Annotated in this window: 53 protein-coding genes and 4 pseudogenes (1 of these 57 cut by a window edge); 10 read left to right on the top strand and 47 right to left on the bottom strand. The window is 71.0% G+C overall.

Features of this window, described 5'->3' with window-relative positions:
* The 3 genes from pyrH to rpsB form a co-directional block, all read right to left on the bottom strand.
* Positions 1-402: the 5' portion of a UMP kinase gene (gene pyrH, locus ACWDZ4_RS09660; RefSeq protein ID WP_451507847.1), read on the bottom strand. Its footprint begins 354 nt before the window's first position; 402 of the gene's 756 nt are visible here — the first part of the coding sequence; it begins with the start codon at positions 400-402; its stop codon lies beyond the left edge, outside the window.
* Positions 403-558: 156 nt separating this feature from the next.
* A complete protein-coding gene (gene tsf, locus ACWDZ4_RS09655; RefSeq protein ID WP_451507846.1) occupies positions 559-1,395 on the bottom strand; it encodes a translation elongation factor Ts in 837 nt (278 codons plus the stop codon).
* Positions 1,396-1,496: 101 nt separating this feature from the next.
* A complete protein-coding gene (gene rpsB, locus ACWDZ4_RS09650; RefSeq protein ID WP_451507845.1) occupies positions 1,497-2,435 on the bottom strand; it encodes a 30S ribosomal protein S2 in 939 nt (312 codons plus the stop codon).
* A gap of 277 nt (positions 2,436-2,712) precedes the next feature.
* Here rpsB and ACWDZ4_RS09645 point away from each other — a divergent pair.
* A pseudogene (locus ACWDZ4_RS09645) lies at positions 2,713-3,135 on the top strand (peptidoglycan DD-metalloendopeptidase family protein); the annotation flags it as partial.
* A 235-nt stretch (positions 3,136-3,370) separates the two neighbouring features.
* Here ACWDZ4_RS09645 and ACWDZ4_RS09640 read toward each other — a convergent pair.
* From ACWDZ4_RS09640 to ACWDZ4_RS09560, 17 genes and pseudogenes are all read right to left on the bottom strand, one after another.
* Positions 3,371-3,931, bottom strand: coding sequence for a TetR/AcrR family transcriptional regulator (locus ACWDZ4_RS09640; protein WP_451507867.1), 561 nt, complete (start codon positions 3,929-3,931; stop codon positions 3,371-3,373).
* Positions 3,932-4,048: 117 nt separating this feature from the next.
* Positions 4,049-4,885 carry an RNA polymerase sigma factor WhiG gene (gene whiG / locus ACWDZ4_RS09635; RefSeq protein ID WP_344499827.1) on the bottom strand — a complete coding sequence of 279 codons (837 nt, stop codon included), beginning with the start codon at positions 4,883-4,885 and terminating at the stop codon, positions 4,049-4,051.
* 241 nt (positions 4,886-5,126) lie between these two features.
* Positions 5,127-6,395 carry a DNA-processing protein DprA gene (gene dprA / locus ACWDZ4_RS09630; RefSeq protein ID WP_451507844.1) on the bottom strand — a complete coding sequence of 423 codons (1,269 nt, stop codon included), beginning with the start codon at positions 6,393-6,395 and terminating at the stop codon, positions 5,127-5,129.
* Complete coding sequence (locus ACWDZ4_RS09625) at positions 6,392-8,017, bottom strand: YifB family Mg chelatase-like AAA ATPase (RefSeq protein ID WP_451507843.1); 1,626 nt, start codon at positions 8,015-8,017, stop codon at positions 6,392-6,394. Before ACWDZ4_RS09625 ends, dprA begins: the two co-directional genes overlap by 4 nt.
* A complete protein-coding gene (locus tag ACWDZ4_RS09620; RefSeq protein WP_451507842.1) occupies positions 8,017-8,385 on the bottom strand; it encodes a YraN family protein in 369 nt (122 codons plus the stop codon). Before ACWDZ4_RS09620 ends, ACWDZ4_RS09625 begins: the two co-directional genes overlap by 1 nt.
* Before the next feature lie 83 nt (positions 8,386-8,468).
* Complete coding sequence (locus ACWDZ4_RS09615) at positions 8,469-8,777, bottom strand: DUF2469 domain-containing protein (protein ID WP_003965949.1); 309 nt, start codon at positions 8,775-8,777, stop codon at positions 8,469-8,471.
* Positions 8,778-8,833: 56 nt separating this feature from the next.
* The gene (locus ACWDZ4_RS09610) at positions 8,834-9,409 is read right to left on the bottom strand and encodes an NUDIX hydrolase (RefSeq protein WP_451507866.1); all 576 of its coding nucleotides are present in this window, start codon (positions 9,407-9,409) and stop codon (positions 8,834-8,836) included.
* 19 nt (positions 9,410-9,428) lie between these two features.
* Positions 9,429-10,160, bottom strand: a complete 732-nt coding sequence (gene lepB, locus ACWDZ4_RS09605; RefSeq protein WP_451507841.1) for a signal peptidase I — start codon at positions 10,158-10,160, stop codon at positions 9,429-9,431.
* Between the two features lie 50 nt (positions 10,161-10,210).
* On the bottom strand, positions 10,211-11,119 hold the full coding sequence (gene lepB, locus ACWDZ4_RS09600) for a signal peptidase I (protein WP_451507865.1): 909 nt from the start codon (positions 11,117-11,119) through the stop codon (positions 10,211-10,213).
* Positions 11,046-12,093, bottom strand: a pseudogene (gene lepB, locus ACWDZ4_RS09595) (signal peptidase I). Before lepB (ACWDZ4_RS09595) ends, lepB (ACWDZ4_RS09600) begins: the two are co-directional and overlap by 74 nt.
* A complete protein-coding gene (gene lepB, locus ACWDZ4_RS09590) occupies positions 12,086-12,847 on the bottom strand; it encodes a signal peptidase I (protein ID WP_451507840.1) in 762 nt (253 codons plus the stop codon). The pseudogene lepB (ACWDZ4_RS09595) and the gene lepB (ACWDZ4_RS09590) overlap by 8 nt, the downstream one beginning before the upstream one ends.
* A 45-nt stretch (positions 12,848-12,892) precedes the next feature.
* Positions 12,893-13,243: a 50S ribosomal protein L19 gene (rplS, locus tag ACWDZ4_RS09585; protein WP_344499839.1), complete on the bottom strand. Its 351-nt coding sequence runs from the start codon at positions 13,241-13,243 to the stop codon at positions 12,893-12,895.
* A gap of 131 nt (positions 13,244-13,374) precedes the next feature.
* Entirely contained in the window at positions 13,375-14,196 is an 822-nt protein-coding gene (trmD, locus tag ACWDZ4_RS09580) for a tRNA (guanosine(37)-N1)-methyltransferase TrmD (RefSeq protein WP_451507839.1), read from the bottom strand.
* The gene (gene rimM, locus ACWDZ4_RS09575; protein WP_451507838.1) at positions 14,193-14,795 is read right to left on the bottom strand and encodes a ribosome maturation factor RimM; all 603 of its coding nucleotides are present in this window, start codon (positions 14,793-14,795) and stop codon (positions 14,193-14,195) included. The genes trmD and rimM overlap by 4 nt, the downstream gene beginning before the upstream one ends.
* A 91-nt stretch (positions 14,796-14,886) precedes the next feature.
* Positions 14,887-15,126, bottom strand: a complete 240-nt coding sequence (locus ACWDZ4_RS09570) for an RNA-binding protein (protein WP_003980229.1) — start codon at positions 15,124-15,126, stop codon at positions 14,887-14,889.
* A 2-nt stretch (positions 15,127-15,128) separates the two neighbouring features.
* The gene (rpsP, locus tag ACWDZ4_RS09565) at positions 15,129-15,575 is read right to left on the bottom strand and encodes a 30S ribosomal protein S16 (RefSeq protein ID WP_093798808.1); all 447 of its coding nucleotides are present in this window, start codon (positions 15,573-15,575) and stop codon (positions 15,129-15,131) included.
* 216 nt (positions 15,576-15,791) lie between these two features.
* Positions 15,792-16,385: a hypothetical protein gene (locus ACWDZ4_RS09560; protein WP_344499847.1), complete on the bottom strand. Its 594-nt coding sequence runs from the start codon at positions 16,383-16,385 to the stop codon at positions 15,792-15,794.
* 580 nt (positions 16,386-16,965) lie between these two features.
* On the opposite strand from ACWDZ4_RS09560, the gene ACWDZ4_RS09555 reads away from it, so the two are divergent.
* Positions 16,966-17,838, top strand: coding sequence for an SAM-dependent methyltransferase (locus ACWDZ4_RS09555; RefSeq protein WP_451507837.1), 873 nt, complete (start codon positions 16,966-16,968; stop codon positions 17,836-17,838).
* 66 nt (positions 17,839-17,904) lie between these two features.
* On the opposite strand, the gene ffh is transcribed toward ACWDZ4_RS09555, so the two are convergent.
* From ffh to nsdA, 5 genes are all read right to left on the bottom strand, one after another.
* Positions 17,905-19,455, bottom strand: a complete 1,551-nt coding sequence (ffh, locus tag ACWDZ4_RS09550) for a signal recognition particle protein (RefSeq protein ID WP_451507836.1) — start codon at positions 19,453-19,455, stop codon at positions 17,905-17,907.
* 91 nt (positions 19,456-19,546) lie between these two features.
* Positions 19,547-22,030 carry a [protein-PII] uridylyltransferase gene (locus ACWDZ4_RS09545; protein ID WP_451507835.1) on the bottom strand — a complete coding sequence of 828 codons (2,484 nt, stop codon included), beginning with the start codon at positions 22,028-22,030 and terminating at the stop codon, positions 19,547-19,549.
* 43 nt (positions 22,031-22,073) lie between these two features.
* On the bottom strand, positions 22,074-22,412 hold the full coding sequence (locus ACWDZ4_RS09540; RefSeq protein WP_274562355.1) for a P-II family nitrogen regulator: 339 nt from the start codon (positions 22,410-22,412) through the stop codon (positions 22,074-22,076).
* Positions 22,409-23,773, bottom strand: a complete 1,365-nt coding sequence (locus ACWDZ4_RS09535; RefSeq protein ID WP_451507834.1) for an ammonium transporter — start codon at positions 23,771-23,773, stop codon at positions 22,409-22,411. The genes ACWDZ4_RS09540 and ACWDZ4_RS09535 overlap by 4 nt, the downstream gene beginning before the upstream one ends.
* Positions 23,774-24,133: 360 nt before the next feature.
* Positions 24,134-25,609, bottom strand: a complete 1,476-nt coding sequence (gene nsdA, locus ACWDZ4_RS09530; protein ID WP_451507833.1) for a transcriptional repressor NsdA — start codon at positions 25,607-25,609, stop codon at positions 24,134-24,136.
* 431 nt (positions 25,610-26,040) lie between these two features.
* On the opposite strand from nsdA, the gene ACWDZ4_RS09525 reads away from it, so the two are divergent.
* Positions 26,041-26,760, top strand: coding sequence for a bifunctional DNA primase/polymerase (locus ACWDZ4_RS09525; RefSeq protein WP_451507832.1), 720 nt, complete (start codon positions 26,041-26,043; stop codon positions 26,758-26,760).
* Between the two features lie 115 nt (positions 26,761-26,875).
* On the opposite strand, the gene ftsY is transcribed toward ACWDZ4_RS09525, so the two are convergent.
* On the bottom strand, positions 26,876-28,099 hold the full coding sequence (gene ftsY, locus ACWDZ4_RS09520; RefSeq protein WP_451507831.1) for a signal recognition particle-docking protein FtsY: 1,224 nt from the start codon (positions 28,097-28,099) through the stop codon (positions 26,876-26,878).
* Positions 28,100-28,252: 153 nt separating this feature from the next.
* Here ftsY and ACWDZ4_RS09515 point away from each other — a divergent pair, with 153 nt between their 5' ends.
* Entirely contained in the window at positions 28,253-29,728 is a 1,476-nt protein-coding gene (locus ACWDZ4_RS09515; protein ID WP_451507830.1) for a cytosine permease, read from the top strand.
* Between the two features lie 98 nt (positions 29,729-29,826).
* On the opposite strand, the gene ACWDZ4_RS09510 is transcribed toward ACWDZ4_RS09515, so the two are convergent.
* The 4 genes from ACWDZ4_RS09510 to ACWDZ4_RS09495 form a co-directional block, all read right to left on the bottom strand.
* The gene (locus ACWDZ4_RS09510) at positions 29,827-31,245 is read right to left on the bottom strand and encodes a sugar porter family MFS transporter (RefSeq protein ID WP_451507829.1); all 1,419 of its coding nucleotides are present in this window, start codon (positions 31,243-31,245) and stop codon (positions 29,827-29,829) included.
* 207 nt (positions 31,246-31,452) lie between these two features.
* Complete coding sequence (locus ACWDZ4_RS09505) at positions 31,453-35,220, bottom strand: AAA family ATPase (protein WP_451507828.1); 3,768 nt, start codon at positions 35,218-35,220, stop codon at positions 31,453-31,455.
* 197 nt (positions 35,221-35,417) lie between these two features.
* On the bottom strand, positions 35,418-35,633 hold the full coding sequence (locus ACWDZ4_RS09500) for a hypothetical protein (RefSeq protein WP_093798817.1): 216 nt from the start codon (positions 35,631-35,633) through the stop codon (positions 35,418-35,420).
* A gap of 370 nt (positions 35,634-36,003) precedes the next feature.
* Positions 36,004-36,285, bottom strand: a complete 282-nt coding sequence (locus ACWDZ4_RS09495; protein ID WP_451507827.1) for an acylphosphatase — start codon at positions 36,283-36,285, stop codon at positions 36,004-36,006.
* A gap of 146 nt (positions 36,286-36,431) precedes the next feature.
* Between ACWDZ4_RS09495 and ACWDZ4_RS09490 the strand changes: the two genes are divergently transcribed.
* Positions 36,432-37,397, top strand: coding sequence for a CAP domain-containing protein (locus ACWDZ4_RS09490; RefSeq protein WP_451507826.1), 966 nt, complete (start codon positions 36,432-36,434; stop codon positions 37,395-37,397).
* 63 nt (positions 37,398-37,460) lie between these two features.
* Here the strand turns inward: ACWDZ4_RS09490 and mutM are convergent, their stop codons facing one another.
* The 9 genes from mutM to ACWDZ4_RS09445 all read right to left on the bottom strand — a co-directional run bounded on the left by mutM (position 37,461) and on the right by ACWDZ4_RS09445 (position 46,460).
* Positions 37,461-38,321 carry a bifunctional DNA-formamidopyrimidine glycosylase/DNA-(apurinic or apyrimidinic site) lyase gene (gene mutM / locus ACWDZ4_RS09485; RefSeq protein ID WP_451507825.1) on the bottom strand — a complete coding sequence of 287 codons (861 nt, stop codon included), beginning with the start codon at positions 38,319-38,321 and terminating at the stop codon, positions 37,461-37,463.
* A 69-nt stretch (positions 38,322-38,390) separates the two neighbouring features.
* Complete coding sequence (rnc, locus tag ACWDZ4_RS09480; RefSeq protein ID WP_451507824.1) at positions 38,391-39,218, bottom strand: ribonuclease III; 828 nt, start codon at positions 39,216-39,218, stop codon at positions 38,391-38,393.
* A 19-nt stretch (positions 39,219-39,237) separates the two neighbouring features.
* Positions 39,238-39,411 (bottom strand): 50S ribosomal protein L32, encoded by a 174-nt coding sequence (gene rpmF, locus ACWDZ4_RS09475; RefSeq protein ID WP_003965982.1) that lies wholly within the window; start codon positions 39,409-39,411, stop codon positions 39,238-39,240.
* Between the two features lie 2 nt (positions 39,412-39,413).
* Positions 39,414-40,055, bottom strand: coding sequence for a YceD family protein (locus ACWDZ4_RS09470; protein WP_451507864.1), 642 nt, complete (start codon positions 40,053-40,055; stop codon positions 39,414-39,416).
* 154 nt (positions 40,056-40,209) lie between these two features.
* Positions 40,210-41,259, bottom strand: coding sequence for an ATP synthase F0 subunit B (locus tag ACWDZ4_RS09465; protein ID WP_451507823.1), 1,050 nt, complete (start codon positions 41,257-41,259; stop codon positions 40,210-40,212).
* Positions 41,260-41,356: 97 nt separating this feature from the next.
* Entirely contained in the window at positions 41,357-41,836 is a 480-nt protein-coding gene (gene coaD, locus ACWDZ4_RS09460) for a pantetheine-phosphate adenylyltransferase (RefSeq protein ID WP_208857930.1), read from the bottom strand.
* 26 nt (positions 41,837-41,862) lie between these two features.
* Complete coding sequence (rsmD, locus tag ACWDZ4_RS09455; RefSeq protein ID WP_451507822.1) at positions 41,863-42,447, bottom strand: 16S rRNA (guanine(966)-N(2))-methyltransferase RsmD; 585 nt, start codon at positions 42,445-42,447, stop codon at positions 41,863-41,865.
* Between the two features lie 69 nt (positions 42,448-42,516).
* The gene (recG, locus tag ACWDZ4_RS09450) at positions 42,517-44,733 is read right to left on the bottom strand and encodes an ATP-dependent DNA helicase RecG (protein ID WP_451507821.1); all 2,217 of its coding nucleotides are present in this window, start codon (positions 44,731-44,733) and stop codon (positions 42,517-42,519) included.
* 80 nt (positions 44,734-44,813) lie between these two features.
* A complete protein-coding gene (locus tag ACWDZ4_RS09445) occupies positions 44,814-46,460 on the bottom strand; it encodes a DAK2 domain-containing protein (RefSeq protein ID WP_451507820.1) in 1,647 nt (548 codons plus the stop codon).
* A 253-nt stretch (positions 46,461-46,713) separates the two neighbouring features.
* Here ACWDZ4_RS09445 and rpmB point away from each other — a divergent pair, with 253 nt between their 5' ends.
* Positions 46,714-46,899, top strand: a complete 186-nt coding sequence (gene rpmB, locus ACWDZ4_RS09440; RefSeq protein ID WP_093798831.1) for a 50S ribosomal protein L28 — start codon at positions 46,714-46,716, stop codon at positions 46,897-46,899.
* A 63-nt stretch (positions 46,900-46,962) separates the two neighbouring features.
* Here the strand turns inward: rpmB and ACWDZ4_RS09435 are convergent, their stop codons facing one another.
* The gene (locus tag ACWDZ4_RS09435; protein WP_451507819.1) at positions 46,963-47,550 is read right to left on the bottom strand and encodes a recombinase family protein; all 588 of its coding nucleotides are present in this window, start codon (positions 47,548-47,550) and stop codon (positions 46,963-46,965) included.
* Positions 47,551-47,571: 21 nt separating this feature from the next.
* Here ACWDZ4_RS09435 and ACWDZ4_RS09430 point away from each other — a divergent pair.
* Positions 47,572-47,757, top strand: a pseudogene (locus tag ACWDZ4_RS09430) (aldo/keto reductase); the annotation flags it as partial.
* A gap of 79 nt (positions 47,758-47,836) precedes the next feature.
* Here ACWDZ4_RS09430 and ACWDZ4_RS09425 read toward each other — a convergent pair.
* The 4 genes from ACWDZ4_RS09425 to ACWDZ4_RS09410 form a co-directional block, all read right to left on the bottom strand.
* A complete protein-coding gene (locus ACWDZ4_RS09425; RefSeq protein WP_451507818.1) occupies positions 47,837-48,364 on the bottom strand; it encodes a Tn3 family transposase in 528 nt (175 codons plus the stop codon).
* Positions 48,365-48,435: 71 nt separating this feature from the next.
* On the bottom strand, positions 48,436-48,810 hold the full coding sequence (locus ACWDZ4_RS09420) for a DUF4158 domain-containing protein (RefSeq protein ID WP_451507817.1): 375 nt from the start codon (positions 48,808-48,810) through the stop codon (positions 48,436-48,438).
* 134 nt (positions 48,811-48,944) lie between these two features.
* Complete coding sequence (thiD, locus tag ACWDZ4_RS09415) at positions 48,945-49,745, bottom strand: bifunctional hydroxymethylpyrimidine kinase/phosphomethylpyrimidine kinase (protein WP_451507816.1); 801 nt, start codon at positions 49,743-49,745, stop codon at positions 48,945-48,947.
* A 24-nt stretch (positions 49,746-49,769) separates the two neighbouring features.
* Positions 49,770-50,756, bottom strand: coding sequence for a thiamine-phosphate kinase (locus ACWDZ4_RS09410; protein ID WP_451507815.1), 987 nt, complete (start codon positions 50,754-50,756; stop codon positions 49,770-49,772).
* 203 nt (positions 50,757-50,959) lie between these two features.
* Between ACWDZ4_RS09410 and ACWDZ4_RS09405 the strand changes: the two genes are divergently transcribed.
* Both ACWDZ4_RS09405 and ACWDZ4_RS09400 read left to right on the top strand, forming a co-directional pair.
* Entirely contained in the window at positions 50,960-51,193 is a 234-nt protein-coding gene (locus ACWDZ4_RS09405; RefSeq protein ID WP_344499897.1) for an Lrp/AsnC family transcriptional regulator, read from the top strand.
* A 20-nt stretch (positions 51,194-51,213) separates the two neighbouring features.
* Positions 51,214-51,684 carry a DUF3515 domain-containing protein gene (locus ACWDZ4_RS09400; protein ID WP_451507814.1) on the top strand — a complete coding sequence of 157 codons (471 nt, stop codon included), beginning with the start codon at positions 51,214-51,216 and terminating at the stop codon, positions 51,682-51,684.
* Positions 51,685-51,792: 108 nt separating this feature from the next.
* Here ACWDZ4_RS09400 and ACWDZ4_RS09395 read toward each other — a convergent pair whose 3' ends face one another.
* The 3 genes from ACWDZ4_RS09395 to ACWDZ4_RS09385 form a co-directional block, all read right to left on the bottom strand.
* Positions 51,793-52,950 (bottom strand): D-alanine--D-alanine ligase family protein, encoded by a 1,158-nt coding sequence (locus tag ACWDZ4_RS09395; RefSeq protein WP_451507813.1) that lies wholly within the window; start codon positions 52,948-52,950, stop codon positions 51,793-51,795.
* A gap of 145 nt (positions 52,951-53,095) precedes the next feature.
* Complete coding sequence (locus ACWDZ4_RS09390; RefSeq protein WP_451507812.1) at positions 53,096-54,109, bottom strand: NAD(P)H-dependent glycerol-3-phosphate dehydrogenase; 1,014 nt, start codon at positions 54,107-54,109, stop codon at positions 53,096-53,098.
* Positions 54,106-54,858 carry a lysophospholipid acyltransferase family protein gene (locus ACWDZ4_RS09385; RefSeq protein WP_451507811.1) on the bottom strand — a complete coding sequence of 251 codons (753 nt, stop codon included), beginning with the start codon at positions 54,856-54,858 and terminating at the stop codon, positions 54,106-54,108. The genes ACWDZ4_RS09390 and ACWDZ4_RS09385 overlap by 4 nt, the downstream gene beginning before the upstream one ends.
* 146 nt (positions 54,859-55,004) lie before the next feature.
* On the opposite strand from ACWDZ4_RS09385, the pseudogene cofC reads away from it, so the two are divergent.
* Positions 55,005-55,676, top strand: a pseudogene (gene cofC / locus ACWDZ4_RS09380) (2-phospho-L-lactate guanylyltransferase); the annotation flags it as partial.
* Between the last annotated feature and the right edge of the window lie 488 nt (positions 55,677-56,164).

The raw sequence follows: 56,164 nt of genomic DNA, 5'->3' as shown, positions 1-56,164 counted from the left end.
GCGGCCCTTCTCCAGGTGGCGTACGGCGCGCAGCGGGATGTACGGCTCCGCGACCTGGCCCATGGTGATGGCGGTCTGGACTCGGGAGTCGATGCCCTCCTTCTCCAGGAAGTCCTGGAGGGCGAGACAGTTCATGACCGTACCGAGCATGCCCATGTAGTCGGAGCGGGCCCGGTCCATGCCGCGCTGCTGGAGCTCGGCGCCACGGAAGAAGTTGCCGCCGCCGATGACGACCGCGATCTCGGCACCGTCACGTACGACAGCGGCGATCTCCCGGGCGATGGCGTGCACCACGTCGGGGTCCACACCCAGGGCGCCGCCACCGGCGAACGCCTCGCCGGACAGCTTCAGCATGAAACGGCCGGTCACTTTGCCGTCTTCGCTCTTCTGGGTACTTGTCATGGAGATCTCCTAGTGCACATACGAAGGAGGCCATTGCCGGTGGGGTACTGAGTCCCGTGCGCGGCAATGGCCTCCTCGTCAGATCTGCGGTCGCCCGTACGTACGCGGTCGACTGGTCAAACCCTAACCGGGTCATCAGTCAGTCGTCGTACGGACTCAGATGCCGACCTTGATGCGCGAGAAGCGCTTCAGGGTGACGCCGGCCTCGTCCAGAACCTTCTGGACGGACTTCTTGTTGTCCAGCGCGTACGGCTGGCCGAGGAGGGTGGCCTCCTTGAAGAAGCCGTTCACGCGACCCTCGACGATCTTCGGGAGGGCGGCCTCGGGCTTGCCCTCGGCGCGCGTGGTCTCCTCGGCGACGCGGCGCTCGGCCTCGACGACCTCGGCCGGGACCTCGTCGCGGTCGAGGTACTTCGGCGCGAAGGCGGCGATGTGCTGGGCGATGCCGCGGGCGAGCTCGGCGTCTTCCTTGTCCAGCTCGACCAGGACACCGATCTGCGGCGGCAGGTCGGGCATGGTGCGGTGCATGTACGAGGTCACGTAGGCGCCGTTGAACTGCGCGAAGCGGTCCAGGACGATCTTCTCGCCGAGGTTGGCGTTGGCCTCGTCGACGTACGCCTGGACGGTCTTGCCGGGCTCGATCTCGGACGCGAGCAGCGCCTGGATGTCGGCCGGGGACGTCTTGGCGACGTGGGCGGCGAGCGCGTTGGCGACGGCCTGGAACTTGTCACCCTTGGCGACGAAGTCCGTCTCGCACTTCAGCTCGAGCAGGACGCCGGAGGTCTTGTCCTCGGAGATGAGGGAAACGACGGCACCGTTCTCGGCAGAACGGCCTTCGCGCTTGGCGACGCCCTTCTGGCCCTTGATACGGAGGGCCTCGACGGCCTTGTCGACGTTGCCGTCGGCCTCGTCGAGCGCCTTCTTGCAGTCCATCATGCCGGCGCCGGTGAGCTCACGGAGCTTCTTGACGTCCGCGGCGGTGTAGTTCGCCATGATTTGTGAATCTCTCTCGAAGTCGGAGCGAAGATCTACGGGTGGCGGCGGGGGCGGGCGCTCGTCGCGCCCTCCCCCGCCGTCGTCGACCGTGACGGGTGTCAGGCCTGCTCGGCCTCGGCGGCCGGAGCGGCAGCCTCGTCGGCCTGCTCGGCGTCGGCGGACTTCTCCTCGGCCTCGGCGGCAGCCGGGACCTCGGCGTCGGCGGCCGGGGCCTCGGCGTCGGCGGCCGGAGCGGCTGCGTCTTCGGCGGCGTCCTTCTTGTCGCCCTCGAGCAGGTCGCGCTCCCACTCGGCGAGCGGCTCGCCGGCGACCTTCTCGCCCGGCTTGGAGTCGCCGGTGGCGGCGCCGGAACGGGCGATGAGGCCCTCGGCGACGGCGTCGGCGATCACGCGGGTGAGCAGGGTGACGGAGCGGATCGCGTCGTCGTTGCCCGGGATCTTGTAGTCGACCTCGTCGGGGTCGCAGTTGGTGTCGAGGATCGCGACGACCGGGATGTGGAGCTTGCGCGCCTCACCGACGGCGATGTGCTCCTTCTTGGTGTCCACGATCCAGACGGCGCTGGGCACCTTGGACATCTCGCGGATACCACCGAGGGTCTTCTCCAGCTTGATCTTCTCGCGGGAGAGGACCAGGAGCTCCTTCTTGGTGAGGCCGGACGCGGCCACGTCCTCGAAGTCGATCTGCTCAAGCTCCTTCAGACGCTGAAGGCGCTTGTAGACGGTGGAGAAGTTGGTCAGCATGCCGCCGAGCCAACGCTGGTTGACGTAGGGCATGCCGACGCGCGTCGCCTGCTCGGCGATGGCCTCCTGCGCCTGCTTCTTCGTACCCACGAACATGATGGAGCCGCCGTGGGCGACGGTCTGCTTGACGAACTCGTAGGCGCGGTCGATGTACGACAGCGACTGGAGCAGGTCGATGATGTAGATGCCGTTGCGCTCCGTGAAGATGAAGCGCTTCATCTTCGGGTTCCAACGACGGGTCTGGTGACCGAAGTGGACGCCGCTTTCCAGCAGCTCCCGCATCGTGACGACGGCCATGGCCGTACTCCTTGGGTTTCTCGGTTGCCGCGACCGCAGGATTGCTGTCGCGCCTGACGCCCCGGTGCGCCGTGCCACGAGGGACCGAGCGGCGCGGCCACCGACCGCGAAGTGGGTGGTGGCGGGGCGTGCGAAGTCGACCCGGTGACCCGGATCGCCACAAGAAGTGTACGGGACCTGCACGGTGCCGGGTGACGGCGATGTCCACAACCGGCCGGCGGTCCACAGATCCGGGCCATGATCCCCACGGACGGGTCCGGTGCGTGACGGTTTCCGCATGCGACGAATGACTGTGCTGGTGCTGGTTGTGGCGCCTCTGGTGCCGATGTTCCTGGTCGCGCTCTTCGGCGGCCCCGCCCGGGCCTCGGCCGCCGGCCCCGGTGCGATCCCCGACGCGGCCTGGCCCGTGGGCGGGCGCCCGGTGGTCGTACGGGCCTGGGAGCCGCCCCCGTCGCCGTACGCGGCGGGACACCGCGGCGCGGATCTGGCCGCCGCGCCGGGTGCGCCCGTACGGGCGGCGGCCTCGGGCCGGGTCTCCTTCGCGGGCCCGGTCGCCGGGCGCGGAGTGCTGTCCATCGCCCTGGCGGGTACGGGGGAGCCGCCTCTGCGGACGACGTACGAACCGGTGCGCGCGCTGGTCGGCAAGGGCGACGAGGTGAGAGCCGGACAAGTGGTGGGCGTACTGCAGAGCGGCCCGTTCCACTGCCCGTCCGGCTGTCTGCACTGGGGCCTGCGCCGCGGCGAGACCTATCTCGACCCGCTGACGCTGCTCCCGCGCCACCTGCTCCGCCGCGGCCCGCCGCGCCTGCTGCCGGTCTTCGGTGTGCCGGCGGGCCCGCCGGTGCCCGTACCCGCCACGGCGGGTACGCCCGACGGCTTCCCTGCGGCGCCCCTGGCCGTGGCGGCGCTGTGGGCGCACCGCACCATGGGGCCGGTCAGCCGCCCCGGACGCCGTGCAGCGCCATCGCGACAGCCGCGTCCGCGATCACGTCCGGGTCCTCCGCCGCACCGAGTTCGATGCGGCGGACCGCGGCGTCGACGACGCCCTGGAGCATCATCGCCGCCAGCCGGGGCTGCTCGTGTCCCAGCTCGCCGATCGCCTCGACGATCATCGTCACCAGACCGCCGTGCGCGGCGCGGATCTTCTCGCGCGCACCGGCCTCGAGTTCGCTCGCGGAGATCGCGACGACGGCGCGGTGGCGCCGGTCGCCGATCAGGAGCAGTTGCGCGCGCACGTACGCCTCGACCTTGCCCGCCGGGGTGCCGGCCCGCTCCATGGCGTTCTCGACCTCGGCGGCCCAGACCGGGAAGTCGACGGCGCACAGCTCTTCGACGACGGAGGCGCGCGAACGGAAGTACTCGTACACGGACGACCGGGCGAGACCGGTGCGCTCAGCGAGGGCGGGGAAGGTCAGCGCTTCCGTACCGCCTTCCGACAGCAGGGAGCGGGCGGCGTCCAGCAGGGCGCCGCGCTGCATCGTCCGGTGCTCGGCCACCGAGGCCGCTCGAATCCTTGGCACGGTCCCACTCTACGGATGAGCCGCCGCCATGACGACGTGACTGCGACGCGGTCACGACGCGGCTGGTGCGGCAGGCACGATTCAGCAACCGCGTCAACGCCCCGCGTCGGCCAGCTTCGCTCTCAGCTGGAGCACCGACTTGGTGTGGATCTGGCTGACCCGGCTCTCGGTGACCCCCAGTACATTGCCGATCTCGGCGAGGGTGAGGCCTTCGTAGTAGTACAGCGTGACCACGGTCTTCTCACGGTCGGGCAGCGTGTTGATGGCGCGGGCCAGCAGCCGGCGCAGCTCCCGGTCCTCGGCGACCTCGACCGGGTTGTCGGCGTGGGTGTCCTCCAGCGTGTCCATGAGGCTCAGCCGGTCGCCGCCCTCGCCCCCCGCGTGCAGCAGCTCTTCCAGGGCGACGACATTCGCCAACGACAACTGACTGAAGACAGCGTGGAGTTCTTCCAGGACGATGCCCATCTCCGAGGCGACTTCGCTCTCGGAGGGGGTGCGGCGCAGCTGCGCCTCCAGCGTCGTGTACGCGCGTTCGACCGCCTTGGCCTTCTGTCGCACCGAACGCGGGATCCAGTCCAGGGCCCGCAGCTCGTCGATCATGGCGCCGCGGATCCGCGTGATCGCGTACGTCTCGAACTTGATGGACCGCTCGATGTCGAACTTCTCAATGGCGTCGATGAGCCCGAAGACTCCGGAGGAGACGAAGTCGGCCTGCTCGACATTGGGGGGCAGCCCGACACTCACCCGCCCCGCGACGTACTTCACCAGCGGCGAGTAGTGCAGGATCAGCTGCTCCCGCAGCCGCTCGTCGCCCGTGGTCTTGTACGACCGCCACAACTCGTCGAGCGACGAGGGTGCGGCGGGCCGCACGCTGCCACGCGCCGCGGGTGGCACTGCCGCGCGGTCAGACCCGGAGGTGTGCTGGGGCATGCGTTGCCTTGAGCCGTTCTGCTGTGACGTCTGGGGGATCGTGCGTCTGGGTGGGGGCCCTCGTGAGCGTAGCGTGACTGAGGTGTCGCAGTCCGCGCAGGATATGGGATGCCGCCCTTCCAGATGAACGCCCCGGGACACGTCCCGCCCCGGGGCCGTCACCGCGTACGACGGCCCCGGAGGGGTTGCCGGGAGGGCTGAGAGGGTCATCGCCCTCACCCTTTCACCCGAATGCCGCTGGTCAAGCACCGCCTCGCCGCACATTCGCACGGTGCGGGGAGCCAGGCGCCAACTGCCAGCCGTCACCGTGACGTTCGACGAACCCCAAGGAGTGCAGTTCGTACAGCTTGCCGAGTGCGTCGTCCGGGGTGGTGCCCGCGCCCCGGGCGACGCGGTGTGCGTCGAGGGAGCCACGGGCCGGCAACGACTCCAGCACCAGTGCCGCGACGGGGTCCAGCAGGTCCCTGGGAAGTACGGGTCCTCGGCGCGCCGGAGCGAGATCGCCGATGTCCCCGATCAGTTCCACCACTTCCGCGGCGTCGGTGACCAGCACGCCCTCGCCCCTGAGAAGTTCGTGCACGCCCGCCGAGAGGCCGCTGGTGGCGGGGCCCGGCACGCCCATCGTGAAACGTCCGAGCCGCTGCGCGCCGCGCGCCGTGACCAGCGAGCCACTGCGGTACTCCGCCTCCACGACGACGGTGCCCCTGGTGAGGGCGGCGATCACCCGGTTCCTGAGGACGAACCGGCTCTGCGTGGGATGACTGCCTGGCGGCAACTCACCGATCACCAGGCCCTGTTCCGCGATGCGTCCGATCAGCTCCGCGTGTCCGCGCGGGTAGACCACATCGACCCCGCAGGCCAGCACCGCGACGGTGGCCCCGCCCGCGGCCAGCGCCCCCCGGTGGGCGGCGCCGTCGACCCCGAAGGCGGCCCCGGACACCACGACCCAGCCGCGCTCCGCGAGCCCGGTGCCGAGGGTGGCCGCCATGTGCGCCCCGTACGACGTACAGGCCCGTGCTCCGACGACGGCGACGGACCGCAGCGCCCACATCCGCAGATGCGGCCGTCCCCGTACCCACAGCCCGACCGGCCTGCCGTCTCCCAGGTCGTCGAGCTGCCCGGGCCACTCCTCGTCGCCGGGGCAGACGAACCGCCCCCCGACCGCGGCCACCGCCGCCAGGTCCCGCGCGGGGTCGGCCGCCGCCGCCCGCATCCGGTAGCCGCCGAGCCGCTTGCCCGTCACGCCGGTCAGCGCCTCGGCCGCTTCACCGAATCCGAGCGAGGTGAGCCTGCGCATCAGCTCCACCGCCCCGCACTCCCGCAGCCAGCGCCCGCCGGTCTCGTCCCCGGGCTCGATGACCCGGGTCAGTGCCGCCCTGGCCAGCCGCTCCCTCTCGCGCTCTTCCTCCCGCAGACCCTCGCCCGATCCGTCGAACGCGCCGCCGGCCGCGCCCTCGACCTTCCCTTCGACCATGCCGCCGCCCGCTCCCCCGCTCACCGTCCCGCTCATCCCGCGCCTCCGATCAGCGCGGGAGTGCCCCGCGCGATGCCGGTCCGCAATTCCAGCGCCAGGCCGACATGGCGGTCGTCGGGCCGGTCGCAGCCGGCCAGGTCGGCGACGGTCCAGGCGACGCGCAGCACCCGGTCGAGGCCACGGGCCGTCAGCAGCCCGCGTTCCATGTCCCGTTCGGCCGCGCCGAGGGCTCCGGGCGCGGGCTGCCAGCGCGTACGCAGTTCATGCCCCGGCACCTCGCTGTTGGTGTTCCACGGGGTGCCTTCCAGCCGCGCCGCCGCCCGCGCCCTCGCCTCCCGTACGCGCTCCGCGACCACCGCCGTCGGCTCACCGCGCCTGCCCTGCCCGAGCAGATCGGCCCGCTGCACCGGCTCCACGCCGACCCGCAGGTCGACCCGGTCGAGCAGCGGCCCCGACAGCCGCGCCTGGTACTTGCGGATCGCCGACGGCGGGCACTCGCACCCCGAGCCGTGCAGGGTGTGCCGTCCGCACGGGCACGGATTGGCCGCCAGAACCATGAGGAAGCGGGCGGGCAGCCGCACCACGCCCGCGCTGCGCGCCACCACCACATGCCCCGACTCCAGCGGCTGACGCAACGAGTCCAGGGCCCGCCCGCTGAACTCGGGCGCCTCGTCCAGAAAGAGGATGCCGCGATGCGCGAGCGACACGGCCCCCGGCCTCGGCAGCCCGTTGCCCCCGCCGACGAGCGACTGCATCGTCGCGGAGTGGTGCGGGGCGCAGTACGGCGCCGTCCTGACCAGCGGCTCGCCCGGCGGCAGGATGCCCGCCACCGAGTGCACCGCGGTCACCTCCAGCGACTCCTGCCTGGTCAGCGGCGGCAGAACGGCCGGCATCCGCTCCGCCAGCATCGTCTTGCCGGCGCCCGGCGGCCCGTGGAGCAGGAGGTGGTGGCCTCCGGCGGCAGCGACCTCCAGGGCCGTGCGCGCGGCGTACTGCCCCGCGACGTCCGCGAGGTCGGCGCCGTCACCCCCGCCCGCACGGTCACCGACGGCCAGCCCGGTGCCCACCCCCGCACCCGGCACCATCAGCCCGGCGAGCATGGCGTCGGGCCGCCCTTCCTCGGCCCGCTCCTCCTCGGGCACCTCGGCCCCGGTCAGCACGGCGATGAGCTGGCGCAGGCTCCGTACGCCCAGGACCGAGACCCCCGGCACCAACGCGGCCTCCGCCGCCGTCCGCTCCGGCACGACGACCTGGCTGTATCCGGCTTCGGCCGCGGCGAGGACGGCCGGCAGGATGCCGCGCACCGGCCGGACCCTGCCGTCCAGTCCCAGCTCCCCGATCACCACCAGGTCGGCGATCTCCCTGGGGTCGACACGCTCCGCCGCCCCGAGCACGGCGACCGCGACGGCCAGGTCGAACCCTGAGCCGCTCTTCGGCACGGAGGCCGGGCTGAGCCCCACCGTGAGCTTCTTCTGCGGCCACTCGGCGCCGGAATTGACCAGCGCCGCCCGCACCCGGTCCCGGCTCTCGACCAGGCTCTTGTCCGGCAGCCCCACCAGCGTGAAGGCCGCCACCCCCGGCTCCAGGTCGGCCTGGACCTCCACCACCACGCCCTCGACTCCGACCAGGGCCACCGAGCACGTACGCGCGAACCCCATCACGCCACCCCCCGCGCATGCTCGACGACGGGCGCTCCTCGCCGGGGCAGCACCACCCCGACGAGGTCGATGCGCACTCCGCCCGGCGGCGGCCCTCCGTGCTCGTGCGTCCAGCGCTCGGCGAGGTGGCGCAGCCGCTCCGCCTTCGCGGTCCTGACGGCCTGCATCGGGTGCTCGAACGGTCCGGCTCTGCGGGTCTTGACCTCGCAGACGACCAGTGCGTCGCCGTCCCGGGCGACGATGTCGATCTCTCCCGCCCGGCAGCGCCAGTTGCGTTCCAGGACGGTCATACCGCCTTCGACCAGCTTGCGCACGGCGAGATCCTCGCCGTACCGGCCGAGAGCTCCTGTGGCATTCTTCGCGTTCATCCGGTCCCACCTCCGGAACCGAATGTGCCGTGATCACCGCCAGCTAGTGGATCTTGGTGGACAACCCGCCGGTTGTGGAAAACTCAGCCACCCGGAAGCTCGAGATCGCTCTTGTTGAGCTCCTCGATGTTCACGTCCTTGAACGTGAGTACCCGTACCTGCTTGACGAACCTCGCCGGCCTGTACATGTCCCAGACCCAGGCGTCCGCCATGGAGACTTCGAAGAAGACCTCACCCTGGACCGAGTGCACCTGCATCTCGTAGTCGTTGGTGAGGTAGAAACGCCGCTCGGTCTCGATCACGTATTTGAACAGACCGACGACGTCGCGGTACTCCCGGTAGAGCTTCAGCTCCATCTCGGTCTCGTACTTCTCGAGGTCCTCGGCGCTCATGGCATGTTCCCCTTCAGCCTTGCGTCCCCACTATTGTGCGCCAGCCCCGTGCGCCCCTATGCGACTTCCGGGGCCAAGACCATCGGCGTACCAGGGGGACCCTCGTCGAGCAGCGTACGCAGCAGCCCGGCGAGCTTGATGGGGTACACCGTCTCACGCGTCGCGGACAGTTCGGCGGAGGTCCACCACCTCAGGCCCGCGACGCTCCGCCGCTCCAGTACGGTCAGCCCGTCCAGGGCCGTCTCGGTCTGCGCCGTACGGGCGAGGTAGAACCATTCGTCCTGGTCCCAGCGTCGCCCGTCGAACCGGAACGAGCAGTGACGCTGCCAGATCACCGGGCCGAGCTCGACCTCTGTGATCCCCGTCTCCTCCGCGAGCTCGCGCAGCGCGGCCTCGGCCCGCGTCTCGTCGCCCTCGAGCCCGCCGCCCGGGGTGAACCACCAGGTGTTCGCCGGGTCCTGCGGCTCGTACCCGTGCATCAGCAGGACGCGGTCGTCCGGGTCGAGCAGGATCACCCGCGCGACCTTCCGGAGCGGTGCCTCCGCCTGCGGCCCGGCCTGCACCTGAGGCTCCGCCTGCGGCCCGGCCTCCGCAAGAGGCTCCGGCTCCGCCTGCGCTCCCGCCGCCGCCATTTCCGCTTCCACCGTCACCTCACCGTCCACCGGTACCCACCTTGCCCCGCCCGATCCGCTGCGCGACAGGCCCGTACGCCGCCCCACCGAAGATCAGCACCACGCCCGCCACCACGGCGGCCAGCACCGGGGCGACCGGCCCCGGCGCCGAAACCCCGCCGGGCAGTGCCGCGAAGGCCGCCGGCCGGTCGATCATCCCGCCCAGCGGCCAGGCCACCGCGTCCACACGCGCGTCCACACGGCTCACCTCGACCGTGCCCCTCGCGGCGTCCTGGATGTGCCCCCGCGAGTCCACCGACGTACGCCGCTCGTCACCCAGCAGGAAGAGGTGCCCCTCGGGCACCTCGGCGGTGAAGGGGGAGATCGACGCCGGCTCCCCGTCCCGCAGGTACGGCTCGTCCAGGGGCTTGCCGTTCAGGGTGAGCCGGCCGTCCTCGCCGCAGCAGGCGATCTTGTCACCGCCGACCCCGACCACGCGCTTGACCATCGGCAGATCGCCCCACACCGGGTCCGTGAAGACCACCACGTCTCCGCGCCGCACCGCGCCGCCGTCGATGCGCTGGGCGAGCACCCGGTCCCCCGCCTTGATCGAGGGGGCCATCGAATCGGTCGGGACCGTGTACGGCTTGTACTGCACCGCTCCCCAGGCGAAGCCGCCGAGGAAGAGCACACAGCCGACGGCCACGGCCAGCCCGGACAATGCGTTGCCGAGCCGGCCGCGGCCGCCTTCTGTACGTCCTGTTCCGCTCATCGCAGCGCTCCCCGCCTCGGAGATCGAAAATCGCTGATCCGAGCGGCACCCTACCCGGCGGTACGCCCGCCGGTCAGCCTCCGCCTGCGCCAGAGCACCAGCGGCACCGCTCCCGCGAGCCCCAGCGCGCCGGGCGCCGCGGACATCGCGGCCGCGCTCAGCCCCGGCTGGTCGAAGGTGTCGGGGACCGACAGCACGGACCAGCGGTCGACCGGCCACGCCACCACGACGGCGCGTCCGACGACCTCGTCGTTCGAGACCGTGCCGTGGCCCGGCAGCTCCTGGTGGTAACGCGAGTCCAGCGAGTTCTGCCGGTGGTCGCCCATCACCCAGATCCGGCCGTCCTCCACCTTGAGCGGCCCGAACGGCTCGTCGTTGCACGGGGTGTCGCCGGAGAAGACGAACGACTTCTCGTCCAGCGCCTTCCCGTTGACCTTGACCGGCCCGTTCTTCTTGCACTCGACCGTGTCGCCGCCGACCGCGATGACCCGCTTGATCAGGTCCTTCTCCTCCGCGGACGGCATCAGGCCGATGAAGCTGAGGAACTTCTGTGCGATGTTCGGCTCCGGCGACGCGGTGTTCTCCAGCCAGCCGCCCGGGTCATGGAACACCACGACCTCGCCGCGCTGCGGCTCCGAGCCGAACCACGGCGTCAGCTTGTCGACCAGGACCCGGTCGCCCCGCTGCAAGGTGTTCTGCATCGAGTCCGAAGGGATGGAGAACGCCTGCACCAGGAAGGTCTTGATCAGCAGGGCGAGCAGGAGCGCGATACCGATCAGCAGCGGCAGCTCCTTCCAGAACGAACGCGGCTTCTTCGGCCCCGCGCTGCCACTGCCGTCACTGCTGGTACCTGCGCTGTTGCTGGTCGTGTCTTCGCCTCGTGCGTCATCGGTCACGGCTGCGGGTGACTCCGGTCGTTCCTCGGGCCCGTCGCGTTCGGATCGTGCGCCGACCGCCAAATCCCCCACATCCACTCCTCACTCCGTTCCACCGCCCACGCCATGTCAGACGCAGGCCCACCACTCCCATAACGAGCGGGAGTTCCGCAGGGGTCGGGAGCAGGATCACCGCGTTCGGGTCCTGGGACGACACCCTATTCGACGGTCCGGCCGCCGAGGCCGCCCCGCCGCGCGTCAGGGACCGTCGCGTACGTCCCGGGCTCCTCCAGCTTCCGCCAGTGACCGAAGGGCCACGCGATGACGACGGCCCGCCCGACGACCTCCTCCTCCCCGACCGTGCCCTGGAACTCCTCGTCCAGGTGGAAGCGGGAATCGGCGGAGTTCGACCGGTGGTCCCCCATCACGAAGATCCGCCCGGCGGGCACCACCACATCGAACTCCAGCTCGGAGGGACGGTCGCCGGGGTTCAGGTACGGCTCCGCGAGCGGTACGCCGTTGACCGTGACCCGCCCGTCCTTGTCGCAGCACTTGACGGTGTCCCCGCCGACCGCGACCACCCGCTTGATCAGGTCCTGCTCGTCCTCGGACGGCAGCAGCCCGATGAACGTCAGGGCTTCCTTGATCTGCTTGACGACCACCGGATCGTCCTTGATGCCGGTCTTCTCCTCCTGCAGCCAGCCGCCGGGGTCCTTGAAGACCACCACATCACCGCGCTGCGGCTTCGACCCGAACCACGGTGTCAGCTTGTCGACCAGCACCCGGTCGCCGATCCGGATCGTCTGCTCCATCGAGCCGGACGGGATCACGAAGGCCTGTACCAGGAAGGTCTTGAGTACGAGCGCGATCAGCAGCGCCACCGTGATGAGGATCGGTATCTCCTTCACGGCCGACCGCCGCCGCCGCCGCTTCACCCGCCGCGCCAGCTTGCGCCGGTCCGCCCGGCCCGGCAGCGCGGGCCCGTCCGTCGGCCGCGTACCCGTCGGCAGCCGGGTGTCCGCACGGTGGTTCGCCCGTGCCCGCCCGCGGTTACCCATGGGACCCGGCCGGCCCGGGCGCGGTGACGCGCGTAAAGGCACTGGACCGCTCCAGCGAGGTCCAGCGGCCCACCGGCCAGCCGATCCAGTCCGCCCGCCCGACAAGCTTCTCGACGGGGACCATGCCGCCGCCCGGCTCGCCCAGGTGGTCGCGGGAGTCGCGGGAGTGCGACCTGTGGTCGCCCATGACCCACAGCGTGCCCTGCGGTACGACGATGTCGAACGGAACCTGCGACGGGGCGTCGCCCGGGTACAGGTACTCCTCGTCCACCGGCCGGCCGTTCACCTCGACCCTCCCCCGCTTGTCGCAGCACACGACCCGGTCGCCGCCCACACCCACCACGCGCTTGATGTAGTCGGTCTCGGCGGGCTCGGCCAGACCCACGGCCGCGGCCGCCCACCGCGCCAGCCCTGCGACCGGGTTCCCGGCGGGCTCCTCGCGCACGAAGGACCCGGTGCCGTCGAACACGACCACGTCACCACGGAGCGGTACGGAACCGAAACGGTACGCCAACTTGTTGACGAGCACCCGGTCGCCCACGGCGAGGGTGGGCTGCATCGAGCCGCTGGGAATCAGGAAGGGCTGCATCACGAAGGTGCTGAACAGCAGCAGGAAAGCCGTGCACGCGAGGCCCAGCAGGGCCGGCCTGCGCCACGGGGCGTCGAGAAAACGCACGGAGCGCGACCCCTCTCCCTCCCTTGTTCCGGGGGCGGGAGAGCGGTCGCGCTCCGTGTCGTGTGGTTCGGTGTCCATCGGGACGTGAGCCTATCCGGCCGGTCCCAGGAGCCGAGTCCGCGATCAGCGGTCGCGCTTCTCCTTGATCTTCGCGGCCTTGCCGCGCAGCTCACGGAGGAAGTACAGCTTCGCGCGACGGACGTCACCGCGGGAGACGAGCTCGATCTTCTCGAAGATCGGGCTGTGCACCGGGAAGGTGCGCTCGACGCCGACGGAGAAGGAGACCTTGCGGACCGTGAAGGTCTCGCGGACGCCCGAACCCTGGCGGCGGATGACTACACCCTTGAACTGCTGCACACGCGAGCGGTTGCCCTCGATGACGCGAACGTGGACGTTCACGGTGTCACCGGGGCGGAACGCGGGAAGGTCGGTGCGCAGCGATGCGGAGTCGACGGAGTCGAGAAGGCTGGACATGTGGGTCTGCTTCCTCGCCGATGCCACAGGTCATCGACGGAATTCGATAAGAGAGTTTCGGGGTGCTGTCCGCGTCGGGCGGGCGTCGTTCCCCCTGTGGCAGGGGCGCACGCCGGACGTACAGCAGCGGCTCATTCTTCCACGGCCTCGGGGTTACGCCCAAATCGGCCGTCGGGGCCGGGCCGCCAGCCGAGGATGCTCAGCATCTCGCGGTCCTTCTTGTCGAAGGCCGCGGGATCGCAGCGCTCGACGAGGTCCGGCCTGTTGGCGGTCGTACGGCGCAGCGCCTCGTCCCGCCGCCACCGGGCGATCTTCCCGTGGTGCCCGCTGAGCAGGACGTCCGGGATCCCGTGGCCGCGCCACTCGGGCGGCTTGGTGTAGACGGGACCCTCGAGGAGGTCGGCCATCGCGCCGGGCGCGAAGGAGTCGTCGCGGTGCGACTCGGCGTTACCGAGGACACCGGGCAGCAGCCGGGCCACGGCCTCGGTGATCACCAGTACGGCAGCCTCGCCGCCGGCCAGGACGTAGTCCCCGATGGAGACCTCGTACACCGGCATCCGGGTGGCGTACTCGTCGATGACGCGGCGGTCGATGCCCTCGTAGCGCGCGGGCGTGAAGACCAGCCACGGCCGCTCGGAGAGCTCCACGGCGAGCTCCTGGGTGAAGGGGCGGCCGCTGGGTGTGGGCACGACCAGCACCGGGCCGTGCGCCCCGCTCTCGTAGCCGTCGGCCAGGGCGTCGTCGAGGGCGGCCCCCCAGGGGCCGGTCTTCATGACCATGCCGGGGCCGCCGCCGTAAGGGGTGTCGTCGACCGTGTTGTGGCGGTCGTACGTCCACTCCCTGAGGTCGTGCACACGGACGTCGAGCTGCCCGCGCGCGCGTGCCTTGCCGACGAGCGAGACGTTCAGCGGTTCCAGGTACTCGGGGAAGATCGTGACGACGTCGAGCCTCATGCGCCGCCGTCCCCGCTCTTGCCGCTCCCGTCGCTCCCGTCACCGGTCTCGCCATCGGCCTCGTCCCTCGACGAGGCGACCTCGGCCTGGCTGTCGTCGATCAGCCCCGGCGGCGGGGTGATGACCGCGCGCTGCTCCTCCAGGTCGATCTCGGTGACGATCTCCTCGACGAAGGGGATCATCACTTCGCTGCCGTCGGGCCGCTTCACGATGAACAGGTCCTGGGAGGGCAGGTGGGTGATCTCGGTGATCCGGCCGACCTCGGTGCCGTCGGCCAGGACGACGTCGAGGTCCATCAGCTGGTGGTCGTAGAACTCCTCGGGGTCCTCCGGGGTCTCCTGCGGGTCGATCTCGGCGATGAGGAGGATGTTGCGCAGTGCTTCGGCGGCCGTACGGTCCTTGACGCCCGCGAAGCGCAGCAGCAGCCTGCCGCTGTGCACCCGGCCGGTCTCGACCGTCAGCGGCCCGGCGGAGGCCGGGTCCGTGGCGAGTACGGCACCGGGTCCGAGCCGAAGCTCCGGCTCGTCCGTACGTACCTCGACCGTGACTTCGCCCTTGATCCCGTGGGCGCGGCCGATCCGCGCGACTACGAGCTGCACTTCTTCTCCTGTCGTACGACTACGGGCCGGGGAGGGCCCTGGAGCCCTCCCCGGCCCGAGCCGGCGTATCTAGGTAAAACGGTCAACTTTGTCAGCGGACCTGGTCCACGTCGACGAGGTCGACGCGGATGCCACGGCCGCCGATGGCGCCCACGACCGTACGCAGAGCGCGAGCGGTGCGGCCGTTGCGGCCGATCACCTTGCCGAGGTCGTCCGGGTGGACCCGGACTTCCAGCACGCGTCCGCGGCGCAGGGTGCGCGAGGCCACCTGCACATCGTCGGGGTTGTCGACAATGCCCTTCACGAGGTGCTCAAGAGCCTCCTCGAGCATGCTCAGGCCTCGGTCGACTCGGTGGACTCGGCCGCGGGAGCCTCGTCAGCCTTCTTGTCGGCCTTCTTCGCCTTCTGAGTGATCGCCTCACCCTTGGACTCGTCGCCACCCTCGAGACCCTTGGCGAACGCGTCGAACGCGGCACGCTTGTCGGCCTTCGGCTCCGGCTGGAGCAGCGGCGCCGGGGCCGGAAGACCCTTGTGCGCCTGCCAGTCGCCGGTGAGCTTCAGGATGGCCATGACCGGCTCGGTCGGCTGGGCGCCGACGGACAGCCAGTACTGGGCACGCTCGGAGTTGACCTCGATGCGCGAGGGGTTCTGCACCGGGTGGTACAGACCGATCTCCTCGATGGCCCGGCCGTCACGGCGGGTACGGGAGTCGGCGACGACGATGCGGTAGTGAGGCGAACGGATCTTGCCCAGACGCTTCAGCTTGATCTTGACTGCCACTGGAGTGGTGTCTCCTGGTCTATGACGTGGTGGGGCACAACAAGATGCCACGTGGGGTTGCGGTACTCGGGGTGCCCGATGGACGCGTCAGCCGGAGGCGAGAGGGTTCCTGTGCGGCTGTCGAGTACAGCTAGCCATTGTGCCACACACCTGCGGCACGGCATCACCCGGCCGGCACCGCTGCCCACCTGGCGGAAGCAGTGTCAAAAAGGACGGTCAGCTCGCCGCAGCCACCACTTCCGGGATGCGGAACGGCTTCCCGCAGCCGCCGCACACGATCGGGGCCTGGGCCAGGACCGACGGAACGACGCGGACGTTGCGCCCGCAGTCGCAGACGGCCTTGACCCGCACCCCGCCGCCGGACGAGCCGTGCCGGGCGGCAGGCCCGCGGAAAGTGCGCTTGGTGTCTGCCGCGGTCGCGACCGTGTGCGCCTTGAGGGCGCGCTGGAGCCGCTCGATCGTCGGCCGGTAGCGCCGCCTCGCCTCGGGGTTGAGCGAGACCAGCGAGAAGCCGCTGCTGGGGTGCGGTTCCTCGGGATGGTCGAGCCCCATCTCCTCGGCGATCGCGAGGAATCTGCGGTTGTGGTAGCGGCCAGCGCGCGAGGTGTCGCGGACACCGCGCGCGGCGGCGATGCCGTGGACTGCCTCGTGCAGCAGTCGTTCGAAGGAGAGTTCGGCTCCGCAGGCGGACGAGGACTCTCCGATCAGGGACTCGGGCGCGGCTAGATCTGGCAGCTCGGGGTGGTACCGCTGAATGTCGGCCCACGCCTGCGCCAGCTCTGCGGCGAGAACAGGTGGTGTCGTGCTCACGTCGTGACAACGAGCCGGGGTGCCCCGGTGTTCCTATTCCGGGCCATCCCAAATAATTTGCACGTACCCGTCAGTTGCCATTGATGGGTCCTGACGAGGGCGGGTGCGCTGATCTGCGGAGGAGTCGCCCAGCACCCGTCAACACGGGGCGTACCCGCGCGTACGCCCCGGCGCGTAGACAAAGACCGCACGCCGGGGCATCACTTGCTCCGGGCGGCGCGAGTGGCGTCCCGGGCGCCGGCGGGCGTTCCCGGGGGACGCGGACCACGACAGCGACAGTACCGGGGGCGTTCCCGGCCTCCTGTACCGCCCCGCTTCCCGGAACCAGACGCGGTACGGCCGCGGCGACGCACGGTCGCGTTCCCTTCCCGTGGCGCGATCGGCTCGTCGGCGGCACTCTGGAAGCTGATATCCGCTCCGGCGCGGGGGCGCACGGCAGGGGCACGCAAGCATTGCCCTTCAACCCCTGGACTTGGTGCCGGATGCGGAGTTCCCTGACATACGGGGAGTACGAGCGCACGCACACGGGGGACGTCCATCAGGACACGTCATGACCTCTCGGCGGATTGGGGCGCTTTCGATGACACCTACGCTCGTCCGGCACCACCCGAACGCGGCTTCACCGCCGGCGACGGACGCGGGTACACGCGCCCGTGACTGGGCCGAGATCCAGGAACGGATGCTGGTCCCGTTGTACGAAGCGGCGTACGAACGGCTCGAGGCGGGCCCTGCCACCCGGCTGCTCGGTCTCGGCTGCGGCTCGGGGCTCGCCCTGCTGATCGCCGCGTCGCGCGGTGCGCACGTGACAGGCGTCGAAGCCGACCCCGCCCGGGTCGCGCTGGCCCGTGAGCGCCTGTTGTCGGACGCGTCGCAGAGCGGTGGCGGCCGGGAGGGCGCGCCTCACGGGGCCACCCGATTGTTCGAAGGCGGTTCGGCGGAGGTCTGCGACGCCTCCGTCCCCGCGTACAACCTCGTCACCGCGTTCGAACCACTGGGTTGCGCGGCCGGTGATTCCGACCGGCTCGCCGCGGCGCTCGAAAGCGCGATACCGCTCGCCGAGCGGGGCAGCGAAGTGGTCCTGGCCGGCTGGGGACCGCCCGAGCGCTGTGCGACCTCCGCGGTGCTGCGGGTCGCCTCCCGGCTGACCGAGAGCCCGCGCGCCGCCGGCCGCGGCTGGCGCCCCGCGCTCAGGGACGACCTGGAGGACGTGGCCTCGCGGGCCGGACTGAAACCGGACGGCTCGGGGCGGGTCGCGTGCCCCTTCGGTTACGCCGACATGGACAGCGCCGTACGCGGGCTCCTGTCGACCGGACTGTTCGACGCGGCCGTCCGGGCCACGGACCCGGCGCAGGTGAGGAAGGAACTCACCGAGGCCCTCCACCCCCACGTGCGGCGGGACGGAACGGTCTGGATGTCCAACGTCTTCCGCTACCTGATCGCGCGTACGCAGTGAACGGCGTGGGCGTCCGCCCCGGGAAGGAGCGGGCGCCCACGGCGCTGCACGCACTACGGCCGGGCGTCAGCCCATGAACTTCTTGAACTCGTCGGGCAGTTCGAAGTCCTGGCCGCTCTGGCCGGCCGGCAGGCCCAGCGCGCCGCCCGACTGCGCGGCCTGCTCGCGGCGCTCGGCCGCGGCCTGCTCCTCCAGCTTGCGCTTCATCGGGTTGCCGCTCTTGCGCTTGCCCTTGGCCTGCTTCTGCTGCTTCTTCTGACGGCCGGGGCCGCCGCCCATGCCCGGGATGCCGGGCATCCCCGGCATCCCGCCGCCCTGGGCCATCTTCGACATCATCTTGCGCGCCTCGAAGAACCGCTCCACCAGGTTCTTCACGGCACTGACGTCGACGCCCGAGCCCTTGGCGACACGGGCCCGGCGCGAACCGTTGATGATCGTCGGGTCCTGGCGCTCGGCGGGGGTCATCGACTTGATGATCGCGGCGGTACGGTCCACGTCGCGCTCGTCGATGTTGGCGATCTGCTCCTTGATCTGCCCCATGCCGGGCATCATGCCGAGCAGCTTGGAGATGGAGCCCATCTTGCGGACCTGCTCCATCTGGGCCAGGAAGTCGTCGAGCGTGAACTCCTTGGGCCCCTTCGCCAGTTTGGCCGCCATCGCTTCGGCCTCTTGCTGGCTGAAGGTCTGCTCGGCCTTCTCGATGAGCGACAGCATGTCGCCCATGCCGAGGATGCGGGACGCCATGCGGTCCGGGTGGAACGCGTCGAAGTCGTCCAGCTTCTCGCCGTTCGAGGCGAACATGATCTGGCGGCCGGTCACCTTGGCGATCGACAGGGCGGCGCCACCGCGGGCGTCACCGTCGAGCTTGGACAGCACCACACCGTCGAAGCCGACGCCGTCGCGGAAGGCCTCGGCGGTGTTGACCGCGTCCTGACCGATCATCGCGTCGACGACGAAGAGGACCTCGTCGGGGCTGACGGCGTCGCGGATGTCCGCGGCCTGCTGCATCAGCTCCTGGTCGATGCCGAGGCGGCCCGCGGTGTCGACGATGACGATGTCGTGCAGCTTGTTCTTGGCGTACTCGATGGAGTCCTTGGCGACCTGGACCGGGTCGCCGACGCCGTTGCCGGGCTCCGGCGCGTACACCGCGACACCGGCGCGCTCGGCGACGACGCTCAGCTGGTTGACGGCGTTGGGGCGCTGGAGGTCGCAGGCGACCAGGATCGGCGAGTGGCCCTGGCCCTTGAGCCACAGGCCCAGCTTTCCGGCGAGGGTCGTCTTGCCGGCGCCCTGGAGACCCGCAAGCATGATCACGGTGGGCGGGTTCTTGGCGAACCGCAGACGGCGGGTCTCGCCGCCGAGGATGCCGACGAGCTCCTCGTTGACGATCTTGATGACCTGCTGCGCCGGATTCAGCGCCTGCGAGACCTCGGCCCCGGCGGCACGCTCCTTGACCTGCTTGATGAACGTCCGGACGACGGGCAGCGCGACGTCCGCTTCCAACAGCGCGATACGGATCTCACGTGCCGTGGCGTCGATGTCCGCCTCGGACAGGCGGCCCTTGCCCCGGAGGTTTTTGAATGTCGCTGCGAGGCGGTCGGAAAGAGTATCGAACACGGCGGTCGCGAATCCTCGGGTCAGGGGGCGGGTGGTCACAGACGTCCCCCAGGGTAACTGTCTGTCCGTGTCGGGGTCTGCCCCCTGCTCCTTACCGCAGCGCGCCCTCCAGCGCCCCGGCCACCTCGGCCGCCTCGATCTCCGGGAGCGGGGCGCCTTCGGGGCCTGTGACGTAGAAGGCGTCGACCGCGTTCGCGCCCAGGGTCGACACATGCGCGCTGCGCACCCGTAGGTTCGCGGACTCCAGCGCGTGACCGATGCGGTGCAGCAGGCCCGGGGCGTCCTGGGCCCGGACCTCGATCACCGTCGCGAGCCGGGACCCGGCGGGGGCCACCGTGACGCGGGGCGGCGGGGCCTGCGCGCCCCGCCTGCGCGGGTTCTTCTCGTACGCGCGCTCCCGCTCCGCGAGGCGGGCCGGGATGTCGAGCGAGCCGTCCAGGGCGCGTACGAGATCGGCGCGCAGCCGGACCGCCTGGGGCAGCGATCCGTACTCCGCGGCCACCCGCCAGTCGAGCAGCAGTACGCCGGCCCGCGACGCGGGGGCGCCGGCCACCACCGAGGGCGGGAGTTCGGCGGCCCGCAGTTCCGCCGTGCGTACGGTCAGCCGGTGCATCGCCAGTACGCCGGCCACCGCGGGCAGGACACCGGGCTGGTCCGGCACGGCGATCAGCAGCTCGACGCCGAGCGGCTCCGGCTCCTCGGCCGCGTCCCCCCCGTGGCCCTCCGGCTGCGCGCGCAGCGAGAGGACGGGCCCACCGGTACGGAACGCCTCGACGGCGAGGCGCTCCTGCTCCGCGCTGGGAGCGGCGGGTTCGGGTTCGGCCGGGGCTTCGCCGGCGAGGACGGCGGCGACACGTTTCACCAGGTCGGCGACGAGCGAGGCGCGCCAGGTGGACCAGGCGGCGGGCCCGGTGGCCAGTGCGTCGGCCTCGGTGAGGGCGTGCAGGAGTTCGAGGGTGCCGGTCGCCTTGACCGCGTCGGCCACCGAGCGGACGGTGGCCGGGTCGTCCAGGTCGCGCCGGGTGGCGGTCTCGACGAGGAGGAGGTGGTGGCGTACGAGCGTGGCGATCACGCCGACGTCGTGCCGGTCGAAACCGATCCGGGTGGCCACGTCGCGGGCGATGATCTCGCCGGCCACCGAGTGGTCGCCGGGCCAGCCCTTGCCGAAGTCGTGCAGCAGGGCGGCGGTCAGCAGCAGGTCGGGGCGCCCGACCCGGCGGGTGAGCGCGGAGGCCCGTACGGCCGTCTCGACCAGGTGCCGGTCGACGGTCCAGGTGTGGACGGGGTTGCGCTGCGGACGGCACCGGACCCGCTCCCAGTCCGGCAGCAGCCGGGTGATGAGCCCTTCGGCCTCCAGCGCCTCCCACACCCCGACGGTCGCCTCGCCCGCGCCGAGGAGGGTGACGAGCTCCTCGCGCGCCTCGGCCGGCCAGGGCACGGGCAGTGGCCTGGCGACGGCCGCGAGGCGGCGTACGGCGTGCAGGGAGACGGGCAGCCCCGACTGGGCCGCCGCGGCGGCGGCCCGCAGCGGGAGCACGGCGTCGCGCTCGGGGCGCGCGGTGCGGGCGAGCACCACCTCGCCGTCCTGCTCGACGACTCCTTCCGCGAGCGGGGTGCGGTCGGTGGCGGGGGTCCTGCCGCCGAGCATGGCGCGCAGCCGGGGGCGCAGCGACCGGGCGCGCAGGACCCGGTTCACCTCGCGCCAGGTGACGTCGCCGGCGTACGAGATGGTGCGCGCCGCTTCGTACACCTCGCGCAGCAGGGTGTCGGCGTCCAGCAGGCCGAGCTCGGCGGCGACCTGGTCCTGTTCCTGGAGGGCGAGGCGGTCGGTGGCGCGTCCGGTGGTCAGGTGCAGTGCGTCGCGTACGTCGAGGAGCCGGCGCCGCGCCGCGTCGAGGCCCTCGCGCGGGGCGTCGGCGAGCCAGGAGGCGGCGACGGCGCGCAGGGCGGTGGCGTCGCGCAGACCGCCGCGCGCCTCCTTGAGGTCGGGTTCGAGGAGGTACTGCAGTTCGCCCTGGCGTACGGCCCGTTCCTGGCAGAGCTCGTGCAGTTCGGGCAGCCGCTTGGGGGCGAGGTTGCGCCAGTCGGCGAGTACGGCGGTGCGCAGTCCGGCGGTGACGCCGAGGTCGCCGGCGATGTGCCGGGCGTCGAGGAGCCCGAGGTGCACTTTGAGGTCCTCGGCGGCGGTGGTACGGGCCTCGGCGGACGTGCGTACGGAGTGGTCGAGGGCGATGCCCAGGTCCCACACCGGGTACCAGACACGGTCGGCGAGGGCTGCGATCGCGGCCTTGTCGGCGCTTCCGTCGTGCAGGAGGAGGAGGTCGAGGTCACTGCGCGGCGACAGTTCGCCCCGGCCGTATCCGCCGACGGCGACGAGGGCCGCGCCGCGCACCCCCGCCTCGAGGGCGGCCGTGGTGAACAGCGCGCCCAGCCAGTCGTCGGTCAGCCGGGCGAGGCCGGAGCGGCGCGGCGGCCCGGACCGCGACTTCTCCTGGAGAAGTCGCAGCCGGGCCGCCGCGTAGCCGCTGGGTCCCGAGTCGTCGGACGGTTCGGTGGTCACTTCTACGCTCGTCACCCAGCAGCTCCCGTTTCATGCGTTCCGGTCGAAGGGCATCCGGTCAGAGGGCGTCCGGGCCGCGTTCGCCGGTCCGTACCCTGACCGCCGTCTCGACCGGCACGCTCCACACCTTGCCGTCACCGATCTTGCCGGTACGGGCGGCTTTCACCACCACGTCGATGAGCTGTTCGGCGTCACTGTCCTCGACCAGCACCTCGATCCGGATCTTCGGTACGAGATCGACCGTGTACTCGGCGCCCCGGTAGACCTCGGTGTGGCCGCGCTGGCGGCCGTAGCCGCTGGCCTCGGTGACCGTGAGTCCCTGGACCCCGAAGGCCTGGAGGGCCTCCTTGATCTCGTCGAGCCGGTGCGGCTTCACGACCGCGGTGATGAGCTTCATGCGTCCACCTTCTTGTTCTGCGTCGCGGCGCCCGCCCTGTCGGTCCGGCCGGGCTCGGACACGGCCGTGCGGGAGGCCGAACCGCCGCCCGCTCCGCTGAAGTCGTACGCCGTCTCGGCGTGTTCGACCTGGTCGATGCCCAAGACCTCGTCGTCCTCGGGGACCCGCATGCCCATCACCTTGTCGATGACGAAGGCGAGGAGCGCGGAGACCACCAGAGAGTAGGCCAGTACGGCGACGACGCCCACGGCCTGCTTGCCGAGCTGGTCGAGCCCGCCGCCGTAGAAGAGGCCCTTGGCGTCGGACTGGACGCCGCCGGTGGCGAAGAAGCCGACGAGCAGCGAGCCGGCGATGCCGCCGACGAGATGGACGCCGATGACGTCCAGGGAGTCGTCGTAACCCAGCTTGTACTTGAGGCCGACGGCCATCGCGCACAGCAGACCGGCGATGACGCCGACGGCGATCGCGCCGAGCGGGCTGACCGAGCCGCCGGCCGGGGTGATCGCGACGAGGCCCGCGACGGCGCCGGAGGCGGCGCCCAGGGTGGTGAACGAGCCGTGCCGGATCTTCTCGTACGCCAGCCAGGCGAGCATGGCGGCGGCGGTGGCGACCTGGGTGTTGAGGAACATCACGGCGCCGACGCCGTCGTCGTTGCCCAGCCAGGAGCCGGCGTTGAAGCCGAACCAGCCGAACCACAGGAGTCCGGCGCCGAGCATCACCAGCGGCAGGCTGTGCGGGCGCATCGGGTCCTTCTTGAACCCGACGCGCTTTCCGATGACGAGGATGACGCCGAGCGCCGCGGCGCCGGCGTTGATGTGGACGGCCGTGCCGCCCGCGAAGTCGATGACGCCCATCTCGAAGAGCCAGCCGCCGGTGCCCCACACCCAGTGCGCGACCGGGAAGTAGACGGCGGTGACCCACAGGGCGACGAACAGCGCCCAGGCGGTGAACTTGACGCGGTCGGCCAGGGCGCCGCTGATCAGGGCGGGGGTGAGGATCGCGAACATCAGCTGGAAGGCGGCGAAGACGTAGACCGGGATGGTGTAGCCGTCCCAGAGCTCCGTGACTCCGATGCCGCTCAGTCCGACGTACTCCGACGACCAGCCGACGACCGAGCCGATGTCGGTGCCGAAGGCGAGGCTGAAGCCGTACAGCACCCAGAGGACCGTGACGATCCCGAGGCTGATGAAGCTCATCATCAGCATGTTCAGGGTGGACTTGACGCGGACCATGCCTCCGTAGAAGAAGGCCAGGCCCGGCGTCATGAGCATCACCAGGGCGGAACAGATGAGCATGAAGCCGGTATTGGCGGCAGACAGTTCGGTCGTGTCTGCGGCAAGCGTCGTGATGCCTGGAGGCATCGGCGTCTCCTCGTCGTCGGTGCGGCCCGTGCGGGGGCGGAGCCTGGTGGCCTGCCGGCCTGCTGGCCGGTTCGGCAGCAAAGGGGTGCGCCGCTTATGGGCCATGAGGTTGGCGCAGCGCCGTTTCGGCCGATGCCGCCCGATGTTTCGCACCAGTGACGAAGAGGTCGTGCGTGTTACGTACGGGTGAACCGCCGGGCCGGGGCCGCGTGCCGCCGGTACCCTCTGCCCACAGCAGGCACCGCACAGCGAAAACCGGCCGCGCCCGCCACCCGGTTGGCCTGGCGCGGGGGAGCCGAGTCGGGCTTTACGGGGTGGCCGGTCGCGGCCGGCGTCTGTGGCGGCGCGGGGGCCGGGGCCTCAGACCGCTTCCGCGGCTTCGGGCAGCTGGGCTGCGAGCCTGTCGGTGAGATCGAGGACTTCGGCGACGTCGCCGAAGTCCCTGGCGGCGGTGTCGACGGTCTTGCGGAGCCGGTTGTTCACCCGCTCGGAACGGACGCGCCTGGCGACCGCGAGGGCCTTTTCGGCCAGTACGACGGACTGCTCGGGTTCGCGCTTCAGCAGATGCACGGTGGCCATGCCGATGAGGTTGAGTGCGTACGAACGCTGGTGTTCGTCGTCCTTGCCGAAGAGCTCCACCGCGCGCTCCATGACGGGCTCGGAGAGCGAGGCGTAGGTGGGGCTGCGTCCGGCGACATAGGCCAGGTCGCGGTACGAGTGGGCGTTCTCGCCGTTCAGCTCGGCCTCGGAGAAGAAGCGGATCCAGTCCGGCTCGGGCTCGCCGTCCAGGCCCGCGTCCGCGAAGGTGTCCTCGGCCATCCGGACGGCCCGCTTGCACTTGCTGGGCTGCCCGATGTTGGCATAGGCGCGGGCCTCCATCGCATACAGCATCGCCTGGGTCCGGGGCGTGGCGCAGTCGCGGCTGCCGTACTGCGCGAGGTGGACCAGTTCCAGCGCGTCGTCGGGACGGCCGAGGTGGATCATCTGGCGGCTCATGCTCGACAGGACGTAGCTGCCGAACGGTTTGTCGCCGGCTTCCTTGGCCGCGTGCAGGGCGAGCACGAAGTACTTCTGCGCCGTGGGCTGCAGGCCCACGTCGTAACTCATCCAGCCGGCCAGCTCGGCCAGTTCGGCGGCGCATTTGAAGAGCCGCTTGGACGTGGCCTCGGGCTGCGGCTCCTGGAGCAGGTCCGTGACTTCGTGGAGCTGTCCGACGACGGCCTTGCGCCGCAGCCCGCCGCCGCACTGGGCGTCCCACTGGCGGAACATCATGGTCGTGGACTCCAGCAGGTCCAGCTCCGGCCCCGAGAGCCGGGACGGCCGCCGCGAGGACGCGGCCGTCTCCGGGCGGCCGGGGACGGCGGGGGGCCCGGGGACGAGCCAGCGCTGCATGGGCTCGATGAGGGCGGGCCCCGCGGCGAGCGCCAGCGAGGTCCCGAGGAAGCCGCGCCGCGCGAGCATCAGGTCGCTGCGCGAGAACTCGCTGAGCAGGGCGACCGTCTGGGGGCCCGCCCAGGGCAGGTCGACTCCGGACACGGAGGGTGACTGATGCGCGGAGCGCAGTCCGATGTCCTCGACGGCGACGACGCTGCCGAACCGTTCGGAGAAGAGCTCGGAGAGGATGCGCGGGATCGGCTCGCGCGGCTGCTCGCCGTCCAGCCAGCGGCGCACCCGTGAGGTGTCCGTGCTGATGTGGTGCGCGCCCATCTGGCGCGCTCTGCGGTTCACCTGGCGTGCGAGCTCGCCCTTCGACCAGCCGCTGCGCACGAACCACGAGCCCAACTGCTCGTTCGGGCGCTTTCCAGCGTTCGTACCGCCTGCGCCACTGCCGCCCACTGGAACGCCCCCATCCACTGAAACCTCTATGCGCGAACCCGTAACAGAATGCCGCGAGTTGCGGCCTGCTGTCCGAGGAATGCCCCCCTCGAACAGGAATCCGGCTTGCCTCCGGCATACCCGCACGTGTCGTGATCTCCGGCGGTTCGTGCACCGAAAGTAATCCTACGATCACCCATCCGGCCATGGTGATTCCATAAACGCCACCATTCGCCACCCCTTCGAATGAACTCTCCCGGGGCCGGGAGCGCTTCACTTGACATACAACGATCGAGAGTCGGCGGAGCGGTGCGCGCCGGGGCGTGCGGCCCGGTCCGCACCACCTCTCACGACACCGTGCGCCGCCGGACCGGATCGGTCCGGGCACAGCGGAGCGTCACAGAGCGGCTCCGCGCCGTAACCACCGGCGCACTCGAACCGTTGGAGGGGGCATGGGCTTCACGATCGGCCGGGAGACACTGTCCGGCGCACGGCGCCGCGACCGCATGTCGGACTGCACCACAGTGGCCGAGTACACCGGACTGTGGGGCTGGGCCGTGGTGCCGGGCGCCAGAGCGTCGACGGCGGGGCCGGCCGGCTCCGCCGGTTCGGCGGGCTCCGCCTCGGCGAAGTCCGTTTCCGCCCGCGCCGGAGCGCGGCACTGCTCGTGCGGCGACATCGCGTGCCGGGCACCGGGCGCCCATCCGCTGGACTTCGCGCCCGAGGTGCCCGCGGGCGCCACCCTCGACGAGGTCACCACGGCCTGGTCCGGGTTCCCCGGCGCGGCGGTGCTGCTGCCCGTGGGCCGTACGTTCGACCTCATCGAGGTCGCCGAGGCCGCCGGGCGCCGGGCGCTCGTACGGCTGGAACGGATGGGGCTGCCGCTGGGGCCGGTGGCCGCGACGCCGGAAGGGCGGGCCCACTTCTTCGTCGCCCCGGGAGCAGCCGCCGAGCTGCCCCGGCTGCTCTACCGGATGGGCTGGGACGACGCGGACCTCGATCTGCGCGGGCTGGGCCCCGGCGACCACATCGTGGCGCCGCCGTCCGACCTCGGCGGCCTCGGTCCGGTCCGCTGGCTCCGGCCGCCGGTGCTGGACACGGCGCAGTCACCGCCGCAGGCCCGGCTGCTGCTGGGAACGCTGGCGTACATCGCGCACCGTTCCCCGGCGTAGCGGCGCACCGGGAACGGCAATCGCCGGACGGCTCGCATCGAGCTCGTCCGGCGATTCTCTGCGTCGGTCGAGGGCCGGTCGGCAACCGGGCCGGGGTCCGGGGCCGAACCCCGGGCTAGTCGCCGATGAGCGCGTCGACGAACGCCTCCGGTTCGAACGGCGCGAGGTCGTCCGCGCCCTCCCCCAGGCCGATCAACTTCACCGGTACGCCGAGCTCGCGCTGGACCGCGATCACGATGCCGCCCCGGGCCGTGCCGTCCAGCTTCGTCAGTACGATGCCGGTGATGTTCACGACCTCGGCGAACACCCGCGCCTGCACCAGGCCGTTCTGTCCCGTCGTCGCGTCCAGCACCAGCAGCACCTCGTCGAGCGGGCCGTGCTTCTCCACGACACGCTTGACCTTGCCGAGTTCGTCCATGAGCCCGGTCTTGGTGTGCAGCCGTCCCGCCGTGTCGATGAGTACGACGTCGGCGCCCTCGGCGATGCCCTCCTTCACCGCGTCGAAGGCGACCGACGCCGGGTCGCCGCCCTCGGGGCCGCGCACCGTGCGCGCGCCGACCCGCTCACCCCAGGTCTGGAGCTGGTCGGCGGCGGCGGCGCGGAAGGTGTCCGCGGCGCCGAGCACCACGCTGCGGCCGTCGGCCACCAGGACGCGGGCGAGCTTGCCGGTGGTGGTGGTCTTGCCGGTGCCGTTGACGCCGACGACCATGATCACGCCCGGGGTGTCCAGGCCGCTCTCGGTCTTCACCGCCCGGTCCATGTCCGTACCGAGCAGGTTCAGCAGCTCCTCGCGGAGCAGGAGGCGCAGGTCGCCCGGCGTACGCGTACCGAGCACCCGTACGCGCTCACGCAGCCGGTCGACCAGTTCCTGGGTCGGGGCGACGCCGACGTCCGCGGTGAGCAGCGTCTCCTCGATCTCCTCCCAGGTGTCCTCGTCGAGGTGTTCGCGGGAGAGCAGGGTCAGCAGACCCTTGCCGAGCGTGTTCTGCGAACGGGCGAGCCGGGCGCGCAGCCGCACCAGGCGGCCGGCGGTGGGCTCGGGGATCTCGATCTCGGGCGCGACGGGTTCGGCGACGACCGGATCCTCGACGGCGACGGGCTCCTTGACGGCGGTCGACGCGTCCGGGAGGCCCACCTCCTCGATGGTCCGGCGCGCTTCGTCGCGCGGTGGCGCCGCGTCCTCGCCGACCTGCGGTTCGGCGGGCGGGGCGGTGATGGTCGGCGTGCTCGGCGGCGCCTGGGGCGGCAGCTGCTTCTTCTTGCGGCTGCTGACCACGAGCCCGCTGATCGCGCCGATCGCGACCAGGGCGATGACTACAGCAAGGATGACGATTTCCATAACCCACCCAGTATCAGCCACACCCGTACCCGAAGAGGCTCCTCGGAGGATCACACGAGGTACATGGTGGGGATTTGGACCTTTTGGGGGGAGCGTGCGCAACTGTGCCCGTAAGATGCTGTTGATCCCCCCACCACCGCACGGAGTTCCCCCATGCCTGAAACGTCCGCCCCCGAGTCCGAGGGCGCGATAGAGACCCGCGGTCTCGAGCCCGTTCCCGACCATGAGCGCTCGGGCCGCGTCCGCGAGCTCTTCCCCACCTGGGTCGCCGCCAACATCAGCGTGCTCCTGCTCACCATGGGCGCCGGCCTGGTCGTCTTCAACGGCCTGAACTTCTGGCAGGTGCTGGCCGTGGCCGTCGCCGGGCCCGTCGTCTCGTACGGGCTCGTCGGCCTGATCTCGATCGCGGGCAAGCGCGGCGGGTCCCCCGGCATGGCGCTCTCCCGCGCCGTCTTCGGCCAGCGCGGCAACCTCTTCCCCGGCTCGCTGATCTGGGTCGCGCGCTGGGGCTGGGAGACGATCAACGCGGTGACCGGTGCGTACGCCGTGCTGACCGTGCTCGATCTGCTCTTCGGCATCAAGAGCAACACCACGCTGATCGTCGTGACGCTGCTGCTCTTCGTCGGCTGCACCTTCCTGGTGTCGGGTCTGGGCATCAACGCCCTGCGCCGGTGCAGCACCTGGTCGACGTACTTCTTCGGCGCCTTCAGCGTGCTCGTGCTGGTCTATCTGATCGCCGGCACCGACTGGTCCGCCGTGTTCGCCAAGCCCGCCGGTTCCACCGCGATGATGATCGCGGGCATCGGCACCATCGCGGCCGGCGGCATCAGCTGGGTCCCCTCGGGCCCGGACTTCACGCGCTATCTGCCGCGTACGGCGTCGGGCAAGGCCCTGGTCTCCACGACCGTCGGCGGCGCGGGTGTCGTCGTACTGCCGATGGTGGTGATGGGCGCGGTCATGGCCGTCAGTACGCCGGACCTGGCGTCGGCCGCCGACCCGGTGTCCTTCATCGGCGAGCTGCTGCCGACCTGGATCGCCGTTCCGTACCTGCTGATCGCCCTGATCGGCATGCTGCTGATCAACTCGATGTCGATGTACTCGGCCGGCTTCACGGCGCAGACGCTGGGCATCACGGTGCCGCGGGCCTGGGCCGTGAGCGTCAACGCGGTCATCAGCCTGATCTTCGGCTTCCTGCTGATGGTGGTGGCGACGAGCTTCTTCGGTTCGTTCATCTCCTTCCTGACGCTGCTGGCCGTGGCGTTCTCCGCGTGGATCGGCGTGTTCGGTGTGGACATGCTCAGCCGTCGTACGTACGACGGTGAGGCGCTCATGGACACCACCCGCACCAGTGGTTACTGGTACCGGGCCGGTTTCGCCTGGCAGGCCATGGTGGCGTGGGGCGTCGCCCTGGTGGCGGGCCTGCTGTTCACCAAGGTCGACTGGTTCACCGGGCCGCTCGCCGGTTCCTGGATCGGGCGCAACGGCCTGGGCTGGGCGGCGACGGTCGTCGTGGCGGCGCTGCTGTACGCGGTCCTGCCGAGGACGAAGCCCGTGGCCCCGGCCGCGACGCCGGAGCCGCGGACCGAGGCCGGGCGCGAGGCCGAGCCCGCCAAAAGCCTGTCCGTCTGACCTGACCCGGCTGACGTAACCGCGCGACACGACGGAACTGCCCCGGCTCAGCGTCTGAGCCGGGGCAGTTCCGTCGTCGAGGAGAGGGGCAGCGGGGGTTAGCCCATCTCCTCCAACGCCTTGCCCTTGGTCTCCTTCACGAACTTGAGCACGAAGGGGATCGAGAGCACGGCGAAGACCGTGTAGATCACGTACGTCCCCGAGAGGTTCCACTCGGAGAGGCTCGGGAAGCTCGCGGTGATCGCCCAGTTGGCGATCCACTGCGCGGAGGCGGCGACGCCGAGCGCGGCGGCGCGGAGCCGGTTCGGGAACATCTCGCCGAGGAAGACCCAGACCACGACACCCCACGAGAGGGCGAAGAAGAGCACGAAGACATGGGCCGCGACCAGCGCGACGATGCCCTCGACGTGCGGCAGCTTGCCGTCGACCAGGTTCGCGGAGAAGGCCCAGGCCTCGAAGGCCAGGGCGAGCGCCATGCCGGTCGAGCCGATGAGCGCGAGCGGCCTGCGGCCGATCCGGTCGACGAAGATCATGGCGATCACGGTGCCGACGATGTTGATGATCGACGTGGTGAACGAGTAGAAGAAGGAGTCGCTCGGGTTGATGCCGACCGACTGCCACAGCGTCGCGGAGTAGTAGAAGGCGACGTTGATGCCGACCAGCTGCTGGAAGACCGAGAGGCCGATACCGACCCAGACGATGGGCAGGAAACCGAAGCGGCTGCCGAGGAGGTCCTTGAACGTGGACTTGTGCTCACTGTGCATCGCGTGCTCGATCTCGGAGACGCGCAGGTCGAGGTTGACGTTCTTGCCCTCGACGTCGGCCAGGATCTTCTTGGCCTTGTCGACCTTGCCCACGGAGATCAGGAAGCGCGGCGACTCGGGGATGACGAAGGAGAGCAGGCCGTAGAGCACGGCCGGGACCACCATGACGCCGAGCATGACCTGCCAGGCCTCGATGCCGAGCAGCTTGCCGCGCTGGTCGCCGTCGGCGAGGTTGAGGATGCCCCAGTTGACGAGCTGGGAGACGGCGATGCCGATGACGATGGCGGCCTGCTGGAAGGCACCGAGGCGGCCTCGGTATGCCGGCGGGGCGACCTCCGCGATGTAGGCGGGGCCGATGACCGAGGCCATGCCGATGGCGATGCCGCCGAGGACCCGCCAGAAGGCGAGGTCCCACAGGGCGAAGGGAAGCGCGGAGCCGACGGCACTGATCGTGAACAGCGCGGCCGCGATCTGCATGACGCGGATACGGCCGATGCGGTCGGCGATGCGGCCCGCGGTGGCGGCGCCGATGGCACAGCCGATCAGGGCGATGGCGATGACCTGCGCGAGGGTCGCGGACCCTACGTCGTACTTGCCTCGGATGCCCTCGACCGCGCCGTTGATGACGGAGCTGTCGTAGCCGAAGAGGAAACCGCCCATCGCGGCCGCGGCCGTGATGAAAATGACGTGGCCGAGGTGATCCGGGTGGGCTTCGCGGGCTCCGGACGCCGGTGGTTGCGCAGTGCTGGTCACATTAACTCCTGGTGCCTGGCCGCGTTGCCTGGCGTGGGGGGCAAGCACTTCAAGTGGGGCACAACATCGAGTGGCCCACCACTTGAAGGTAAAAACGACGTTGCCGAGACTATGCCTTCAAGTTTCGAAGTCAAGAGGAAGGCGTAGTGAATTTTGTGACCACGGCATGGTGGCTTGTGTTCAAGTTTTGAAGATTGTTGAGGGCTGTCAGCGAAGACGCTGGCTGATGACCTTGGAAACACCGTCCCCCTGCATGGAGACGCCGTACAGCGCGTCGGCGACCTCCATCGTCCGCTTCTGATGAGTGATCACGATCAGCTGGGAACTCTCCTGGAGCTCTTCCATGATCCCGATCAGCCGCTGGAGATTGGTGTCGTCGAGCGCGGCCTCGACCTCGTCCATCACATAGAACGGACTCGGCCTGGCCTTGAAGATCGACACCAGGATGGCCACGGCGGTCAGCGACCGCTCTCCGCCGGAGAGCAGCGAGAGCCGCTTCACCTTCTTGCCCGGCGGCCTGGCCTCGACCTCGACCCCCGTGGTGAGCATGTTGTCGGGATCCGTCAGAATCAGCCGGCCCTCGCCCCCCGGGAAGAGCCGCGCGAAGACCCCTTCGAACTCCCTCGCGGTGTCCCGGAACGCCTCGCTGAAGACCTGCTCAACGCGCTCGTCGACCTCTTTGATCACCCGCATCAGGTCGGTGCGCGTCTTCTTCAGGTCTTCAAGCTGCTCGGAGAGGAACTTGTGCCGCTCCTCCAGCGCCGCGAACTCCTCAAGGGCGAGCGGATTCACCTTTCCGAGCTGCTGGTACGCCCGTTCGGCCGCCTTGAGCCGCTTCTCCTGCTCCGCGCGCACGAACGGCCGCGGCTGATCGCGGCCCTCCTCCGGATCCTCCGGCGCCTCCCCGCCCCCGACGGGCGGCGACGGCGGCACGGGCCGGTCGGGCCCGTACTCCGCCACCAGTACCACCGGTTCCACGCCCAGTTCCTCCAGCGCCCTGACCTCCAGCTGCTCGATGCGCAGCCGCTTCTCCGCGCCGAGCACCTCACCGCGGTGAACCGAATCGGTCAGTTTGTCGAGTTCGCCCTTCAGGTCCCGGCCGCGGTCACGCTCCGCCACGAGTTCGCGCTCGCGCTCCGCCTTGGCCGCTTCGGCCGCGACGCGCTCCTCATCGGCCCGTACGAGTGAGACCTCGACGTGGGCCAGCAGCTGACGTGCTCCCGACGCGACGGCCCCCGCCACCTGTGCCTCGTGCCGCAGTCGCGCGCGCCGCTGCTCGGCGCGCGCCCGCTCCTCGCGCTCGGCGCGCGCCCCCCGGTCGAGTGCGTCCGCCCGCCCGGCGAGGCCCTTCACCCGCTCCTCGTGCGTACGGACCTGGAGCCTGGCCTCCATCTCCGTCTGGCGGGCACGGGCCCCGTCGGCGGCCAGCCGGTCCCGCACGGAAGTGTCCGGCTCGTCTTCCCCCCGGTCTCCGAAGGGGGAGGACTCCTCGGCCACCAGGAGCCGTTCCGCCAGCTCCTGTGCCTCCTCGGTGGCGCGCTCCAGCGCGTCGCGGGCCCCGGCGGCGGCAGCGGCCGACCGCTCGGCCTCGTCCGCCGCGCCGCGCGCCTGCCCGGCGAGCCGCCCGAGCCGCTGCGCGACCCCGGACTTCTCCCGGTCGGCGGTCCTGCGCCGCTCCGTCAGCTCCTCCACGAGCGCGGCAGCCGCGTCACGCCGCTCCCCGGCGCGGTGCTGCTCCCCGGCCAGCTCTTCGCACCGTACGGCCAGCTCCGCCAGCTCGGCGGCGGCCTCGTCGACGGAGGCCCGCACCTCCAGCAGACTCGGCGCCCCGGCCGACCCGCCCTGCGCGAAGTGCGCCCCGAGGACATCGCCCTCGGCGGTCACAGCGGTCAGTCCGGGTTGTTCGGCGACCAGATCCTCGGCGTCCTCCAGTGTTCCGACGACGACCATGTCCCGTACGAGCCGCCGCACCGCGGGCATCAGCTCCGCGGGCCCCCGCACGAGGTCGGCGACGGCCGGAGCCCGGCCGGCCGCACGGCGGGACGCGGCCGCCACCGCGCCTTCCGCGGCCGACGCGCCGGGAGCGTCTTCGGGACGGCCCGGCCGGGCCCCGTGGTCCCCCCGGGCAGAGGCGTCTGCCTGTCCGCGACCGCCACCGGGGTCATCGGGGCACCCGGCGTCGCCGTCCACCTCGGCCCGGGCGGACACCGCGGCCCGGGCAGGGACACTTCCGCCCGCCTGCGGTGCGGTACTGCCCAGCAGGAGCACCGCCCGGCCCGCGTCCTGCTTGCGCAGGAGCCGGATCGCGTCGGCGGCCGTGGCCGGGCCGGTCACCGCGAGCGCGTCCGCCGCGGCGCCCAGCGCCGCCGCGACGGGGATCTCGAAGCCCGGGGTCACCGTGAGGAGCTCCGCCGCCGGGCCCAGCAGTCCGACCGGCCGGGGCCGCGCTCCGAGCAGCGCGCCCGTGCCGTCCTTGCGCCGCAGTCCCAGGGCCAGCGCGTCGTGCCGGGCGGATGTCGCGGCCCGCCGGCGCTCGGTGGAGGTGGCCGCCTCCCGGGCGGCCGTGAGCGCGGCCTCCGCCTCGGCGAGCTCCCGCCTGGCCGCCTGGTACTGCTCCGCCAGGTCGGCATCGCCCGCGTCCAGCTGCTCCACCTCGGCCCTGAGCTGCTCGTACTCCTCCTGCGCGGCGGCGGCCCGCTCCTGGGCGCCCTCGTGCGCGGCGGCCAGCCGGTCGATCTCGGCCTGGGCCGAACCGGCCCGGCTGCGGGCGGCGTTGACCTGGCCGCTCAGCCGGGCGAGGCCCTCGCGCCGGTCGGCGATGGCGCGGGCGGCGTCCTTGAGCCTGCGCTCCTCGGCGGCCAACTCCCGTTCGAGTCCGGCCCGGTGCTCGACCGTGTCGTCCAGTGCCCGCTGCGCCGCCTCCAGCGCGGCTGCCAGTTCCGCCTCCTGCTCACGGATCCTGGCGGCCTCGCGCTCCATGCTTTCGGGATCCCTGAACCCCTGGCCGCGCCGCTCCTCCTCGGGGGCGGCCGTCGCGCTCTTCACCCGGGCTTCGGCGAGCGAGACCGTGCCGCGCACCCGCTCGGCCAGCTGTGACAGCTCGTACCAGGTCTGCTGTGCCCGCTGCAGTCGCGGCGCGAGGCGGCGCACCTCCGCCTCCAGGTCGGCCTCGCGCACCAGCGCGGCCTCCAGCTGCGCCTGGGCCGCGTCCTTGCGCTCCTTGAGCGCCGCCTCGTCGGCGAGCTCCGCGCGCAGTGCGTCGCGCAGTTTCACCAGGTCGTCGGCGAGCAGCCGCAGCCGGGAGTCGCGCAGGTCCGCCTGGATGACGGCCGCCCGCCGTGCCACCGCGGCCTGCCGCCCCAGCGGCTTGAGCTGTCGCCGCAGCTCATCGGTCAGATCCTGTATGCGCGAGAGATTCGCCTGCATCGCGTCCAGCTTGCGCAGCGCTTTCTCTTTCCGCTTGCGGTGCTTGAGAACACCCGCGGCCTCCTCGATGAAAGCCCTGCGCCCCATCGGATCGGCATGCAGTACGGAGTCGAGCCGGCCCTGCCCGACGATCACGTGCATCTCCCGCCCGATACCGGAGTCGGAGAGCAGCTCCTGGATATCGAGCAGTCGGCACGTATCGCCATTGATCTGATATTCGCTGCCGCCGTTGCGGAACATGATCCGCGTAATGGTCACTTCGGCGTAGTCGATGGGCAGCGCGCCGTCGGAGTTGTCGATGGTCAGCGAGACCTCGGCGCGGCCGAGCGGCGGCCGTCCGGTCGTCCCGGCGAAGATGACGTCCTCCATCTTGCCGCCGCGCAGCGACTTCGCTCCCTGCTCTCCCATCACCCAGGACAGCGCGTCCACCACGTTGGACTTGCCCGAACCATTGGGCCCTACGACACAGGTGATGCCTGGTTCGAACCGCAGTGTTGTGGCCGATGCGAAGGATTTGAAACCGCGGAGAGTCATGGCCTTGAGATGCACCGCCGCACTCTACCTTTCACCGGCGGTTTCACCCGTGAACGCGCAGGGCACATCAGACGGTAAGGAAGAGGTCCAGCGCCGGACGGCGCAAAAAAGAAGGGACGCCGAAGCGTCCCTTGCAATGTCTTGCTGATAGATCTTGAGCAGATCTCAAGCGGCTGATACGGACAGCCCGACGGGTTCTTCTACGGACCCGATCAGGTGAGCGCAGGCTCCGCCTGGGGTACGTCGATGTCGATGCTGTCGAGCAGCGAATCTCCGCGGTGGTGAGCGGCGGCGCTCAGCTCGTCGTTCTCGGACTGAATCCGGTTGAGCTCGGACTCAAGATCCTGAACGCGCTGCTGAAGCCGTCGCATCTCGGCGAGGAGTCGCGGGTCGGAGCCGCCGACGTAACCGAGAAGCGCCTTTGCCATGATGGATGGTCCTCCACACTGAGTGACCGACCGAAGCGGTGGTGGGTCGTGAGGGAATCGCACCCGCGGTGCTTGTCATCTCTGTTGTTCTCAATGCCAAACAGCTAAGGTGCGCGGGGCTTCCAGAGTCTCACCAAAAAGTTTGACGGTCAACACGATCACGCCCCGTATCGACGGGCGACCCGGGGGCGCGCGGCCGCGAATGCGCGGCGCCGCCTCTGCTGCGGGGCCCTGGGGGCGTGGAGATCATCCTTACCTCGGCAGCTTTCCACGGCGAGCGTTTCTTGACAACCACCAGGTCGTTTCTGCTCCAAGCCCCTGACATGGGCATCTCCGGAATGCGTCGGCAGGCCCGTACGCCGGGATCCGGTCAGCGGATCGCGAAGCCCGTATAGCCGCCGCGCGGTGTGCTCCAGATCTCAGTCACTCCGTCAACGTGCCCGGGAGTGTCGGAGGAGCGCAGCCACTCCAGCAGACGGTGGCAATTCTCACGCGGCCCCTCGGCGACCACCTGCACCCGGCCGTCGTCCAGATTGAGGGCGAAGCCGGTGAGCCTTCCGATTTCCAGAGCGTTTTCCCTGGTGAACCAGCGGAATCCCACTCCCTGTACTCGGCCGCGTACCCAAGCGGTGAGCCGTACCTCTTCGTTCATGGCTGCACGCTAACTGGCCAATAGCTCAGGAGACACTTCACCCCCACCCGTCATGGCGTACAGTCCCGACGAAATAATCCCTCACTCTTTCGGGTGAGGCGCATTGACGTGGACCACGTCGAGCAAGCATGAGGAAGGCACAGCAGATGGGACGCCATCGTCGTTCCGCCGCCGGGCCCGTCGCAGCGGAACACGCGGACGACCCGGCAGGCCGGCTCCAGGGTGGTGCTCGCCGCCGGAAGAAGCGGACCGCGCCCGTACGCACCGGGCTGCTCGGCGTCTCCGCCGCCGTGGCGCTGGGCGCCGTGGCGGTCACCTCCGGGGTGCTGCCCGGCGGGGACAGCTACTCCATCAGCGGTGGCGGTGCCGGCGACCGGGTCCGCGCCGAAGGCCCGGCCGGGCTCGAAACGCAGGGCGGCAGCACGGGGGAACCCACGGACACGGTGGCGACACCCGCTCCCGACGGCGACGAGCGTGCGCACGCGCCGTCGAAGTCCCCCTCGCCGAAGCCCACGCAACCCACGAAAACCGCGAAGCCCTCCGCCAAGCCCTCGGCCAAGCCGTCCGCGGAGCCTTCCGAGCGGCAGACGGTCGCGGACAGCCGTACCGGCGCCGACAAGCCTGCCGAGTCGCGGAAGAGCCCGAAGCCCGGACGCACCACTTCCGCCCCCACGGCGAAGGCCCCGGAGAACGAGAAGGGCGGCGGAAGCGGCAACGCCACCGGCTCCGGCTCCGAAGCCACCGCCGAGGCCACCGTCCTGGCCCTGGTGAACCAGGAACGGGCGAAGGCGGGCTGCTCCCCGGTCCGGGCCGACGCCTCGCTGGCCCTGCTCGCCGAGAACTTCAGCCAGGACATGGCCGCCCGCGGCTTCTTCGACCACACCGACCCGGACGGGGCGACCCCCTGGGACCGCGCCGAGAAGGCGGGCATCGACGGCCTGGGCGGCGAGAACATCGCCCGCGGCCAGGCCGACGCCGAGTCGGTGATGGACGCCTGGATGAACAGCGAAGGCCACCGGGCGAACATACTGAACTGCAACTTCAAGACCCTGGGTGTCGGCGTGCACATGGGCCCGGGCGGCCCCTGGTGGACCCAGAACTTCGGCTTCTGACCGCCACCGCCACTCCTCTCGCCACCGCCCCTGCCCTCGCAGTCGGCGCCGTCGTGTCGCGCGTTACGCGGGGAGGCGCGGCGGGCGCTGACAGCGGGGGCAGAAGTAGCTGGAGCGGTTCATCCAGGGGCGCCGGCGCATCGCCGTACCGCAGCGACGGCAGGGCTCGTCCTCACGCCCGTACGCGTCCAGGGACCGCTCGAAGTAGCCCGACTCGCCGTTCACGTTGACGTAGAGGCTGTCGAAGCTGGTGCCGCCGACGGCGAGCGCGGCGTTCATGACGTCCCGGGCGTGACCGAGGAGCTCGGCCGCGCGGGGGCGTGTGAGGGACGCGGTGGGGCGCTCGTAGTGCAGCCGCGTGCGCCACAGCGCCTCGTCCGCGTAGATGTTGCCGACGCCGCTGATCAGCGACTGGTCGAGCAGGGCGCGCTTGACGGTCGTACGGCGCAGGCGCAGCGCCGCAGAGAACGCGTCGTCGTCGAAGAGCGGGTCCAGGGGGTCGCGCGCGATGTGCGCGATGACGTCGGGAAGCCCGTCCGGGGAGTTGTCGTGCAGCGAGAGCCCGCCGAAGGTGCGCTGGTCGACGAAGCGCAGCTCCGTACCGAGCACATCGTCGAAGCGGACGCGGATGCGCAGGTGCTTCTCGTCGGGGGCGGACTCGGGCTGTACGAGCAGCTGGCCGCTCATCCCGAGGTGGCCGAGGACGGAGGCGTCGGTGTCTTCGAGCGGCAGCCACAGGTACTTGCCGCGGCGGCGCGCGGCCCCGATGCGGTGCCCCTGGAGGCGTACGGCGAAGTCCTCGCCGCCCGCGAGGTGGCGGCGTACGGACCGGGGGTGCAGCACCTGTACTTCGGAGACGGTGCGGCCGGTGATCCAGCGCTCCAGCCCACGCCGGACGACTTCGACTTCGGGCAGCTCAGGCACGGGTGCAGCATACCGCTGGGCCCCCTGCCGGGATTCGGCAGGGGGCCCAGCGGGCAGTGCTCGCGCGGCTCAGGCAGTGGCCGGAGCCGACGGCGTGGTCGCGTCGTCGGCCGTGGCCGTCACCGGCGTCGGCTCGGCGGGGGCCGCGGCCCCCGCCTCGCGCTCGTCCGCGGCCGCGCGTATGGCGCGCCACGCGGACTCCGCCGCCTGCTGTTCCGCTTCCTTCTTGCTGCGGCCGGTGCCGGTGCCGTACGAGACACCACCGACGCGGGCAGCAGCAGTGAAGGTCTTCTGGTGGTCGGGTCCGGTCTCCGAGACGAGGTACTCGGGTACGCCGAGGCCCTCGCTCGCGGTGAGTTCCTGGAGACTGGTCTTCCAGTCCAGGCCCGCACCGAGGCTCGAAGACTTCTCGATCAGCGGGTCGAAGAGCCGGTGCACCAGTTCCGATGCGGCTCCGAGGCCCTGGTCGAGATAGACCGCGCCGATCACCGCTTCGAGGGTGTCGGCCAGGATGGATGCCTTGTCCCTGCCACCCGTGCCCTCTTCGCCCCGGCCGAGCCGGATGAAGGAGCCGAGTTCGAGGCCGCGGCCCACCTCCGCGAGTGCACGAGAATTGACCACCGCGGCCCGCAGTTTGGCCAGCTGGCCTTCCGGCAGATCGGGGTGGGTCCGGTACAGCGTGTCCGTGACCACCAGGCCGAGCACGGAGTCCCCGAGGAACTCCAGACGCTCGTTGGTGGGCAGGCCGCCGTTCTCGTACGCGTACGAACGGTGGGTCAGCGCACGCACCAGAAGGGCGGACTCGAGCTGATACCCGAGCCGCCCTTCCAGAAGCGTGCGGGACGAGGCCGTGTTCTCCGCCGGCTTCTTGGCGTTGTCCGCCTTGGCGTCAGACATCGTGCCTCTCACCAGCCGCTCAGACCTCGAGGACCTGGCGCTTGTTGTACGTGCCGCAGCTCGGGCACGCGATGTGCTGGAGCTTCGGCTCCTGGCAACGCTCACACGAAACCAGGGTGGGGACCGCAGCCTTCCACTGCGACCGGCGGTGGCGCGTGTTGCTGCGCGACATCTTCCGCTTCGGAACAGCCACGGCTACTTCTCCTGCTTCTCGTCGACGCCCGACTCGGCGGCGTCGCCAGTGTTGTCCTTCTCGCCGTCCTGGATGGTCCCGGCGAGTCCTTGCAGTGCCGCCCAACGGATGTCGACGGCGTCATGGTTGTGATCGGGGTCCTCTTCCAGCCTGATCCCGCACTGCGGGCACAGGCCGGGGCAGTCCTCCCGGCACACCGGCTGCATCGGCAGTGCAAGCACCACCGCATCACGCAGCACGGACTCGAGGTCGAACAGACCGTCCTCGAGGTAGAGCGTGTCCTCGTCGTCCTCGTCGTCGTCGGCCGGTTCCGCTTTTGCGCGGCCCCGGTCATCGGCGGCAGGGTACGAGAACATCTCCTGGAAGTCCGCTGCAACGTCGAGCTCCAGCGGCTCCAGACACCTTACGCACTCCCCCTCGGCCGTCGCACGGGCGGTGCCTGTGACAAGCACCCCTTCCATGACGGATTCGAGGCGGAGCTTGAGATTCACCGGTGCGCCCTCGGGCACGCCGATGACCCCGTCGAGACCGAGGTCCTTGGGGGCCGCCACCGAGCGGGTCAGCCGCTGGAGCGCACCGGGACGCCGACCCAGCTCGTGCGTGTCGAACACGAGGGGGTTGCGGTGGTCGAGGTGGGCGTTCAGGGGTCTTCCTGCTTTCGGTTCGCTGTGGGGGCCGCCATGTCGCTGTCGCAGAAGCGAAGCGGGCAGCAGTGATCGCGGGCATACGCGCGACCGAAGAGCCAGGATACTTGACGCTTCGCCCAGGGCCCAATCCGGACCCCGGCGCTCTGCCGCCCTACCGTCCCTGCTCGTACTCCCGCAGCTGGTCGAGGTCGATCATGCTGGTGTCGAAGAGGCTGGTCTCGTCGAGCGCGGCCTGTTGTTGCTGCTGGGGCTGTCCGGTCATCTCCGGCTGCCCGCCGTAGCCCTGGTCGTAGCCCTGCTGCTGGTACGCGTAAGGGTCCTGCGGCTGGTACGCATACGGATCGTGCTGCTGCTCGGCGTACGGGGCCTGGGGCTGCTGGTACGCGTAGGGGTCCTGCGGCTGCTGTTGTTGCTGCTGCTGGTACGCGTACGGGTCGTACGGCTGCTGCGCGGGGATCTGCGGCGCGCGCACGGCCTGCTGCGGCTCGGCCAGGTCGGCGAGGAAGTCCGCGTCGCTGCTGTGCTGCTGTCCCGCCTCGTCCTGGGCCGCCATGTGGGCGCCGAGTTCGTCCGAAGCCACCCGTCCGTGCAGCTTCTGCCGGCCGCGGCCGACCGCGTCGAGGGTCTTGGAGAGCACGGCCTCGAAGGCACCGAGCTTGGTGTCGACGTACTCGTCCGCGCGCTGCCTCAGCGTCTCCGGGTCGTGGCTGCGCTCCGGGGCTTCCTCGTCGGCGTAACCGTGGTCGTCCAGGCCGGGGCCCCGGCCGAGCAGCTTCTCGCGGCCGCGGTCGACGGAGCCGAGGGTCTTGGTGAGGACGACTTCGAAGTTGGCGAGCTTGGAGTCGACGTACTCGTCGGCCTCGGCGCGGATCTCCTCCGCCTCCCGGCGGGCCTCGCCGAGGATGCGGTCGGCCTCCTCCTGGGAACGCCGGGCGATCTCGGTGTCGGAGATCAGCGAACCGCGCTGGGCGTGCGCCGACTCGATGATCCGCTCGGCCTCCTGGCGGGCCTGCTCGGTCAGCTGCTCGCGGTCGCCGATCAGCTCCTGGGCCTGCGCGAGGGAACCGGGGAGGGCCTGGCGTACCTCTTCGAGCATCGACAGGAGATCGGCGCGGTTGACCACGCACGAGGCCGACATGGGCATGGACCGGGCACTGCCGACCGCCTCGACGATCTCGTCGAGCTTCTTCTGCACGTCCACCGTGTGCTCGCCACCTGTTCTTCCGGCTGGAGACGGACGGGACGACTGTACGGGCAGTCGGCCCCCGTCCGACAGCTGGTGACGTTCCGTCAGGTTGTCACTTCTTCGCGAGACGCTCGGTGAGTGCGCCGAGCACCCTCGGGGGGACCAGGTGGGAGACGTCGCCGCCCCAGGCCGCGACCTCCTTGACCAGGCTGGAGGAGAGGAAGCTGTAGGTGGGGTTGGTGGGGACGAACAGGGTCTCGACGCCCGAGAGGCCGTTGTTCATCTGGGCCATCTGCAGCTCGTAGTCGAAGTCGCTGACCGCGCGCAGGCCCTTCACGATGGCCGGGATGTCGCGCTCCTTGCAGAAGTCGACGAGGAGGCCGTGGAAGGACTCGACCTCGACGTTGCCGAACTCGGCGGTGATCTCGCGGATCAGGTCGATCCGCTCCTCGATCGTGAAGAGCCCCTGCTTCGACTGGTTGATCATCACCGCGACGTGTACGACGTCGTACAGCTTGGAGGCTCGGGCAATGATGTCGAGATGTCCATTGGTGATCGGGTCGAATGACCCGGGACAGACTGCGCGGCGCATCTGTAGTCCCTCGCTCTCCGGTCCGGTCATCGTGCGTCTTCGCACGTAGCGGCGGCGCGACCGTACCAAAGCGTCCCCTCGCCGTAACGACGGGCCCGCAGTGGCTCGAATCCCTTGGGCCACTTGAATTCGCCGCCTCTTGTGCTGCGCTCCACGGTGGCGACGGCATCGTCCGTGAGCCAGCCCTGGGTACGGAGTGTGAGGAGGATCTCGCGAAGATCGTCGTCGGTGACGGCGTACGGCGGGTCGAGGAACACCACGTCGTACGGCGTACCGGGGGCCGGGCCCGTGACGATCTGCTCCGCCTTGCCCGACCTGACCTCGGCGCCGGGCAGGCCGAGCGTACGGACGTTGTCCCGGACGGTGCGGGCGGCCCTGCTGTCGGCCTCGACGAGCAGGGCGTGCACGGCGCCGCGGGACAGCGCCTCCAGGCCCACGGCGCCCGAGCCCGCGTACAGGTCGGCGATCCTGGTGCCTTCGAGCGTGCCGAGCAGCGACTCCCAGGTGGAGAAGAGGCCCTCGCGCGCGCGGTCGGATGTGGGGCGGGTGCCGTTGCCCGGCGGGACGGCCAGGCGGCGTCCGCCGGCCGTGCCGGCGATCACGCGGGTCATGGGTGTCGGGTCCTAGGGTCGTGTGCGGTGGGTGTGCCATGAGCGGAAGGGGTGCCGCTCCCCTCATTGTCAGCCCTTGTCGAGGTACTGCTCCCTCTCCTTGTCGAGGAGGGCGTCGAGGGCGGTGCGCAGCTCGGGGAGCCGTTCGAGCTCGGGGTCGTCGGCGACGACCGCGACGGCCTCCTCGCGGGCCGCCACGATGACCTCCTCGTCCTCGATGACGGCGAGCATCCGCAGGGACGATCTGACACCGGACTGGGCCTGGCCGAGTACGTCGCCCTCGCGGCGCTGTTCGAGGTCGATGCGGGACAGCTCGAAGCCGTCGAGGGTGGCGGCCACGGCGGAGAGCCGGGCGCGGGCCGGGCTCGCCTCGTGCGCCTCGCTGACCAGCAGACACAGCCCGGGGGCCGCGCCGCGCCCCACCCGGCCGCGCAGCTGGTGCAGCTGGGACACGCCGAACCGGTCGGCGTCCATGATCACCATCGCGGTGGCGTTGGGGACGTTCACGCCGACCTCGATGACGGTGGTGGCGACCAGGACGTCCACCTCGCCCGCGGAGAAGCGGCGCATCACGGCGTCCTTGTCGTCGGGCTGCATCCGCCCGTGCAGGACTTCGACGCGCAGGCCCTTGAGCGGGCCGGCGGCGATCTGCTCGGCGATCTCCAGGACCGCGAGCGGCGGCCGCTTCTCGGGATCCTCCTCGGCCTGCTTCTTCTTGGCGGCTTTGGCGGCCTTCGGGTCGTCGTCGCCGTCGCCGATGCGGGGGCAGACGACGTACGCCTGGTGTCCGTTCTCCACCTCCTCGCGCACGCGCTCCCACGCGCGGGCGAGGAAGTGCGGCTTGTCCTTGGCGGGGACGACGTGGGTGGCGATGGGCGAGCGGCCGGCCGGGAGCTGGTCGAGGACCGAGGTCTCCAGATCTCCGAAGACGGTCATCGCGACCGTGCGCGGGATGGGGGTCGCCGTCATCACCAGCAGGTGCGGGGGCTGCTTGCCCTTGGAGCGCAGGGCGTCGCGCTGCTCCACGCCGAAGCGGTGCTGCTCGTCGACGACGACCAGGCCGAGGTCGTGGAACTGCACCTTGTCCTCGATCAGCGCGTGCGTACCGATGACGATGCCCGCCTCGCCCGTCACCAGGTCGAGGAGGGCCTGGCGACGGGCGGGCACGCCCATGGAGCCGGTGAGCAGCACGACCTTGGTGCCCTGCTCCGCGCCGCCGAGCATGCCGCCCTCGGCCAGCTCGCCCATCATCTCGGTGATCGACCGGTGGTGCTGCTGGGCGAGCACCTCGGTGGGCGCGAGCATCGCGGCCTGGCCGCCCGCGTCGACGACGGCGAGCATGGCGCGCAGCGCGACCATCGTCTTGCCGCTGCCCACTTCGCCCTGGAGGAGGCGGTGCATGGGGTGGTCGGTGGCCAGGTCGTCGAAGATCTCCTTGGAGACTTTCTGCTGGCCGTCGGTGAGGGTGAAGGGCAGCTTGGCGTCGAAGGCGTCGAGCAGACCGCCGGGGGCGGGCCTGCGGGCGACGGCCGGGAGCTGGGTGTCGGCGAACCGGCGCCGGGCGAGCGCCACCTGGAGGACGAATGCCTCGTCCCACTTGAGACGGTCCCGTGCCCCGGTGATGTCCGCCTTCGTGCGCGGGCGGTGGACCTTGCGGAACGCGTCGGGCAGGTCGGTGAGCCCGCGGTCCCGGCGCAGGGCGGGCGGCAGGGGGTCGGCGACCTCCTGCCAGCCGGTGGCCTCCATCGAGGCCAGGACCACGTCGACCGTCTTGGCGATCTTCCAGCTCTCCATCTGGGAGCAGGCCGGGTAGAGCGGGATCAGCTGGTTCGCCCAGGCCTCGACGGCATCGGCGCCGCTGTCCTTGCCGAGCATCTCGTACGCCGGATGGGAGAGCTGGCGGATGGTGCGGAACATGCCGACCTTGCCGGAGAACATGCCGCGGCGGCCCGGCAGCAACTCCTTCTGGTGGTGGTAGATCGACTTGCCGAAGAAGACCAGTTGGAGCCGTCCGCTGCCGTCGGTGAGGGTCACCTCCAGGCGCTGGCCCTTGCCGTTGTTGAACCGCAGGACGCGGGCGTCGGCGACCTGGGCGACCACGGTGGCGTGCTCGTCGAGCGGGATGTCGGCGAGCTGGGTCAGCTCACCGCGCTCGGCGTACCGCCGGGGGTAGTGGTGCAGCAGGTCACCGACCGTGTGCAGGTCGAGGTGCTCGGCCATCACCTTCGCGGTGGTGCCGCCGAGCGTCTTCTTGAGTGGTTCGTCGAGCGCGGGCACGGGATCCATTGCACACCACGCCACTGACAACGGGCCACGTTCCCTCGCGGGAGGCACCGTTCCCGGGGCGGGGCTGGGCGGGAAGAGCGCTACTCGACGCCGATCAGGAGGGGGGACGACTGGCGGCCGCCGTCGTACGTCACCGTGTCCACCGCCAGGTGGGACTCCCGGACGTACGCCTCCAGGTACTCCGCCAGGCCCTCCGGCGCCGCCTCCCCCAGGACCAGGGTGACCATCTCGCCGCCCGCCGCCAGCATCCGGTCCAGGACCGTGCGGGCCGCCGCCGCCAGGTCGGAGCCGATCACGGCCACGTCGCCGTCGATCAGGCCGAGCACGTCGCCGGCCTGGCAGATGCCGGCCATCGTCCAGGACTGGCGTTCGGCGACGGTCAGTTCGCCGTAACGGGTGGCGCCGGCCGCCGACGTCATCGCGACGACGTCCTCGTCGAAGCGGCGCTCCGGCTCGTGGACGGCGAGGGCCGCGATGCCCTGGACCGCCGCGCGGGTCGGGATGAGGGCGACCCGTACCCCTTCGGCACGGACCTGTTCCGCCGCCGCGGCCGCGGTGTGCCGCAGGTCGGCGTCGTTGGGCAGCAGGACGACCTCGCGCGCGTGGGCGCGCCGGATCGCCTCCGCCAGCTCCCCGCTCGCGGGCGGCTCCCCCGGGCGCGCGAGCACTGTGGTCGCGCCGGCCTCCGCGCACAGTCCCGCGAGGCCTTCGCCGGGTACGACCGCGACGACCGCGCGCTGGGCGCGTTCCCGGGACGGCGCGACCCGGTCGGCGGCGAAGTGCGTGATGCGGATCCGGTGCGGCCGGCCGGCCTCGACGCCCGCCTCCACCGCGGCGCCCGCGTCGTCCACGTGCACGTGCACGTTCCACAGCCCGTCGCCGCCGACCACCACGAGCGAGTCCCCGAGCACGTCGAGCCGGGACCGCAGCCGGGCCACCGCCGCGTCGTCCGCCTCCAGGAGGTAGATCACCTCGAAGGCGGGGCCGCCCTCCTGCGCCGCGCCCGCCCGCTCCACGTCGGCCGGGCAGCCGCCGGCGGCGGGCAGCGGCGCGGGCGCCTCCCGCTTGCGTACGGCGACGGCCTCGCCCGAGACCGCTTCGACCAGGGCCCCGAGCACGGCCACCAGACCCCGCCCGCCCGCGTCGACGACGCCCGCGCGGCCGAGCACGGCCAGCTGGTGGGGGGTCGCGTCGAGTGCGGTGCGCGCCCCTTCGTACGCCGCGCGCGCCACCTCGGCGGTGGTGGTGCCCGTGCTCTCGGCGGCTGTGGCAGCGGCGGTGGCGACGGTGAGGACCGTGCCTTCGACGGGGTGTGCGACCGCCTGGTACGCCGATTCGGCGGCCCTGCGCAGTGCGCGGCGCAGGCCGTCGGCGTCGGCGGCGCCGTCGGACAGCTCCTGTGCCATGCCGCGCAGCAGCTGCGCCAGGATGGTTCCGGAGTTGCCCCGGGCGCCGATGAGGGCGCCGTGCGCCATCGCCCGTACCGCGTCCGCGAGAGCGGGGCCCGAACCCTGCGCAGCGGCGGCGGTGACGGTCTCGTGCGCGGTGAAAACCGCTTCGACGGCCTGGGCGGCGGACTCCACGGTCAGGTAGAGGTTGGTGCCGGTGTCCCCGTCCGCGACCGGGTAGACGTTGATCGCGTCGATCTCCTCGCGGGCTCTGCCCAGCGCCTCCAGGGCCAGCGAGCACCAGGTGCGTACCGCGACGGCGTCGAGGGTCTGCGGCACCTGGCGTCCTCCTTGAGAGCGGGTTGCACCGCAGGGTAGTCGCGCGGTGTGCCGCGCAGGAGGCGGGGGCGGAGCCGGGGAACCGGACGGGGGGACCGGGAGCCGTGGTAGTTTCGTTGTACGGGAGCAGCCGATGTATGCTGCTCCGGTTGCCCGATGAAAATCGGGACTTCCCCCCGGCTACGCCACTCGATTCTTCGATCCCGGCATGCCGGGATCCCTGTAAGTGCATCTGAAGTCTTTGGAGTGACCCGTGGCTGCCAACTGCGACGTCTGCGGCAAGGGGCCGGGCTTCGGCAACAACATTTCGCACTCGCACCGCCGTACGTCCCGTCGCTGGAACCCCAACATCCAGCGCGTGCGTGCAGTGGTCGGTCGGACGCCGAAGCGGCTCAACGCCTGTACCTCGTGCATCAAGGCCGGCAAGGTCTCGCGCTGACGTAACTTCCCCGAGCTCTTGAGGAGCAGGGGAGACCCCTTTGCGCGGCCACCTTCTGGTTGCTTAAGAACCGGCCCACCCTCGCGGTGGGCCGGTTCTTTTTGTGCCCGGACGCGGCTCTGTTCTCGTACAGCTACCGCCGGGTGGCGTGTAGCGCTGAGTAACTACTTGGGGTTGCGGGCCGCACTGCTGGAGGGCGGCGAAGTCGGCGTGCGCCGTCTTGACGGCCTCCGGGCACGCCTGGGTTTTCTCGTGCTCGGCCAGTGCCCGGTGGATGCTGGAGAGGCTGGGGCTCTGTCCCTTGCGGCGGCCGGTGCGGGTGAGCAGGTCGGGCTGGATGTCCTCGACGGTTTCGCCGTTCGCGCGGCGGCGGAGGACGGTGTGCAGCATGTCGTCGGTGATGACCGGGGGCCGGCCACCGCGGTTGCCCTTGCGGGCCGCGGTGCCGAGTCCTTCGAGGGGGGCCTCGCGGATGTTCTCGCGCTCGGTCTCGGCCATCGCGGCGAAGAACCCGAACAGCAGGCGTCCCGGGCCGCTGGGGTCGTACCTCCCCTGGAGGGGTCCGGCGAGCATTTCCAGCACCAGACCGCGGGCGGTGAGGTGGTCGGCCGGGGCGGTCAGCTCTGCGGCACCGCGTCCCAGGAGTTTCATCTCGTACACCGTGAAGATCACATCGTCACCATCCCCAAGTCGGTACGCCCCGAGCGGATGGCCCAGAACTTCGACGTTTTCGACTTCCAGCTCACCGACGACCAGATGGCCCAGATCGCCACGCTCGACACCGGGAAGACACTGTTCTTCGACCACCACGACCCCGGGATGGTCACCCGGCTCGGCAAACGCCGCCTGGACAGCTGAGCGGCAGGAGATCGTCCTGCCTTCCTGGCGGACCTCGGCAACATCGTCTCCACCACGGCTCAGGCCAGGAGCCCGGGTGTCACGCCGGGGCTGCGGCTGCCTCTCCCCGCGGGGCGCGCGGGCCGGGCACCGCCGCCCGGACGGACAGGTCCAGATCGAGGCGGCTGTTCATGTCCAGCTCGAACCTGCCGTACGGATTCACATGGGTCCAGAACAGCGGCGGCAGCGTCCGGCGGTCCGCGTCGGTGAGCTTGTCCGCCCACTTCGGATCGGCCGGGACCTCCTGCATCAGCAGCGTGTTGACGTGCGCCAGCGCGGACTGGAGCAGGTGCAGCGCAGGCATGGACACCTCCCGGGACTCCTTGTCCGTACCGGCCAGGTCGCCGTCCTTGCCGTAGAGGAGGTCCTTGTTCGCGGAGTTCCGGTTCTCCACCACCTGCAACACCTCGCGGATCTCGCGCCGCATCTCGACATCGGCGAGGCAGTCGCAGACGAACGAGGTACGCACCGCCCGGCCCAGCTCCTCGATCGCCCGGTACGGCGGGTGCTTGGGCCCTCCCGGGATGAAGCGGCGCAGGTCCGGCGCGCCCCGGGGCCGGCGGCTCAATGCGCTCGTTACGGCACCGGACCACCACCGCCGCCGCCGGACGATCCCTCGACAGCTCCACCGGACACAGTTCAGCGGCCAGCCACTCGGCCAGCCGCTCCTGGTCCTCCTCGGTTGTTCGCCCTGAACCCGTACGCCTCCCGGATGTCCTTACGGTGCCGCTTGATCCGGTCGCCCTGCCAGCCGTAGTCCGCCCACGCCCCGGCCGGAACCTTCAGCTGCTGGGCCACGTACTCCACCGCCGCCGCGGGCATCTCCGCGGCGGACTCCGGGAACCGGGCCTCCACCTCAGAAAACTCGAGCAACAACGCGAAGCCCGACCGGGCCGTCCCGGACTTGTTCCGCACCCTCTTCGTGTCGTCCTCGAGCAGCGTCCAGAGCTCGATCAGGTCTTCCGGCTCCCCGTCCTGCCGCGTCCACCCACCCCTCACCGTCACTCGTTCCACTCACCGAGGCGGCCGGCCCGGGGAAACGAGGGCCGTGGCAGTCACTCAGCGCTACACACCACCTGGCGGTACCTGTACGAGAACAGGGCCGACGTGCCCCGGCGCCGCACCGACCTGTCCGAGGCGCCGAAGGACTACTCCTGACTGTTCCTGAGCGGCCAGCCGTGGTCGACCGGCCCGATCCCCGCGCCGAGCGCGAATCCGGCGGCGATGGCCTCGGTCACGTACTCCTTGGCGGCGGCCACGGCCTGCGGTACGTCCAGCCCCTTCGCCAGGCCCGAGGCGATCGCGGAGGCCAGTGTGCAGCCCGTGCCGTGGGTGTGCCGGTTGTCGTGCCGGGGGGCGCGGAGCCAGTGCTCCTCGGTGCCGTCCGTCAGGAGGTCCACCGCGTCGCCCGGCAGGTGTCCGCCCTTGACGAGCACCCAGCGGGGCCCGAATTCGAGCAGCGCTCCGGCCGCCCGCCGCAGGCCGGCCTCGGACTCGACGCGTACGCCGGTGAGCTGGGCCACCTCGTCGAGGTTCGGGGTGGCGACGGTCGCCGTGGGCAGGAGCTTCGTCCGTACGGATTCGAGGGCGGAGGTGGCGAGCAGCGGGTCGCCGTGCTTGGAGACGCCCACCGGGTCGACGACCACCGGGGCTTCGGTCCCGGCCAGCAGCTCGGCGACCGTCTCGACGAGTTCGGCCGAGGACAGCATTCCGGTCTTCACGGCCTGTACGCCGATGTCGTCGACGACGCTGCGGTACTGGGCCCGCACGGCCTCCACCGGCAGGTCCCAGACGCCTTGCACACCCAGGGAGTTCTGCGCCGTCACCGCGGTGAGCACGCTCATGCCGTGCACGCCGAGGGCCAGCATCGTCTTGAGGTCGGCCTGGATGCCCGCACCGCCGCCGGAGTCGGATCCGGCGACGGTGAGGACGCAAGGGAGTATTCGCATACCCGCGAATCTAGTACGCCCCGGCTACGGGGCGGTCTCGATGTCGCCGAAGTGATCGTCCCCGAAGTGGTCCCAGCCGCCCTTGCTCGTCCAGGGCGCCCCGTCGACCGTCACCTGCGGCAGCGCCGACGGGTTGAGGACCTCACCGATGATCTTCCAGCGGGCGGGCAGCTTCGTGTCCGGCGGGAACGTCGCCACGATGGCGTGGTCCTCTCCCCCGGTCAGCACCCACTGGAGCGGGTCCACGCCGACCGCCTGCCCGATGTCCGACATCTGGCTCGGGATGTCGATGAGCCCGGACCGCAGGTCGATACGGACCTTGCTGGCCTGCGCGATGTGTCCGAGGTCGGCGACGAGCCCGTCACTGACGTCGGTCATGGCGGTGGCGCCGAGTCCGGCCGCCGCGGGGCCGGCGTGGTACGGCGGCTCGGGGCGCCGGTGCGCCTCGACGAAGGCGCGCGGCGAGCGGAAGCCGCGCGAGAGGACCGCGAGTCCGGCCGCCGACCAGCCCAACCAGCCGGTGACGGCGACGACATCGCCGGGCTGGGCGCCGGACCGGGTCACCGGTTCGTGGTTGCGCAGGTCGCCGAGCGCGGTGATCGCCACGGTGATGGTCTCGCCGCGTACGACATCACCGCCGACGACGGCGGCGCCCGCGACCTGGCATTCGTCCCTGATGCCGTCCATGAGTTCGGTCGGCCAGCTGACCGGGAGCTCGGCGGGGACGACCAGGCCGAGGAGGATCGCGGTCGGAACCGCGCCCATGGCGGCGATGTCGGCGAGGTTCTGGGCCGCGGCCTTGCGGCCCACGTCGTACGCCGTCGACCAGTCGCGCCGGAAGTGGCGTCCCTCGAGCAGGATGTCCGTACTCGCCACGACCCGGCGGTCGGGTGCGGCCACGACGGCGGCGTCGTCGCCGGGCCCCAGCCGTACCGCCGGGGTGGTGGTGAGCCGGGAGGTGAGCTTGTCGATGAGCCCGAACTCCCCCAGCTCGCCCACAGTGCCCTTCATGGATGTGCCCCTTCTGCCCCAGTGCGCTTGCGGTCGCGAGCCATCACTGCTGTAGGTACCGTCAACACATACGTCAACTTCTGATCTCCGTACGCCACGCGCCGGACGACGACGGCCGCGCAGGTCTCCCCGCTGCCCGCGACGACGCGATACGGTGGCGTCTCTTTCCCCCACATGATCCTCGTGGCCGCCCTGGAGGTTCCGTGGTACAGGCGTACATCCTCATTCAGACCGAGGTGGGCAAGGCGTCGACCGTCGCCGACCTCATCGGCAAGATTCCGGGAGTGATCCAGGCCGAGGACGTGACCGGACCCTACGACGTCATCGTGCGCGCGCAGGCCGACACGGTGGACGATCTCGGCCGCATGGTGGTCGCCAAGATCCAGCAAGTGGACGGCATCACCCGTACTCTGACCTGCCCGGTCGTGCACCTCTAGCCCCCGTCTACCCTTGGCCGGTGACCACTTCCCGCCGGCTTCTGTCGCTGTCGTCCGCCGCTCTGCTGCTCGCCGCATCCGGATGCTCCTTCACGGACGGTGCCGTGGCGGTCCCGGTTCCCGCCCCGTCCTCGCAAGAGGCCGAGGTGTGCCGGGCGCTGCACCGTGAGCTGCCCGAGACCGTCGACGGGCAGAAGCGGCGCACCGCCGACCCGGAGTCGGACCTCACCGCCGTATGGGGGGATCCGGCGATCGTACTGCGCTGCGGCGTCCCCCGGCCGGAGAAGATGAGCGATCCGCAGGCGAAGGGGGTGGAGGCGGACGGCGTCAACTGGATGCTGGAGCGGCAGGAGGACGGCGGCCCGCGGTTCACCACCACGTACCGGGAGGCGTACGTCGAAGTCACGCTCCCTGCGAAGTACGCCCACGACGTCACGCCGTTGGCGGCCTTCGCGGGGCCGGTGGAGAAGACGGTGCCGGACAGCCTCTAGCCCTGCCGCCCGGCCCCCGCATCGTCGACGCGGTCCTGCCGTCGACGCGGTCCGCCGTCAGCGCGGTCCCGTCGTCAGCGCGGTCCCGCCGTCAGCGCGGTCCCGTCGTCAGCGCAGTCCCGTCGGGCGGCGCAGCGCGGCCTGGATCAGCCGGTCGACGAGCTCCGGGTAGGACACCCCGGTCTCCTGCCACATCCGCGGGTACATGGAGATCGGCGTGAAGCCCGGCATCGTGTTGATCTCGTTGATCACGAACTCGCCGCTGTCCAGCAGGAAGAAGTCCGCGCGCACCAGGCCCTCGCAGGACGCGGCGTCGAACGCCTCGACCGCGAGCCGGCGCACCTCGGCGGTCTGCTCCTCGGTCAGCGGCGCGGGCACCAGGCCGGACGCCGAGTCGATGTACTTCGCCTCGAAGTCGTAGAAGTCGTGGGCCGTGACGGGCGGGATCTCGGCGGGCACGCTCGCGCGCGGCCCGTCCTCGAACTCCAGCACGCCGCACTCGATCTCGCGGCCGCGCAGCAGTGACTCGACGAGGATCTTCGGGTCGTGGCGCTGCGCCTCCTCGATCGCCGCGTCGAGGCCGGAGAGGTCGTCCACCTTGGTGATGCCCATCGAGGAGCCGCCGCGGGCGGGCTTCACGAAGAGCGGCCAGCCGTGCTCGCCGGCGAAGTCGACGACCTTCTTGCGGGCGGCGGAAGGATCGTTTTCCCACTCCCGGGGACGGATGACCTCGTACGGGCCGACCGGCAGCCCGAAGGAGAGGAACACCCGCTTCATGTACTCCTTGTCCTGGCCGACGGCCGAGGCGAGCACACCGGAGCCGACGTACGGGACGCCGGAGAGCTCCAGGAGGCCCTGGAGGGTGCCGTCCTCGCCGTACGGGCCGTGCAGCACGGGGAAGACGACGTCGACCTCGCCCAGCGCCTTGGGCACCGAGCCCGGCTCGCTGTAGACGACTTCACGGCTGCCCGGGTCGACCGAGAGCACCACGCCGCCCTCGGTCGACTCGGCGAGGCTCTCGACGCTCGGCAGCGTCCGGTCGGCGATGGTCATCCGGTCGGGCTCGTCGGCGGTCAGCGCCCAACGGCCGTCCGTCGTGATGCCGATCGGCAGTACGTCGTACTTCTCCCGGTCGATGGACCGCAGTACGGCGCCGGCCGTGACGACCGAGATGGCGTGCTCGGAGCTGCGGCCGCCGAAGACGACGGCCACGCGCGGCTTGCGGGGCTCCTGCGCAGGGCTCTGGGGGAGGTTCTCGCTGCTCATATCGCGTTGAGACTACCGTGCACATCCGGTGTCGTGGAGTGCGGGCGCGGGCGCGGCGTGCTGCCCGGCCCCCGGGCCGGTGGCCGGAGGCCACCTCAGCACCTCGAAGCCCGGGAAGCGGCGCGAGAGGTGCGTGAAGAAGGAGTCAGCGGCGCTCGGGCTTGGCGCTGCGCGACATCAGCTCCTTCAACGCCACGATCGGCGGCTTCCCGTGGTGGACGATGTCGACGACCGTGTCCGTGATCGGCATGTCGACGCCGTGGCGGCGGGCCAGATCGGCCACCGACTCGCACGATTTGACGCCCTCCGCGGTCTGCTTGGTGACCGCGATGGTCTCCTGGAGCGTCATTCCGCGGCCGAGGTTGGTGCCGAAGGTGTGGTTGCGCGAGAGCGGCGAGGAGCAGGTGGCGACCAGGTCTCCGAGGCCGGCGAGACCGGCGAAGGTCAGCGGGTCGGCTCCCATCGCCAGGCCCAGGCGGGTCGTTTCGGCGAGGCCGCGGGTGATGAGCGAGCCCTTGGCGTTGTCGCCCAGGCCCATGCCGTCCGCGATGCCGACGGCGAGGCCGATGACGTTCTTGACCGCGCCGCCGAGTTCGCAGCCGACGACGTCGGTGTTGGTGTACGGGCGGAAGTACGGGGTGTGGCAGACGGACTGGAGCCGGATGGCCACCGATTCGTCGCGGCAGGCGACGACCGCGGCGGCGGGCATCCTGGCCACGATCTCCTTGGCGAGGTTGGGGCCCGTGACCACCGCGACCCGCTCGGCCGGCGCCTTGGCGACCTCCTCGATCACCTCGCTCATCCGCTTGGCGGTGCCGAGTTCGACGCCCTTCATGAGGGAGACGAGGACGGTGTCGGCGGGCAGCAGCGGCGCCCATGCGGCGAGGTTGGCGCGCAGCGTCTGCGAGGGGATGGCGAGCACCGTGAAGTCGGCGCCCTCGGCGGCCTCGGCCGGGTCGGTGGTGGCGCGCAGCGAGGGGGGCAGCTCGACGCCCGGGAAATAGTCGGGGTTCGTACGGCCGTTGTTGATGGCGTCGGCGACTTCGGCGCGGCGGCCCCACAGGGTCACCTCGCAGCCCGCGTCGGCCAGCACCATGCCGAAGGCCGTGCCCCAGGAACCTGTTCCGAATACGGCCGCCCTGACCGGCTGGCGTGTCACTTTGCGCTCTCTCCCTCGGCCTTTTGGCGCTGCTGCGTGCGGGCCCTGCGGTGGTCGTACGGCTCGGCGGGTGCGGGCTCGCCGCGCAGCTCGGCGAGCTGCTGGGTGATGGCGGACATGATGGCCTCGGTCGCCTCGCGGAGCACCTCGGGCGACGGTTCCTTGTCGTAGAACCGGTCCAGGTCGACCGGCGGACCCGCCTGCACCTGAAGTGTCTTGCGCGGGAAGAGCTGAAGCCTGTTCTCCTTGGCGTACGGCGGCATCGCCAAGTTGGCGCCCCACTGGGCGACCGGAATGACGGGGGCCTTCGTCATGAGGGCCACGCGCGCCGCTCCGGTCTTTCCCGCCATCGGCCACATGTCGGGGTCTCGGGTGAGGGTGCCCTCGGGGTAGAAGGCGACGCATTCGCCGCGCTCGATGGCGGCGACCGCCGCGCGGAAGGCGTCGAGTGCGTCGGTGGTCTCGCGGTAGACGGGGATCTGGCCCGTACCGCGCAGCATCATGCCGACGAAGGGGGTTTTGAAGAGGCCCGCCTTGGCCAGCAGCCGCGGAACGCGTCCGGTGTTGTACTGGAAGTGCCCGTAGGAAAGCGGGTCCAGGTAGGAGTTGTGATTGACCGCGGTGATGAATCCGCCCTCGGCCGGAATGTGCTCCATTCCACGCCAGTCCCGCTTGAACAGCACCACCAGCGGCGGTTTGGCGATGGCCGCCGCCAAGCGGTACCAGAAGCCGATTCTGCGGCGGGACACTCGAACACCTTCCTCTAAGACCGGGCTGCTTGTACATATGCGCCCGGTCAGCCGCACAAGTGTCGCTCCAGGTCCCCTGTCTGTCGAGAACACCGTACGCCCCGGGCCGGGCCCCGGACCCCTGCCCGCCGCACGCGCGGGCCACAATGGGGCCCGACGCGCACGGGACGGAGGGCTGGCCACTGAACACGCTCCGGACCGCTCCCTGGTCCCTGGTCGTCCCCCTGAAGCCCCTGTCGCTGGCCAAGAGCAGGCTCTCCCCCGCGGCGGGCGACGCCTTGCGCCGGCGGCTCGCTCTGGCCTTCGCCGAGGACACCGTGGCCGCCGCGCTGGCCTGCCCCGCCGTACGGGATGTGGTGGTCGTCACGGACGACGCCCCCGCGGGCGCCGCCCTGGCCGCCCTCGGTGCGCGCATCGCGCCGGACACCCCGGCGGCGGGTCTCAACGCGGCGCTGGCGCACGGGGCGCGCACGGTACGGGCGCTGCGGCCCCGCGCCGCCGTCGCCGCGCTGAATGCCGATCTTCCGGCCCTGCGGCCCGCCGAATTGCGGCAGGTGCTCGAATACGCCGCCGCATTTCCGCGCGCATTTCTGGCCGACGCGGCCGGAATCGGCACAACGTTGCTTTCCGCCGCTCCTGGGGTGGAATTGACGCCGCTCTTCGGCGGCCCTTCGCGCGCCCGCCATTCGGCATCCGGGGCCCGGGAAATACCTCTCGCCGGAGTCGATTCCGTACGCCGGGACGTGGACACGGGCGACGATCTGCGGGCGGCCGTGACGCTCGGCGTGGGCCCGCGCACGGCCCGGCTGAGCGCGGCGGTCACCGGCCGATACGCTGCGGTCATGCAGGCGACCGCGTACACGTACGACTCCGAGACCCGCAGCGGCAGTGTGCTGCTCGACGACGGCACCCCGGTGGACTTCGACGCCAGGGCCTTCGACGCGGGCGGCCTGCGGCTGCTGCGTCCGGGGCAGCGGGTGCGCATCGAGGGGGACGGCGAGGGGGCGGCGCTGCGCATCACCCTGGTGACCCTGCAGACGTTCTGACCGTCTCCGGGTCTCCGGAGACCCGCCGGGCCCGGGAGTGCGGTCCGGCGCGCCCCTGGCCACGCGCCCAGGACACACCGCGGGCCGGGCTCCCCGTAGGGAGCCCGGCCCGGCGCGTGAGTCCTTGCTCTGCTGCTCCTACTTCCCGGCAGCGGTCTTCTTGGCGGTGGTCTTGCGCGCCGTGGCCTTCTTGGCGGGCGCCTTCTTCGCGGTGGCCTTCTTCGCCGGCGCGGTCTTCTTGGCGGCCGCGGGCGTGGTCT

Source organism: Streptomyces sp. NPDC003016 (assembly GCF_053591455.1).
Note: the sequence above shows the minus strand (reverse complement) of the source record. Positions and strands in the feature narration are given on the sequence as shown.

Coding starts and splice junctions, on each gene's coding strand:
- ACWDZ4_RS09610 (WP_451507866.1), bottom strand. CDS start 9,409: ATGGCGGCGGCGGGAGCGCAGGCGGAGCCGGAGCCTCTTGCGGAGGCC.
- ACWDZ4_RS09495 (WP_451507827.1), bottom strand. CDS start 36,285: ATGAACGAAGAGGTACGGCTCACCGCTTGGGTACGCGGCCGAGTACAG.
- ACWDZ4_RS09625 (WP_451507843.1), bottom strand. CDS start 8,017: ATGGGGTTCGCGCGTACGTGCTCGGTGGCCCTGGTCGGAGTCGAGGGC.
- lepB (WP_451507840.1), bottom strand. CDS start 12,847: ATGGACACCGAACCACACGACACGGAGCGCGACCGCTCTCCCGCCCCC.
- ACWDZ4_RS09515 (WP_451507830.1), top strand. CDS start 28,253: ATGCCTGAAACGTCCGCCCCCGAGTCCGAGGGCGCGATAGAGACCCGC.
- ACWDZ4_RS09555 (WP_451507837.1), top strand. CDS start 16,966: ATGACACCTACGCTCGTCCGGCACCACCCGAACGCGGCTTCACCGCCG.
- coaD (WP_208857930.1), bottom strand. CDS start 41,836: ATGCGCCGCGCAGTCTGTCCCGGGTCATTCGACCCGATCACCAATGGA.
- trmD (WP_451507839.1), bottom strand. CDS start 14,196: ATGAGGCTCGACGTCGTCACGATCTTCCCCGAGTACCTGGAACCGCTG.
- ACWDZ4_RS09525 (WP_451507832.1), top strand. CDS start 26,041: ATGGGCTTCACGATCGGCCGGGAGACACTGTCCGGCGCACGGCGCCGC.
- rnc (WP_451507824.1), bottom strand. CDS start 39,218: ATGTCTGACGCCAAGGCGGACAACGCCAAGAAGCCGGCGGAGAACACG.
- ACWDZ4_RS09620 (WP_451507842.1), bottom strand. CDS start 8,385: ATGAACGCGAAGAATGCCACAGGAGCTCTCGGCCGGTACGGCGAGGAT.
- whiG (WP_344499827.1), bottom strand. CDS start 4,885: ATGCCCCAGCACACCTCCGGGTCTGACCGCGCGGCAGTGCCACCCGCG.
- ACWDZ4_RS09395 (WP_451507813.1), bottom strand. CDS start 52,950: ATGAGCAGCGAGAACCTCCCCCAGAGCCCTGCGCAGGAGCCCCGCAAG.
- ACWDZ4_RS09535 (WP_451507834.1), bottom strand. CDS start 23,773: ATGCCTCCAGGCATCACGACGCTTGCCGCAGACACGACCGAACTGTCT.
- ACWDZ4_RS09615 (WP_003965949.1), bottom strand. CDS start 8,777: ATGAGCGCCGAGGACCTCGAGAAGTACGAGACCGAGATGGAGCTGAAG.
- ACWDZ4_RS09500 (WP_093798817.1), bottom strand. CDS start 35,633: ATGGCAAAGGCGCTTCTCGGTTACGTCGGCGGCTCCGACCCGCGACTC.
- ACWDZ4_RS09540 (WP_274562355.1), bottom strand. CDS start 22,412: ATGAAGCTCATCACCGCGGTCGTGAAGCCGCACCGGCTCGACGAGATC.
- lepB (WP_451507841.1), bottom strand. CDS start 10,160: ATGAGCGGAACAGGACGTACAGAAGGCGGCCGCGGCCGGCTCGGCAAC.
- rpsB (WP_451507845.1), bottom strand. CDS start 2,435: ATGGCCGTCGTCACGATGCGGGAGCTGCTGGAAAGCGGCGTCCACTTC.
- ACWDZ4_RS09410 (WP_451507815.1), bottom strand. CDS start 50,756: ATGAAGGGCACTGTGGGCGAGCTGGGGGAGTTCGGGCTCATCGACAAG.
- rsmD (WP_451507822.1), bottom strand. CDS start 42,447: ATGACCCGCGTGATCGCCGGCACGGCCGGCGGACGCCGCCTGGCCGTC.
- ACWDZ4_RS09435 (WP_451507819.1), bottom strand. CDS start 47,550: ATGAAACTCCTGGGACGCGGTGCCGCAGAGCTGACCGCCCCGGCCGAC.
- thiD (WP_451507816.1), bottom strand. CDS start 49,745: ATGCGAATACTCCCTTGCGTCCTCACCGTCGCCGGATCCGACTCCGGC.
- rplS (WP_344499839.1), bottom strand. CDS start 13,243: ATGTCCAGCCTTCTCGACTCCGTCGACTCCGCATCGCTGCGCACCGAC.
- dprA (WP_451507844.1), bottom strand. CDS start 6,395: ATGAGCGGGACGGTGAGCGGGGGAGCGGGCGGCGGCATGGTCGAAGGG.
- ACWDZ4_RS09570 (WP_003980229.1), bottom strand. CDS start 15,126: ATGCTCGAGGAGGCTCTTGAGCACCTCGTGAAGGGCATTGTCGACAAC.
- ACWDZ4_RS09490 (WP_451507826.1), top strand. CDS start 36,432: ATGGGACGCCATCGTCGTTCCGCCGCCGGGCCCGTCGCAGCGGAACAC.
- recG (WP_451507821.1), bottom strand. CDS start 44,733: ATGGATCCCGTGCCCGCGCTCGACGAACCACTCAAGAAGACGCTCGGC.
- tsf (WP_451507846.1), bottom strand. CDS start 1,395: ATGGCGAACTACACCGCCGCGGACGTCAAGAAGCTCCGTGAGCTCACC.
- ftsY (WP_451507831.1), bottom strand. CDS start 28,099: ATGGAAATCGTCATCCTTGCTGTAGTCATCGCCCTGGTCGCGATCGGC.